Origin of the sequence: Photorhabdus australis DSM 17609, assembly GCF_000711895.1 — a bacterium.
GTDB classification, from domain to species: Bacteria; Pseudomonadota; Gammaproteobacteria; order Enterobacterales; family Enterobacteriaceae; genus Photorhabdus; species Photorhabdus australis.
This window is the reverse complement of sequence record NZ_JONO01000025.1, coordinates 1-56618: the sequence shown is the minus strand read 5'-3', so window position 1 is coordinate 56618 and position 56618 is coordinate 1. Positions and strand designations below refer to the sequence as shown.

The 56618-nt window shown below is 45.9% G+C and carries 67 protein-coding genes (1 of these 67 running past the window's edge); 53 read left to right on the top strand and 14 right to left on the bottom strand.

The genetic code is table 11. The annotated features are described in order from the left end of the window. The 10 genes from rffA to trxA form a co-directional block, all read right to left on the bottom strand. On the bottom strand, positions 1–840 hold the 5' portion of the coding sequence (gene rffA, locus BO26_RS08620) for a dTDP-4-amino-4,6-dideoxygalactose transaminase (protein WP_036770852.1). It extends 291 nt beyond the left edge of the window; the window shows 840 of its 1131 coding nt (coding positions 1–840); its start codon is at positions 838–840; the stop codon falls past the left edge of the window. Further along, on the bottom strand, positions 827–1564 hold the full coding sequence (gene rffC, locus BO26_RS08615; protein ID WP_036770851.1) for a dTDP-4-amino-4,6-dideoxy-D-galactose acyltransferase: 738 nt from the start codon (positions 1562–1564) through the stop codon (positions 827–829). Before rffC ends, rffA begins: the two co-directional genes overlap by 14 nt. Next, complete coding sequence (gene rfbA / locus BO26_RS08610; RefSeq protein WP_036770850.1) at positions 1542–2423, bottom strand: glucose-1-phosphate thymidylyltransferase RfbA; 882 nt, start codon at positions 2421–2423, stop codon at positions 1542–1544. The genes rffC and rfbA overlap by 23 nt, the downstream gene beginning before the upstream one ends. Positions 2424–2440: 17 nt before the next feature. Continuing rightward, positions 2441–3511 (bottom strand): dTDP-glucose 4,6-dehydratase, encoded by a 1071-nt coding sequence (gene rffG / locus BO26_RS08605; RefSeq protein WP_036770881.1) that lies wholly within the window; start codon positions 3509–3511, stop codon positions 2441–2443. Further along, a complete protein-coding gene (gene wecC / locus BO26_RS08600; protein ID WP_036770849.1) occupies positions 3508–4770 on the bottom strand; it encodes a UDP-N-acetyl-D-mannosamine dehydrogenase in 1263 nt (420 codons plus the stop codon). The genes rffG and wecC overlap by 4 nt, the downstream gene beginning before the upstream one ends. A gap of 4 nt (positions 4771–4774) precedes the next feature. Beyond that, positions 4775–5896 (bottom strand): non-hydrolyzing UDP-N-acetylglucosamine 2-epimerase, encoded by a 1122-nt coding sequence (wecB, locus tag BO26_RS08595; protein WP_036770848.1) that lies wholly within the window; start codon positions 5894–5896, stop codon positions 4775–4777. 127 nt (positions 5897–6023) lie between these two features. Next, positions 6024–7064, bottom strand: a complete 1041-nt coding sequence (gene wzzE, locus BO26_RS08590; RefSeq protein ID WP_201771256.1) for an ECA polysaccharide chain length modulation protein — start codon at positions 7062–7064, stop codon at positions 6024–6026. Between the two features lie 41 nt (positions 7065–7105). Beyond that, entirely contained in the window at positions 7106–8191 is a 1086-nt protein-coding gene (gene wecA / locus BO26_RS08585; protein WP_036770845.1) for a UDP-N-acetylglucosamine--undecaprenyl-phosphate N-acetylglucosaminephosphotransferase, read from the bottom strand. Between the two features lie 294 nt (positions 8192–8485). Next, positions 8486–9745, bottom strand: coding sequence for a transcription termination factor Rho (gene rho, locus BO26_RS08575; protein ID WP_015836218.1), 1260 nt, complete (start codon positions 9743–9745; stop codon positions 8486–8488). Between the two features lie 475 nt (positions 9746–10220). Next, the gene (gene trxA, locus BO26_RS08570; protein WP_036770843.1) at positions 10221–10547 is read right to left on the bottom strand and encodes a thioredoxin TrxA; all 327 of its coding nucleotides are present in this window, start codon (positions 10545–10547) and stop codon (positions 10221–10223) included. 117 nt (positions 10548–10664) lie between these two features. Here trxA and rhlB point away from each other — a divergent pair, with 117 nt between their 5' ends. Further along, complete coding sequence (gene rhlB / locus BO26_RS08565) at positions 10665–11951, top strand: ATP-dependent RNA helicase RhlB (protein WP_036770842.1); 1287 nt, start codon at positions 10665–10667, stop codon at positions 11949–11951. A gap of 8 nt (positions 11952–11959) precedes the next feature. Continuing rightward, a complete protein-coding gene (gppA, locus tag BO26_RS08560) occupies positions 11960–13468 on the top strand; it encodes a guanosine-5'-triphosphate,3'-diphosphate diphosphatase (protein ID WP_036770880.1) in 1509 nt (502 codons plus the stop codon). A 48-nt stretch (positions 13469–13516) separates the two neighbouring features. Here gppA and rep read toward each other — a convergent pair whose 3' ends face one another. Together rep and ilvC are read right to left on the bottom strand one after the other, a co-directional pair. Further along, complete coding sequence (gene rep, locus BO26_RS08555) at positions 13517–15544, bottom strand: DNA helicase Rep (RefSeq protein ID WP_036770841.1); 2028 nt, start codon at positions 15542–15544, stop codon at positions 13517–13519. A 218-nt stretch (positions 15545–15762) separates the two neighbouring features. After that, entirely contained in the window at positions 15763–17241 is a 1479-nt protein-coding gene (gene ilvC / locus BO26_RS08550) for a ketol-acid reductoisomerase (RefSeq protein ID WP_036770839.1), read from the bottom strand. Positions 17242–17434: 193 nt separating this feature from the next. Between ilvC and ilvY the strand changes: the two genes are divergently transcribed. Both ilvY and BO26_RS08540 read left to right on the top strand, forming a co-directional pair. Beyond that, positions 17435–18316 carry an HTH-type transcriptional activator IlvY gene (ilvY, locus tag BO26_RS08545; protein WP_036770838.1) on the top strand — a complete coding sequence of 294 codons (882 nt, stop codon included), beginning with the start codon at positions 17435–17437 and terminating at the stop codon, positions 18314–18316. 702 nt (positions 18317–19018) lie between these two features. After that, entirely contained in the window at positions 19019–19855 is an 837-nt protein-coding gene (locus BO26_RS08540) for an AraC family transcriptional regulator (RefSeq protein WP_036770837.1), read from the top strand. 230 nt (positions 19856–20085) lie between these two features. Here BO26_RS08540 and BO26_RS08535 read toward each other — a convergent pair whose 3' ends face one another. Continuing rightward, on the bottom strand, positions 20086–21162 hold the full coding sequence (locus tag BO26_RS08535) for a flavin-containing monooxygenase (RefSeq protein ID WP_477707018.1): 1077 nt from the start codon (positions 21160–21162) through the stop codon (positions 20086–20088). Between the two features lie 394 nt (positions 21163–21556). On the opposite strand from BO26_RS08535, the gene BO26_RS08530 reads away from it, so the two are divergent. From BO26_RS08530 to BO26_RS08500, 7 genes are all read left to right on the top strand, one after another. After that, positions 21557–22735, top strand: a complete 1179-nt coding sequence (locus BO26_RS08530; RefSeq protein WP_036770834.1) for a LuxE/PaaK family acyltransferase — start codon at positions 21557–21559, stop codon at positions 22733–22735. A 16-nt stretch (positions 22736–22751) separates the two neighbouring features. Further along, on the top strand, positions 22752–23108 hold the full coding sequence (locus BO26_RS08525) for an iron-sulfur cluster assembly scaffold protein (protein WP_036770833.1): 357 nt from the start codon (positions 22752–22754) through the stop codon (positions 23106–23108). Next, positions 23105–24289, top strand: coding sequence for a cysteine desulfurase family protein (locus BO26_RS08520; protein WP_036770832.1), 1185 nt, complete (start codon positions 23105–23107; stop codon positions 24287–24289). Before BO26_RS08525 ends, BO26_RS08520 begins: the two co-directional genes overlap by 4 nt. A gap of 123 nt (positions 24290–24412) precedes the next feature. Then, positions 24413–24649, top strand: a complete 237-nt coding sequence (locus BO26_RS08515; protein ID WP_036770831.1) for an acyl carrier protein — start codon at positions 24413–24415, stop codon at positions 24647–24649. A gap of 155 nt (positions 24650–24804) precedes the next feature. Then, positions 24805–26070 carry a beta-ketoacyl-[acyl-carrier-protein] synthase family protein gene (locus BO26_RS08510; protein WP_036770829.1) on the top strand — a complete coding sequence of 422 codons (1266 nt, stop codon included), beginning with the start codon at positions 24805–24807 and terminating at the stop codon, positions 26068–26070. Continuing rightward, complete coding sequence (locus BO26_RS08505; RefSeq protein ID WP_036770828.1) at positions 26067–26885, top strand: MaoC/PaaZ C-terminal domain-containing protein; 819 nt, start codon at positions 26067–26069, stop codon at positions 26883–26885. Before BO26_RS08510 ends, BO26_RS08505 begins: the two co-directional genes overlap by 4 nt. A gap of 55 nt (positions 26886–26940) precedes the next feature. Then, positions 26941–27219 carry an SDR family NAD(P)-dependent oxidoreductase gene (locus BO26_RS08500; protein ID WP_236637404.1) on the top strand — a complete coding sequence of 93 codons (279 nt, stop codon included), beginning with the start codon at positions 26941–26943 and terminating at the stop codon, positions 27217–27219. A gap of 229 nt (positions 27220–27448) precedes the next feature. Here BO26_RS08500 and BO26_RS21535 read toward each other — a convergent pair whose 3' ends face one another. After that, positions 27449–28072: a helix-turn-helix domain-containing protein gene (locus tag BO26_RS21535; protein ID WP_051690873.1), complete on the bottom strand. Its 624-nt coding sequence runs from the start codon at positions 28070–28072 to the stop codon at positions 27449–27451. Positions 28073–28235: 163 nt separating this feature from the next. Between BO26_RS21535 and BO26_RS08490 the strand changes: the two genes are divergently transcribed. The 42 genes from BO26_RS08490 to BO26_RS08290 all read left to right on the top strand — a co-directional run. Continuing rightward, positions 28236–28457 (top strand): helix-turn-helix domain-containing protein, encoded by a 222-nt coding sequence (locus BO26_RS08490; RefSeq protein WP_036769237.1) that lies wholly within the window; start codon positions 28236–28238, stop codon positions 28455–28457. A 20-nt stretch (positions 28458–28477) separates the two neighbouring features. Next, the gene (locus BO26_RS08485) at positions 28478–30460 is read left to right on the top strand and encodes a transposase domain-containing protein (RefSeq protein WP_036769414.1); all 1983 of its coding nucleotides are present in this window, start codon (positions 28478–28480) and stop codon (positions 30458–30460) included. A gap of 14 nt (positions 30461–30474) precedes the next feature. Continuing rightward, positions 30475–31428 carry an AAA family ATPase gene (locus tag BO26_RS08480; RefSeq protein WP_051690872.1) on the top strand — a complete coding sequence of 318 codons (954 nt, stop codon included), beginning with the start codon at positions 30475–30477 and terminating at the stop codon, positions 31426–31428. Next, positions 31425–31685, top strand: coding sequence for a hypothetical protein (locus tag BO26_RS08475; protein ID WP_036769235.1), 261 nt, complete (start codon positions 31425–31427; stop codon positions 31683–31685). The genes BO26_RS08480 and BO26_RS08475 overlap by 4 nt, the downstream gene beginning before the upstream one ends. 12 nt (positions 31686–31697) lie before the next feature. Continuing rightward, on the top strand, positions 31698–31895 hold the full coding sequence (locus BO26_RS08470) for a hypothetical protein (RefSeq protein WP_036769232.1): 198 nt from the start codon (positions 31698–31700) through the stop codon (positions 31893–31895). Continuing rightward, positions 31885–32517: a DUF3164 family protein gene (locus BO26_RS08465; RefSeq protein WP_036769227.1), complete on the top strand. Its 633-nt coding sequence runs from the start codon at positions 31885–31887 to the stop codon at positions 32515–32517. Before BO26_RS08470 ends, BO26_RS08465 begins: the two co-directional genes overlap by 11 nt. A gap of 1 nt (position 32518) precedes the next feature. Then, a complete protein-coding gene (locus BO26_RS08460) occupies positions 32519–32707 on the top strand; it encodes a hypothetical protein (protein WP_036769223.1) in 189 nt (62 codons plus the stop codon). Positions 32708–32794: 87 nt separating this feature from the next. Then, a complete protein-coding gene (locus tag BO26_RS21530) occupies positions 32795–33169 on the top strand; it encodes a hypothetical protein (protein WP_051690871.1) in 375 nt (124 codons plus the stop codon). Further along, positions 33162–33686: a gp16 family protein gene (locus BO26_RS08450; RefSeq protein ID WP_036769219.1), complete on the top strand. Its 525-nt coding sequence runs from the start codon at positions 33162–33164 to the stop codon at positions 33684–33686. Before BO26_RS21530 ends, BO26_RS08450 begins: the two co-directional genes overlap by 8 nt. Next, entirely contained in the window at positions 33683–34198 is a 516-nt protein-coding gene (locus BO26_RS08445) for a hypothetical protein (RefSeq protein ID WP_036769216.1), read from the top strand. Before BO26_RS08450 ends, BO26_RS08445 begins: the two co-directional genes overlap by 4 nt. Further along, on the top strand, positions 34191–34499 hold the full coding sequence (locus tag BO26_RS08440; protein ID WP_036769213.1) for a hypothetical protein: 309 nt from the start codon (positions 34191–34193) through the stop codon (positions 34497–34499). The genes BO26_RS08445 and BO26_RS08440 overlap by 8 nt, the downstream gene beginning before the upstream one ends. A gap of 13 nt (positions 34500–34512) precedes the next feature. Continuing rightward, complete coding sequence (locus BO26_RS08435; protein ID WP_036769210.1) at positions 34513–34935, top strand: Mor transcription activator family protein; 423 nt, start codon at positions 34513–34515, stop codon at positions 34933–34935. A 99-nt stretch (positions 34936–35034) separates the two neighbouring features. Further along, positions 35035–35544 carry a glycoside hydrolase family 108 protein gene (locus tag BO26_RS08430; protein ID WP_036769207.1) on the top strand — a complete coding sequence of 170 codons (510 nt, stop codon included), beginning with the start codon at positions 35035–35037 and terminating at the stop codon, positions 35542–35544. Continuing rightward, entirely contained in the window at positions 35544–35801 is a 258-nt protein-coding gene (locus BO26_RS08425; RefSeq protein ID WP_036769204.1) for a hypothetical protein, read from the top strand. Before BO26_RS08430 ends, BO26_RS08425 begins: the two co-directional genes overlap by 1 nt. After that, entirely contained in the window at positions 35795–36055 is a 261-nt protein-coding gene (locus BO26_RS08420; RefSeq protein WP_036769201.1) for a hypothetical protein, read from the top strand. Before BO26_RS08425 ends, BO26_RS08420 begins: the two co-directional genes overlap by 7 nt. Then, positions 36048–36647, top strand: a complete 600-nt coding sequence (locus tag BO26_RS08415; protein ID WP_036769198.1) for a hypothetical protein — start codon at positions 36048–36050, stop codon at positions 36645–36647. The genes BO26_RS08420 and BO26_RS08415 overlap by 8 nt, the downstream gene beginning before the upstream one ends. Continuing rightward, complete coding sequence (locus tag BO26_RS23990) at positions 36644–36871, top strand: TraR/DksA C4-type zinc finger protein (RefSeq protein ID WP_036769195.1); 228 nt, start codon at positions 36644–36646, stop codon at positions 36869–36871. The genes BO26_RS08415 and BO26_RS23990 overlap by 4 nt, the downstream gene beginning before the upstream one ends. A gap of 13 nt (positions 36872–36884) precedes the next feature. Continuing rightward, complete coding sequence (locus BO26_RS23985) at positions 36885–37157, top strand: DUF2730 family protein (RefSeq protein WP_036769193.1); 273 nt, start codon at positions 36885–36887, stop codon at positions 37155–37157. Between the two features lie 8 nt (positions 37158–37165). After that, positions 37166–37453, top strand: a complete 288-nt coding sequence (locus tag BO26_RS08400) for a VpaChn25_0724 family phage protein (protein ID WP_036769409.1) — start codon at positions 37166–37168, stop codon at positions 37451–37453. A gap of 2 nt (positions 37454–37455) precedes the next feature. Beyond that, the gene (locus BO26_RS08395) at positions 37456–38028 is read left to right on the top strand and encodes a DUF3486 family protein (protein ID WP_036769191.1); all 573 of its coding nucleotides are present in this window, start codon (positions 37456–37458) and stop codon (positions 38026–38028) included. Further along, positions 38028–39587, top strand: coding sequence for a terminase large subunit domain-containing protein (locus tag BO26_RS08390; RefSeq protein ID WP_110882673.1), 1560 nt, complete (start codon positions 38028–38030; stop codon positions 39585–39587). Before BO26_RS08395 ends, BO26_RS08390 begins: the two co-directional genes overlap by 1 nt. 56 nt (positions 39588–39643) lie before the next feature. After that, positions 39644–41161 carry a DUF935 domain-containing protein gene (locus BO26_RS08385; RefSeq protein ID WP_236637335.1) on the top strand — a complete coding sequence of 506 codons (1518 nt, stop codon included), beginning with the start codon at positions 39644–39646 and terminating at the stop codon, positions 41159–41161. Continuing rightward, on the top strand, positions 41145–42470 hold the full coding sequence (locus BO26_RS08380) for a phage head morphogenesis protein (protein WP_036769189.1): 1326 nt from the start codon (positions 41145–41147) through the stop codon (positions 42468–42470). Before BO26_RS08385 ends, BO26_RS08380 begins: the two co-directional genes overlap by 17 nt. A gap of 135 nt (positions 42471–42605) precedes the next feature. After that, entirely contained in the window at positions 42606–43082 is a 477-nt protein-coding gene (locus tag BO26_RS08375) for a phage virion morphogenesis protein (protein WP_036769187.1), read from the top strand. Positions 43083–43246: 164 nt separating this feature from the next. Beyond that, positions 43247–44455, top strand: a complete 1209-nt coding sequence (locus BO26_RS08370; protein ID WP_036769185.1) for a phage protease — start codon at positions 43247–43249, stop codon at positions 44453–44455. Further along, a complete protein-coding gene (locus BO26_RS08365) occupies positions 44455–45378 on the top strand; it encodes a Mu-like prophage major head subunit gpT family protein (protein ID WP_036769182.1) in 924 nt (307 codons plus the stop codon). The genes BO26_RS08370 and BO26_RS08365 overlap by 1 nt, the downstream gene beginning before the upstream one ends. Before the next feature lie 59 nt (positions 45379–45437). Continuing rightward, on the top strand, positions 45438–45719 hold the full coding sequence (locus BO26_RS08360) for an HI1506-related protein (RefSeq protein ID WP_036769179.1): 282 nt from the start codon (positions 45438–45440) through the stop codon (positions 45717–45719). Continuing rightward, on the top strand, positions 45716–46168 hold the full coding sequence (locus tag BO26_RS08355) for a gp436 family protein (protein ID WP_036769176.1): 453 nt from the start codon (positions 45716–45718) through the stop codon (positions 46166–46168). Before BO26_RS08360 ends, BO26_RS08355 begins: the two co-directional genes overlap by 4 nt. Then, positions 46168–46722: a DUF1834 family protein gene (locus BO26_RS08350; protein WP_036769174.1), complete on the top strand. Its 555-nt coding sequence runs from the start codon at positions 46168–46170 to the stop codon at positions 46720–46722. Before BO26_RS08355 ends, BO26_RS08350 begins: the two co-directional genes overlap by 1 nt. Then, positions 46719–46898 carry a DUF2635 domain-containing protein gene (locus BO26_RS08345; protein WP_036769171.1) on the top strand — a complete coding sequence of 60 codons (180 nt, stop codon included), beginning with the start codon at positions 46719–46721 and terminating at the stop codon, positions 46896–46898. The genes BO26_RS08350 and BO26_RS08345 overlap by 4 nt, the downstream gene beginning before the upstream one ends. Beyond that, complete coding sequence (locus tag BO26_RS08340; protein WP_036769167.1) at positions 46899–48371, top strand: phage tail sheath subtilisin-like domain-containing protein; 1473 nt, start codon at positions 46899–46901, stop codon at positions 48369–48371. It abuts the gene before it with no gap. Positions 48372–48380: 9 nt separating this feature from the next. Further along, positions 48381–48743, top strand: coding sequence for a phage tail tube protein (locus BO26_RS08335; protein WP_236637309.1), 363 nt, complete (start codon positions 48381–48383; stop codon positions 48741–48743). Positions 48744–48745: 2 nt separating this feature from the next. After that, complete coding sequence (locus BO26_RS08330) at positions 48746–49096, top strand: phage tail assembly protein (RefSeq protein ID WP_036769162.1); 351 nt, start codon at positions 48746–48748, stop codon at positions 49094–49096. 1 nt (position 49097) lies between these two features. Continuing rightward, positions 49098–49229 carry a hypothetical protein gene (locus tag BO26_RS24440; protein WP_268870601.1) on the top strand — a complete coding sequence of 44 codons (132 nt, stop codon included), beginning with the start codon at positions 49098–49100 and terminating at the stop codon, positions 49227–49229. Next, complete coding sequence (locus BO26_RS08325) at positions 49230–51080, top strand: hypothetical protein (RefSeq protein ID WP_036769160.1); 1851 nt, start codon at positions 49230–49232, stop codon at positions 51078–51080. Next, entirely contained in the window at positions 51080–52438 is a 1359-nt protein-coding gene (locus tag BO26_RS08320) for a DNA circularization protein (RefSeq protein ID WP_236637303.1), read from the top strand. Before BO26_RS08325 ends, BO26_RS08320 begins: the two co-directional genes overlap by 1 nt. Further along, positions 52431–53513, top strand: coding sequence for a phage baseplate assembly protein (locus BO26_RS08315; protein WP_036769159.1), 1083 nt, complete (start codon positions 52431–52433; stop codon positions 53511–53513). The genes BO26_RS08320 and BO26_RS08315 overlap by 8 nt, the downstream gene beginning before the upstream one ends. Beyond that, the gene (locus BO26_RS08310) at positions 53510–54052 is read left to right on the top strand and encodes a phage baseplate assembly protein V (protein ID WP_036769157.1); all 543 of its coding nucleotides are present in this window, start codon (positions 53510–53512) and stop codon (positions 54050–54052) included. Before BO26_RS08315 ends, BO26_RS08310 begins: the two co-directional genes overlap by 4 nt. Beyond that, entirely contained in the window at positions 54049–54489 is a 441-nt protein-coding gene (locus BO26_RS08305) for a phage GP46 family protein (RefSeq protein ID WP_036769155.1), read from the top strand. The genes BO26_RS08310 and BO26_RS08305 overlap by 4 nt, the downstream gene beginning before the upstream one ends. Then, the gene (locus BO26_RS08300) at positions 54490–55563 is read left to right on the top strand and encodes a baseplate J/gp47 family protein (protein WP_036769153.1); all 1074 of its coding nucleotides are present in this window, start codon (positions 54490–54492) and stop codon (positions 55561–55563) included. Continuing rightward, the gene (locus tag BO26_RS08295) at positions 55554–56141 is read left to right on the top strand and encodes a YmfQ family protein (protein WP_036769151.1); all 588 of its coding nucleotides are present in this window, start codon (positions 55554–55556) and stop codon (positions 56139–56141) included. Before BO26_RS08300 ends, BO26_RS08295 begins: the two co-directional genes overlap by 10 nt. A 2-nt stretch (positions 56142–56143) precedes the next feature. Continuing rightward, on the top strand, positions 56144–56618 hold a 475-nt coding region (locus BO26_RS08290; RefSeq protein ID WP_036769149.1), incomplete at its 3' end, for a tail fiber protein.

Below are 56618 nucleotides of genomic sequence, written 5' to 3'. Positions count from 1 at the left end.
AGGCAATGTCAGGCGACCAGCATCAGCTAACGGTTTTAATGCCTGATAATAGGCATTCCATAAGGCAAGACGACGTTCATTGATTTTCTCAGCTTCTTCCAGTTGTGCCCACAAATAAGCAGCCTGAAGATCTGACATAAGATAACTAGAACCGATATCACGCCAAGTATATTTATCGACCTGACCACGGAAAAACTGGCTACGGTTAGTCCCTTTTTCACGGATGATTTCCGAACGGGAGATCAATGATTCGTCATTGATAAGTGCAGCGCCACCTTCGCCACCAGAAGAGTAGTTTTTAGTTTCATGAAAACTGTAGCAACCGATATGCCCGATAGTTCCCAATGCGCGGCCCTTATAAGCAGACATTACGCCCTGTGCTGCATCTTCCACTACAAACAGATTATATTTCTCTGCCAGAGCCATGATTGTATCCATTTCACAAGCTACACCCGCGTAATGAACAGGAACAATTACACGTGTTCTATCTGTAATTGCAGCTTCGATCTTAGTTTCATCAATATTCATGGTATCTGGACGGATATCCACAAAAACAATCGTCGCTCCACGCAGTACAAACGCATTAGAAGTAGAAACGAAAGTGAAACTCGGCATGATAACTTCATCACCGGGCTGGATATTTAACAAAATGGCCGCCATTTCTAGCGAAGCTGTACAGGATGGCGTCAATAGAACTTTCGGGCACTTGAAATGTTGTTCCATCCACTCTTCACAGCGTTTGGTAAAGCCGCCGTCCCCACAAAGCTTACCGCTCTCTATTGCCTGCTTCATGTAATCTAATTCAGTGCCGACTACTGGTGGTCTATTAAATGGAATCATTTTGTCCCCGGTATAACCAATAAGCGATGCTTTCAACGAATGCACCATTGCGTGTATAAAGACGCAAAGCAGCAATGTTGCTGGTTTGTGTCGCAATTCTTAATTGCCGTATTTGATGGCCTTGGCACCACTGTTGTGCCGCCGCCATTAACTTTGAACCAATCCCACAACCCGTTTTTTCTGGAAATACTGCCAGCAACCCCATACGAGCCTGACCTTCTCCTAGCTCCCTCAAAGTAACAAATCCCGCAGGTTGCCCGTTATCCCCATTTACCAGTAAACATTGATGATCAAATGTACCCAACACAGCTTTCTCAATCCAGGTAGAGTAGAAACGACCACTATCCTGCGGCTGATACCAAGGAGTACGAAAACGGCTTAAAGAAAATACTTTAGAAGCCACTTCTTTCAACATTGGAATATCTTGCTGTGTTGCTGATATCATCTCACTCTCAGAATTATCATTCCTCGTAGTATAAGCATCTTTTGTGCCAACCATTAAGGAGAGGTCTATTTCCCCTTCTACCAACGAAAAACCCAATGCCGATAATCCATCGATAATGTCTGGCCGCTGTACAGGCACTTTAGCCTGCACTAAAGAATACTGCTCTAACTGAGGTACAGTTAACAACTTAGAATCAGGTGTAAAATCAAGACGAGCAGTGGAAAATCCAAAATAATGACTATCCCACTCTAATGACTCAATATTGGCGTGAACGAACATGAAGCAGATCCAACAGATATTGGCCGTAACCAGTTTTTGACAAAGATTTTGCTGTTGCTGTTAATTGCTCATCACCCAACCAACCATTACGCCAGGCAATTTCTTCAAGGCAAGCGATTTTAAAACCTTGACGCTTCTCAACAGTCTGTACAAAAGTGCTGGCCTCAATCAGACTATCGTGAGTGCCGGTATCCAGCCAAGCGAAACCACGCCCTAACAGTTCAACATTCAGTTCACCACGTTCCAGATACATCTGGTTTATACTGGTAATTTCTAATTCACCCCGCGTAGAAGGCTTCACCTGCCTGGCAAAATCCACAACCTGATTATCATAGAAATAGAGACCTGTTACCGCCCAATTAGATTTGGGGTTTTCTGGTTTTTCTTCAATGGAAAGAACATGAAATTCATCATCAAATTCCACCACACCAAATCGCTCAGGGTCCATTACCTGATAACCAAAAATAGTCGCTCCTTTTCTTCGGGAAACCACATTCTTCAGTTTCGGACTAAATGCTTGCCCAAAGTAGACATTGTCTCCTAATACCAAGCAACAGGACCCGCCATTGATGAAATCTTCACCAATTAAAAATGCCTGAGCTAAACCATCCGGGGATGGTTGTTCTTCATAACTTAAACGAATACCAAATTTGTCACCATTGCCGAGCAATCGGTGGAAAGAAGGTAAATCTCCTGGTGTAGAGATAATCAAAACATCGCGTATCCCTGCCAGCATCAATACTGACAAAGGATAATAAATCATCGGCTTATCATAAATCGGCAGTAATTGCTTGGAAACACCTAGTGTTATCGGATGTAACCGGGAACCCGATCCTCCTGCCAGAATAATGCCTTTCATGTTACCTCCAACGTCGCTCAGTCTTTACCTAATCCAAGGCGTTCACCTGCATAAGAACCATCCTGAACTCTGCACCACCAGTTTTCATTTTCCAGATACCACTGAACTGTTTTACGAATACCTGATTCAAACGTTTCCTGGGGTTTCCAGCCCAACTCATGCTCAATTTTTGCTGCATCAATGGCATAACGCATGTCATGACCGGGACGATCTGTAACATGAGTAATCAAATCACGATAATGCGCAATATTTGCTGGTTTCTCTGGGCAAAACTCTTCCAACAATTCACAAATTGCACAAACCACATCAATATTTTTTCGCTCATTATGACCGCCAATATTGTAGGTTTTACCTGGTTCTGCTTCTGTTACAACCAGATAGAGCGCTCTGGCATGATCTTCTACATACAGCCAATCACGAATTTGTTTCCCCTCTCCGTATACAGGCAGGGACTTGCCCGCTAATGCGTTCAAAATCATTAACGGTATCAACTTTTCCGGGAAATGATAAGGACCGTAATTATTTGAACAATTAGTAATAATTGTCGGTAAACCATAAGTTCGATGCCATGCTCTTACCAGATGATCACTGGACGCTTTAGATGCTGAATATGGGCTACTTGGTGCATAAGGCGTCTCTTCAGTAAAGAAACCATCCTCACTATGTAAATCACCATACACTTCATCTGTTGAAATATGATGAAAACGGAAAGTGACTTGTTTCTCCTCACTCAATTTTTGCCAGAAAGCACGAGCTGCTTCTAACAGAACATAAGTACCAACAATGTTGGTTTCGACAAATGCCGCAGGGCCATCAATAGAGCGGTCCACATGGCTTTCTGCCGCCAAATGCATCACACAATCCGGTTGATACTGCTCAAACACCCGATCCAGCGCTTCACGTTGGCAAATATCAACCTGTTCAAAAGCATAACGAGGGCTATCTGCAACCGAGGCAAGGGACTCTAGATTGCCAGCATAAGTCAAGCTATCAACCACAACTACACTGTCTTGTGTATTATCAATAACATGTCGCACAACAGCAGAACCAATAAAACCCGCTCCACCTGTAATTAGAATGCGTCTCAACACCAGACTCCTTTTGTATCCACAATCCATTTCTGTTTAATGTCATAACCATTTACCGCTTTAAACTGATTATGATCCACCAGCATCAACAGAATATCCGCTTCTTCCAACGCTTTCTCCAAGTTAACCAATCGAACTATTTCCTTCAAAGAAGTTGGTAATTTATGCACATTAGGTTCTACAGCCAGCGTCTCACCTGCATGCCATTGAGCAATCATACGGGTGATATGCACCGCTGGACTTTCACGTAAGTCATCAATATTTGGTTTAAATGCTAAACCAAAGCAGGCAATTTTCACTTCTCCAGCACGCTTTCCACTTTCAGCCAAACAATCCGCAACAGCAGCTTTTACTTGATCGATAACCCATAAGGGCTTGCCATCATTAACTAAACGCGCTGTATGTATAAGACGTGATTGTTTAGGGTTCTGGGAAACAATGAACCACGGGTCAACAGCAATACAGTGACCACCTACACCAGGACCCGGCTGAAGAATATTTACGCGAGGATGGCGGTTTGCCAAACGGATAAGCTCCCATACATCGATACCTTGATCAGCGCAAATCAAGGAAAGTTCATTAGCAAATGCAATGTTTACATCTCGAAAGCTGTTTTCCGTCAGCTTACACATTTCTGCTGTCCTTGAATTAGTGATAACACATTCGCCTTCAAGGAAAATTTTATACAGTTCGCTGGCTCTGGCTGAAGACTTTTGCGTCATACCGCCAACAACACGGTCATTCTTAATCAACTCAACCATCACCTGGCCTGGTAACACGCGTTCAGGGCAGTAAGCTATATCAATATCAGATTCCTCACCTACCTGCTGAGGAAAAGTTAAATCAGGACGCACCGCAGCCAACCATTCTGCCATCTGCTCCGTTGCACCCACCGGTGAAGTAGATTCTAGAATTACCAAATCGCCTTTTTTCAGAATTGGCGCCACTGATTCAGCAGCAGAACACACATACTTCATATCCGGCTCATGCTCACCTTTAAAAGGCGTAGGAACAGCTATCAAAAAAGCATCTGCTGGTAATGGAGACGTTACTGCTTTCAGGTAGCCTTCTTCCACAGCCGTTTTCACCACTTTATCCAGGTCTGGTTCTACAATATGAATTTCACCACGATTAATCGTTTCCACCGCGTGCGGATTAACATCGACCCCGATGACTTTCTTATTACGGGATGCAAATGCTGCCGCAGTGGGTAAACCGATATACCCAAGACCGATAACAGAAATAGTTTCAAAACTCATAATGTCACCTGATTTTTTTCAAAGCGTCGAGAATTCGTTGACAGGCATCACCATCCCCGTAAGGATTATGAGCTCGACTCATTTGCTGATAGGCGGCATCGTCTGTCAATAATCGAGTCACCTCTTCTACGATAGTTCTTGTATCTGTTCCTACCAAACGTACTGTTCCAGCATCAACTGCTTCTGGCCGTTCAGTAGTATTACGCATCACCAAAACTGGTTTTCCCAAAGAAGGCGCTTCTTCCTGAATGCCACCAGAATCCGTCAGAATCATATAGGAATGGTTCATCAGATAGACAAATGGCAAATAATCCTGTGGTTTTATGAGAATGATATTATCAATATTATGCAAAATGCGTTTTACCGGCTCACAGACATTTGGGTTCAGATGAACTGGATAAACTACCTGCACTTCTGGATGAGAGCGGGCTATCTGCGCCAAAGCTTCACAAATTCGCTCAAACCCACTGCCAAAACTTTCACGACGATGACCTGTTACCAAAATCATTTTTTTATTGGTATCAATAAACGGGTAATGCTCCGCCAACTTACTTCGCATAGCCTCGTCATTCATTATTCGATCGCGTACCCACAACAACGCATCAATCACGGTATTACCCGTGACAAAAACCTGACTATCTGCAATTGATTCTTTCTGTAAATTCTTACGAGAGTTTTCCGTGGGAGCGAAGTGATACATTGCCAAATGTCCAGCAATCTTACGGTTTGCCTCTTCCGGCCAAGGGGAATAGAGATCGCCGGTTCTTAGTCCAGCTTCAATATGACCGACAGGGACACGCTGGTAGAACGCAGCCAAACTGGTTGCCATAGTTGTTGTAGTATCACCGTGAACCAACACAACATCAGGCTTAAATTCGGCTAAAACAGGCTTCAATCCCTCCAGAATACGGCACGTGATATCCGTTAAATCTTGCCCTGATTTCATAATATTGAGATCAAAATCGGGAACGATCTCAAAAAGATGCAACACCTGATCCAACATTTCCCGGTGTTGGGCAGTAACACATACTTTCGCTTCGAAGGCTTCATCCTCTACCAGCGCATGTACCAGCGGAGCCATCTTAATGGCTTCCGGCCGGGTACCAAACACAGTCAACACTTTCACAGTGACTCTCTTATTGGTCAGTAATTTGCAGATCTCCCTGCAAAAACACTCTTTAATACTATTTATCTCTGCTTCTGGTGTTGTGAAAAATATCTTTCAAAAGCAGTAACTTATTATAACCTTTTGGTTACTTACGAGGACGCCGTACCAGTGCCACTCCAGCACCAATTAAAGCACCAACTGCGCCCCACATAATAACAATGAACATTCTACGTGGACTGTCTCTGGTAACAGGCTCCTCAGGGGTTCTCAGATAACGATAAGTCTGGAATTGGTCCTGCAATGTTGGACCAACATTCAATGTTGCTAACATCGCAATATTCTGGTCATAGTCCACATCATAATCAGGACCTGTTGCTTCCAGAGTTTCAAGCTGAGCCTGTAACAACGGTGCACCTAACATAAACATTTTTGAATCAGGCAACTGATCAATTGGTGTATCAGTTTGATTACGTCGGATTCCTTGCTTTTCTGCAATTTTCAAGGATTGCTGCAACACATTCATTTCACGGTTATAAACCGCTTTAGCAACCATTTCTTGTCGCTTAACCAATGCATTCATAGATTGAGTACGGGTAGCCCATGCACCTTTTACTTCATTATTCAAATGAGTACTGGCGCGACTGTTGGCAAAGGCAATGTATTGACGTAAGAGTTGATTTGCTTGTACAGAAGACTCTGCTGTCAATTTGATACTGTCATTCAGAACTTTCTTATCATCATGAGGAATGAACTGAATATTATTAATTAACTCATCCAGTAAAGCAGCATCTGCTCTGGCATCACCTTCCTGATGTTGCTTGTAGTAATCAGATTTTAACCAAAATTCTCGGCGGGTATCATATGCCGCAAGCTGAGTGATGAATTCTTTATAAGCTTCTTCTGGAATAGACGGTAACTGAGTTTCCTGTGAAACGTTAATATGAGTATCCAAATTGCGCAAGAATTGCTGCTGAGAGTAATAACTACCTAAATGATTAGTCGTAGGCAAATCAGTAGTTGCTGTTGCACTCCATTTTTGTTGCATCAAATAAGATGCCCCCAGAGCTATAGCAGCGAAGATTATTGCCAGTACGACAATCCACATTTTTCCACGCCATAGAGCACTGCACAAGGCTACGACATCCAGTTCATGTTCCAGAGTCTGTTCATCTTGAATAGATTTCATTTCTGATTTTATCACTGCACAAAACCTCTGTTGATAGATGTTTAATGGTTAGCAGAATAGCGTATACGACGTTTTTGCCGTTTAATGAAACGAGCCACTCGCCATGCACGTTTGATGCAATAGCCATATAACATAAATGCAAGCAAGAAAAATGCCAACATTACCCATTCAGGAATAAATTCCAACCATTCTCCGATCATTCCAATAGCCGCTAATAAAGCCGCAGCAACAGTGATCAAAACAAATGCCTGACGTGATGAAAATCCAGAGCGCATAATCAGGTGGTGAATATGCTGTCTATCTGGAGAAAATGGACTCATTCCTTTACGCAAGCGACGGTACATGATGGCAACCATATCCATTAAGGGAATGGCAATAATCCACAATGCAGTAACTGGGTTCACAGAAGGTTCATTCCCCTGAGTAGATTCAATAAGCAACCAGATAATGGTAAAACCAATCAGTGTACTGCCTGCATCACCCATGAATACTTTAAAGCGTTGGCTTAAGAAACCAAGATTGAGAAGAATATAAGGAACAATGGCTGCAATAAATGCAAAACACCATAATGCCAGTGCCGTATTACCACTTCGATAGAGTAAGATACCCAAAGCACCAAAAGAGACACAGGATAGTCCACCTAACAACCCATCTATCCCATCAACCATATTAAATGCATTAATAGCAGCCCAAACAGCAAATAGCGTCACAACATAACTAAATGGCCCAAGATTCATATCCCAAGGGCCAAAAGCATAGCCAAGGCTGCTTAATTTCAGGCCAGCAAAATACATCATTGCAATACCAACTAGAGCCTGAACAGTTGCCCGGACCTTAACACTGACATCAAAACGATCATCTAATGCACCAACAAATACCAGTACAGTGGCACAAATTAAATACGACCATTTATGGGGTATAAACTCATTCGTTATAACAAAGGCAAAACAGATCCCAGCAAATATAGCTATCCCACCAACCAGAGGCACTAATCCCCGATGATGTTTACGATAATTGGGTTTATCAACGAGGCCAATTTTCTTTCCTGCGATACGCGCCATAAACAAAAACGCAAACGAAAACAGAAAAATGTAAAAAATCTCAATACTCATACTGGGAATATTCACGATAAAAACTCTCCGTGAAAAACAAATATAGACTGGTTATTTATTATCCACAGCCACATGGTTTTTCTGGCAAGGAACCAACCCCATAAATTCTCCATTTCGTGAGGATACTTTTCTTTAACTGTAGGAAAATTAATAACCTTTACATCATAATCTACGACGCTTATTGAAAAATGGCAGCATATAAGTTTCATGCAAAATACATACCATATCCATATGGAGCTATAACAGCGGATACAAAAAACGCCACGGAACGTGGCGTTGATTAAAATCATCATGACCTTAAGTTAAAAACTACGAGCGTTTCATCATGTCAAAGAAATCGTCGTTTGTTTTACTCATAGCCAGTTTATTGATAAGGAACTCCATCGCATCAATTTCACCCATTGGGTGAATAATTTTGCGAAGAATCCACATCTTCTGTAGCTCTTCAGATGTGGTAAGTAACTCCTCTTTACGTGTACCAGAACGATTGTAATCAATAGCAGGGAAAACACGCTTTTCAGCAATTTTACGTGAGAGGTGCAATTCCATATTGCCAGTGCCCTTAAACTCTTCGTAAATCACTTCATCCATCTTCGAACCTGTATCCACCAATGCAGTAGCAATAATGGTCAAGCTTCCCCCCTCTTCGACATTACGTGCAGCACCGAAGAAACGTTTTGGACGATGTAATGCGTTAGCATCTACACCACCAGTCAGTACCTTACCGGATGCGGGAACAACAGTGTTATAAGCACGTGCCAGACGAGTAATAGAATCAAGCAGGATAATAACGTCTTTTTTATGTTCAACCAGACGCTTTGCTTTTTCAATGACCATCTCTGCCACCTGAACATGGCGGGAAGCCGGCTCATCAAAAGTAGAAGCAATAACCTCACCCTTCACCAAACGTTGCATTTCAGTGACTTCTTCTGGACGCTCGTCAATTAGAAGTACCATCAATACACAATCTGGATGATTGTGAGCGATGTTAGCCGCAATATTTTGCAACAACATAGTCTTACCCGCTTTTGGTGGAGCAACAATAAGACCTCGTTGCCCGCGGCCAATCGGTGCGGCCAGATCCAGAACACGAGCCGTCAGATCCTCCGTGGAACCATTACCCCGTTCCATACGCAGACGGTTATTAGCATGCAAAGGAGTTAAGTTCTCAAAAAGAATTTTGCTGCGGGCATTTTCTGGTTTATCAAAGTTAACTTCGTTAACTTTCAACAGTGCAAAATAGCGTTCACCTTCTTTAGGTGGGCGGATTTTACCTGAAATTGTGTCACCAGTACGAAGGTTAAAACGGCGGATTTGGCTGGGAGAAACGTAGATATCATCGGGACCTGCAAGGTAGGAGCTGTCTGCTGAACGGAGGAATCCAAATCCATCCTGCAATATCTCCAGCACACCGTCACCGAAGATATCTTCTCCACTTTTCGCATGCTGCTTAAGGATAGAGAAGATAATGTCTTGTTTACGCATACGGGCCAGATTTTCCAGCCCCATATTTTCGCCGAGTGTAATCAATTCAGATACCGGCGTATTCTTTAATTCGGTAAGATTCATAATGGTGGGTTCTTTAACTCGGGGTATATCTCGAACTATGAACGTGAATAGTATGGCAGCGTCATCGATGCCTGTTTATTTTGTACAAAAAACAAATAAGACCTTTTATACATTATTTATATAAAGAGGTAATAATTTGAAGTACCAAGATTGAGCTCAAATAAGACTGACAGGCTGTCAAAAACGCTGTTGAGATAATGCCGAAACACTACTGATTTCTATAAAAAAACTATCTCAACATAATGAGTCATACACCACATCACTTCCGTACAACCCATTGGATATTTTAGACTATCCAGAGATAACAGACTTATCAGACACTACAGGTTATTTAGTATGCAACATACTTCTAACATGAGGTATGTGATACAAGCAGTGGCGCTAACTTATCACGCTTCTTTACGGACGTCTAGCGGTCAATGAAATAAATAGTGATATACGCTAAACGTCCGGTATTAGTGTGATTTCACTTCAATCAGATATTAGCATCCAAAAATTCTTTCAATTGAGTCTTTGACAATGCTCCCACTTTGGTAGCAGCTACCTGACCGTCTTTGAATAGTAGTAACGTAGGAATACCACGGATACCGTATTTAGGAGCAGTTGCCGGGTGATCATCAATGTTCAGTTTAGCAATAGTCAGTTTGCCTGAGTATTCTGGTGCAATTTCATCTAAAATAGGTGCAATCATCTTGCATGGGCCACACCATGCAGCCCAAAAATCGACAAGAACTGGACCCGCTGCTTTCAGAACATCAGCATCAAAGCTATCATCACTCAAGTGAATAATTTTATCGCTCATTTTTTACTCCAAAGAATAATTTTTACCATGCTAGTGTAACATTACTGATATAAGGTTGCCTTTATTTCAGAGGATACACTTCCGTAAAACAACGGTTAACTGATATTCTACCACACTATGAGTAAAACACACTTGACAGAAAAGAAGTTCTCCGACTTCGCCTTGCACCCCAAAGTCATAGAAGCTCTTGATAACAAGGGGTTTTCTAATTGTACGCCTATACAGGCACTGACACTACCTTTCACTGTCGAAGGTCGTGATGTCGCGGGGCAAGCGCAAACTGGTACCGGGAAGACGCTAGCATTTTTAGCGTCTGCTTTTCATTATTTACTGACTCATCCCACAACAAAGGGGCGTCAAACCAATCAGCCAAGAGCGCTGATTATGGCTCCTACCCGCGAACTAGCCGTACAGATTTACTCTGATGCAGAAGATCTGGCACAAACAACGGGATTAAAGATGGGTCTTGCTTACGGCGGCGATGGTTATGACAAACAACTGAAAGTGCTGGAATCCGGTGTTGATATTCTCATCGGCACAACCGGGCGTCTGATCGACTATACCAAGCAGGGGCATATTAATCTGAATGCTGTTCAGGTTGTAGTTCTTGATGAAGCCGATCGTATGTACGATCTAGGTTTTATCAAAGATATCCGCTGGCTATTCCGTCGGATGCCTCCTGCCAATGAACGCATGAACCTGCTGTTTTCTGCTACTCTGTCTTACCGAGTCCGAGAACTAGCATTTGAGCAAATGAATCATGCAGAGTATGTAGAAGTGGAACCGTTGCAGAAAACGGGACACCGTATCCGCGAAGAGTTGTTTTATCCTTCTAATGAAGAAAAGATGCGTCTGCTTCAAACGTTATTAGAAGAAGAGTGGCCTGATCGCTGCATTATTTTCGCCAATACCAAACATCGTTGTGAAGATATCTGGGCTCATCTTGCTGCTGACGGACATCGCGTTGGTTTACTAACTGGTGACGTTGCACAGAAAAAACGGTTACGCATTCTGGAAGAATTTAGTAATGGCAATATTGATATTCTGGTTGCAACTGATGTGGCAGCCCGTGGATTGCATATTCCATCCGTAACTCACGTTTTTAACTATGACTTACCCGATGATTGTGAAGATTATGTTCATCGCATTGGCCGTACTGGACGTGCCGGGGAAAGTGGTCACTCTATTAGCCTGGCCTGTGAAGAATATGCTCTGAACCTGCCAGCAATCGAAAGTTATATCCAGCACCAGATCCCTGTCAGTAAATATAACAGTAATGCATTGTTAAAAGATTTACCGGTTCCTAAACGACGCCATCGTTCGCGTTCTGGGAACCATCAGCGCCGTAATAATTTATCGCATCGTAATAATACACCGCGTAATAACCGTAAACGTTCAGGCTAAATTAAATGATATTGAGTACCTCTTCTCTCTATGCGGCTATCGACTTGGGTTCAAACAGTTTTCATATGCTGGTTGTACGTGAAATATCCGGCAGTATGCAGATATTGGCACGAATCAAACGTAAAGTCAGATTAGCCGCCGGGCTGGATAAAAATAACTATTTATCTCAGCAGGCAATGGAGAGAGGTTGGCAATGCCTCAGGGTTTTTTCTGAACGCTTACAAGGTATACCACCATCACAAATCCGCGTTGTCGCTACAGCAACTTTGCGTATCGCCGGAAATTCTAGTGAATTTGTAAAAAAAGCGTCAGAAATACTTGGTAGTCCCGTTACGGTAATCAGTGGTGAAGATGAAGCTCGACTTATTTATCAAGGTGTTGCCCACACGACTGGCGGCCCCGAAAAACGGCTTGTTGTCGATATTGGCGGCGCAAGTACAGAACTGGTCACAGGGAATGGGGCAAAGGCTAATCAGTTATCCAGCCTGAGTATGGGCTGTGTTACTTGGCTTGAATGTTACTTTAATGACCGTAGCCTGACAGAAGAAAACTTTGCCAAAGCCGAAGCTGCCGCACATGAAATCCTGAAACCCATTGTTTCAAAACTTATAGAACAAGGCTGGCAGATTTGCGTCGGAGCTTCCGGTACAGTTCAGGCACTGCAAGAAATCATGATTGCTCAAGGTATGGATGAGCTGATTACTTTGCCAAGACTCCAGGAACTCAAACATAAAGCGATTGAATGCGGTAAGCTGGAAGAATTAGAAATCGAAGGATTGACGCTGGAACGGGCACTCGTCTTCCCAAGCGGTCTTGCTATCCTGATAGCTATTTTTCAAGCGTTAGACATTGAAAGTATGATCCTTGCTGGCGGCGCTTTACGAGAAGGTCTTGTTTACGGCATGCTGGATTTACCGATAGAACAAGATATTCGCACCAGAACATTACGTAATATACAGCGTCGCTTTCAGTTGGAAGTTGAGCAATCTCAACGAGTCAAACAGTTGGCAGAGCATTTCTTGCAACAGGTCGCTAAACCTTGGGAGCTTGATAGTCGGTGTCATGAATTATTACTTAGTGCTTGTCTGATACATGAAATTGGTCTGAGTGTTGATTACCGTCAGGCTCCATCACATGCGGCCTATCTTATCAATTATCTCGATCTCCCCGGCTATACTCCCGCACAGAAAAAGCTATTAGCCATATTACTAAGAAACCAAAATGCCACTATTGATTTGGTTTCCTTCAGTCAACAAAATGCTTTGCCGTTGATACAAGCTCAGCGCTTATGCCGCCTATTGCGGTTGGCTATCGTATTAGCCAGCCATCACCGAGATAACACCTTTTCTGCTTTGCATTTAAAAGTGAGTGGTGAAGAATTGATGATTACTTTACCTCATGGCTGGCTAATGCAACATCCTCTACGGGCAGAGTCTTTACAGCAAGAAATTCTGTGGCAAAACCATGTTCAATGGCCGCTTGTTCTGCAAGAATTGGATGGTTCAAACCTAAATTAAATCTACCTCCCTGTATTTCTGTGATATAGGGAAACTCCTATGTACCTTTTATTGCTTACTTTTTTGCCCAAGACCTAAACGTGACTTGATATCTGCAATATGTGATTTCCCTTTTTGCATTCTCTCCTCAGCAGTCACCATTTTTTTATCTTGCGGCCAATGCAAGTCATCCTGTGGTAACTCATGTAAAAAACGGCTTGGTTCTGGCCGGATTAATTCACCGTATTGACGACGTTCTTTACATAAAGTGAAGAATAGTTCCCGTTGAGCGCGGGTAATTCCCACATAAGCCAGTCGCCTCTCTTCATCAATATTTTCTTCATCAATACTACTCTGATGGGGCAACAGCCCTTCTTCCATACCAACCAGAAATACATACGGAAACTCCAACCCTTTAGAGGCATGCAAAGTCATCAATTGCACCTGATCAAACTCCTCACCATCTTCACCGCGCTCTAACATATCCCGCAATGTGAAACGCGCGACTACTTGAGACAAAGTCATTGGTTCGTTCAGTTCATCACCTTCCAGCATTTCACTCATCCAAATGAATAGCTGATTAATATTTTTCATCCGCATTTCAGCCGCTTTCGGACTTGGTGATGTTTCATACAACCAACTTTCATAATCCATACCATGTAGCAGATCACGCACAGCAAGCAAAGGTTCCTGTTCAATCTGACGGGCGATCTCATCCATCCAATGAGTAAAACGCTGTAGTGCTACCAACCCACGCCCAGTCAAACTTTGTTCCAAACCAAGATCAAAACTGGCCTGATAGAGACTTTTATTTCGTTGATTCGCCCAATCGCCCAGTTTTTGAACTGTAGCTGCACCAATTTCGCGTCTTGGTGTATTAACAATTCTCAAGAATGCGCTGTCATCTTCAGGATTAGTCAATACTCGCAAATAAGCCAACAGATCCTTAATTTCAGGACGAGCAAAGAAAGAAGTGCCTCCAGAAATCCGGTAAGGGACACGGCTTTGCATCAACATTTTTTCAAACACCCGAGATTGGTGATTTCCCCGATAAAGAATAGCGTAGTCTTTATATTGGGTTTTATTAATAAAATGATGTGCAATCAGTTCTCCAATAACTCTTTCCGCCTCATGCTCTTCATTATTAGCTGTAATGACTTTCAACATATCACCATACCCCAGTTCAGAAAAAAGCCGTTTTTCAAACACATGGGGATTATTGGCAATCAAAATATTAGCCGCTTTCAAAATACGACCAGAAGATCGGTAGTTTTGCTCCAACTTAACCACATTAAGCTTCGGAAAATCTTGTTTCAATAACACCAAATTTTGTGGTTTTGCACCACGCCATGAGTAAATCGACTGATCATCATCACCAACTACAGTAAAACGCGCTCTTTGCCCGACCAGCAGTTTAACCAATTGATACTGGCTGGTATTGGTATCCTGATATTCATCAACCAACAGATAACGGATACGGTTTTGCCAACGTTCCCTGACTTCTTCATCACACTGCATCAACAAGGTAGGTTTGGTAATCAGATCGTCGAAATCCAACACATTACAACTCGTCAGATGTGAATCATAGCGGCGATAACATTCAGCAAACTGATGTTCCTGAGCAGAACGAGCCAATACCGCTGCTTGTTGTGGAGAAAGCAGATCATTTTTCCAGTTTGAAATGGAAACAATCAGTTTTTGTAACAGTTCCTTATCTTCTTCTAACAAATCAGCTGTCAGGTCTTTTAACAAAGCCATCTGGTCCTGCTCATCAAACAGCGAGAAATTGCTTTTCATTCCCAGAGCCTTGTACTCACGCTTAATGATTTCCAATCCCAAGGTATGGAAAGTAGAAATCATCAACCCTTTAGCCTCTTTGCGTCCCAAAGTCTGGGCTACACGTTCTTTCATTTCCCGTGCTGCTTTATTAGTAAAAGTCACAGCTACGATATGACGAGGTTGATAGCCACAAATACGGATAAGGTGCGCGATCTTATTCGTGATCACTCTGGTTTTGCCGGAACCAGCCCCTGCCAAGACCAGACAGGGGCCAGTAACAAATTCAACTGCTTGTTGTTGGCTGGGATTTAATCGCATGGTATTTAATGAGTTATATCAGGACAGAGCTTCAGGGGAAGGAATTGTAGCAGAAAGGGGAAGGAAACGCCGTTTTCTTTAAAACAATAAGCCACCTTTCTTGATCCGATCACAATGGTTTATTATTCAACACATTAGTAACATTAATCTCAGAAATCATTTTTGTTAAATTTAAAAGGGAGGATTTACCTCCCTCTATCTTTAACTCAAATCTAATATCAGCCACCAACAGAAATACGTTTCATATCTGTCATGTAGCCACGTAACACGCGGCCAACGACTTCAATTGGGTGGTTACGAATAGCCTCATTCACATCGCGTAACTGGGTGTTATCAATACCACTCTCTGCAACAGGCTTACCTAAATCGCCTGCCTGTAGTGAACCCATAAACTTCTCTTTCAGCAGTGGAACTGCAACATGAGAGAACAAATAGTTACCATATTCCGCTGTATCAGAAATAACCACGTTCATTTCATACAGACGCTTACGAGAGATAGTATTAGCAATTAGTGGCAATTCATGCAGAGATTCATAATATGCAGATTCTGCAATAATGCCGGTATCAACCATAACTTCGAATGCCAGCTCAACCCCGGCTTTCACCATAGCTACCATCAAAACACCGTGATCAAAGTATTCTTGCTCACCAATTTTACCATCATATTGCGGTGAATTTTCAAACTGAGTGTTACCAGTTTCCTCACGCCATCTTAATAACTTCTGATCATCATTAGCCCAGTCCGCCATCATACAAGAAGAGAATTCACCAGAAATAATATCATCCATATGTTTTTGGAACAGTGGCGTCATGATGTCTTTCAACTGCTCAGATAGCGCATATGCACGCACTTTTGCCGGGTTAGACAAGCGGTCCATCATCAAGGTAATACCACCTTGTTTCAGTGCTTCGGTGATGGTTTCCCAACCAAATTGGATCAACTTTCCTGCATAACCTGGTTCAGCACCTTCCTCTATCAATTTGTCATAACACAGTAGTGAGCCAGCTTGTAACATACCGCACAGAATGGTTTGTTCACCCATCAGATCGGACTTCACTTCAGCAACGAAAGAAGATTCCAGAACACCAGCGCGATGCCCACCCGTTGCCGCTGCCCATGCCTTAGCGATTGCCATACCTTCACCTTTTGGATCGTTTTCTGGATGAACAGCGATCAAAGTAGGAACACCAAAGCCCCGTTTGTATTCTTCACGCACTTCAGTACCAGGACACTTAGGCGCTACCATCACAACAGTGATGTCTTTACGGATTTGTTCACCTACTTCAACAATATTTAAACCGTGAGAATAACCCAGAGCAGCGCCTTCTTTCATCAACGGTTGAACAGCACGGACAACAGAAGAGTGTTGCTTATCTGGCGTCAGGTTAATCACCAAATCAGCCTGCGATATCAATTCTTCGTAAGTACCAACTTGAAAACCATTTTCTATTGCTTTACGCCATGAGGCTCGTTTTTCTTCAATGGCCTCTTTACGCAGGGCATAAGCGATATCCAAACCAGAATCACGCATATTCAGACCTTGATTCAGCCCCTGCGCACCACAACCGACGATAACTATTTTTTTGCCTTTTAAATATCCTGCCTCATCAACAAATTCTTCCCGTGCCATAAAACGACATTTACCTAACTGCGCCAACTGCTGACGCAAGTTCAGCGTATTAAAATAATTAGCCATTAGTAACTCCGTTGCCATGTTGTGTTCAGCAATCTAAGTGCTGCGACTGTTTTTGATATTTACCTCAGCATGTGAGGTGTCTGCATACTTTCAATATATGACATGAAACCCATTGCTTAAATTGATATATTAACAATGCTATATTGCATTTTATGCAATGCTGATTATGAGAATAAGAAAAGGTAAATGGGTTATGGATATACGTGATCTCAAACTTTTTTTGCATCTGGCTGAAAGCTGCCATTTTGGCCGCACAGCGAAATCAATGCATGTCAGTCCATCTACATTATCCCGCCAAATCCAGCGCATTGAAGAGACTCTGGGGCATCCATTGTTTTTACGGGATAATCGCTCGGTAAAGCTAACATTTGCCGGAGAGCAACTTAAACAATTCGCCCAGCAGACACTGTTACAATATCAGCAACTACAACACTCACTGAATCAACAAAGCCCATCGCTAAGTGGTGAGTTACGCCTGTTCTGTTCAGTCACTGCAGCCTACAGTCACTTACCGCAGATTCTTGATCGTTTCCGGGCAGAACATCCCTTGGTTGAAATAAAACTGACTACTGGTGACGCTGCAGATGCAGTCAATAAAGTACAGTCTAATGATGCCGATTTAGGAATCGCTGGTAAGCCAGAAAAGCTACCAGATAATGTTAGCTTCACCAAAATCGGTAAAGTACCACTAGTATTGATTGCACCTTCCCTTCCCTGTACTGTGCGAACGCTTGTAACACAAGAAAACCCTAACTGGGATACTATCCCCTTTATTTTGCCGGAACATGGTCCTTCTCGTAAGCGCATTGAGCACTGGTTCCGCCACCATCAAATCAACAACCCATTAATTTACGCTACTGTATCCGGCCACGAAGCGATTGTTTCTATGGTTGCGCTAGGTTGTGGGATTGCATTAATTCCCAATGTAGTTGTAGAAAACAGCCCTGAGCCAGTACGCAATCGCATATCTTTGCTGGACAATATTTCTCTGGTGGAACCATTCGAGTTAGGTATATGTGTACAGAGAAAACGGCTAAATGAGCCCTTGATTAAAGCATTTTGGGGATTGCTATAATGAATTTTCATTCATTACAAGCCTGATATAACCCACTTATCGCATTATGCTCATATGCTTATGATTGGTGTGACATAATTCACAAAGAATATAAAAAAATAACCATACAGTTTTCACAATAATATGTTTAATATAAGTTATAACTAATCAATAATAATTATATGAAATATTGACTCATCATTAAATTTTTGGTCACTAATTATGTTACTAGAGGAAATATCTATACCCTATGGATTTCAAAATTCATCGCGACGGCAAGGGAACGAATCCCCGGGAGCATAGATAACTATGTGACCGGGGTGAGTGAGTGCAGCCAACAAAAAGGCAACTTGAAAGATAACGAGTATATAGTTATATCAAGTGAATAGTGATATTTATCACTGAAAAATTCGAATATTGTTAAGATTGACTAGCAAAGGCAAATCATTTTGGATATTTCATCAGCTAAAAACATAGCTGTGAAAAATTCCCCATGCTATGTCAAAACGATATTTGCTCATAGTGGAATTATTTCTTGAAGATACCATAGGAAACAATTTCAATTTCATAATAATCATTTAGTAATATCAATGCAGTATAGTTTCCAATAATAATCATTTAATAAATCAACAACATTAAATTAAAAAATTAATATCATTAATTTATTATAATTACAGGAAACAATTAACTCAAACACACAATAATTTAATAAAGGATAAGATTATGTTACATAAAATACCGTATTTTATTAAATTCTATAAGTTCCATCTGCAAGATTTAGTTTTCTCTTATAATATGAAAACAGAATGGCATCGCCACCCTTGTATACAATTAAGTGTAACACCGAATAATTCACCGATGAGGATTGATACTGACAATGAATCTCGGCAAGTACATGGATTTATTATTTCTTCTAATATTAAACATAAATTACACACAGAAGGACAGCTTTGTTTTAATTTACTAATAGATCCAGCCAATCCTCTGTGTCATTTGTTATCACATCAGATGGGAGGCTCAGATATAATATACTTAAGTCAAGAGTCATCCGGTTTGATAGCAAATTATTTTATTAATTGCTTACAATCAGAGACCTCTCCAGATATTTTCATCTTAAATAACCTCTTAGGTGAAATAGAGAATTGTCATTGTTATCAGGATAAAAGGATCATGAAAGCGGCCTCTCTTATTACTGAATTGCCGGTAAAATGTATCTCTTCCCGAGAAATATCAAACCAACTTTATTTGTCTGAAAGTCGATTCTTACATCTATTTCGAGAAAAAATGGGAACAAATTTCCGGAGTTATCTATTATGGAAACGCCTACATCATGCTATTGATGAGATACATTTGTCCGATTCTCTTACTCTATTAGCTAGTAATAGCGGTTTTTCCGATAGCGCACATTTCAGCCGTACCTGTATGATGCTATATGGATTAAGACCATCTGAATTAAAAAATGCTTGTATGAACCGATCACAACAAAAACAACTCAATTTTTCATCAACATTAACAGGATTAAATTTCCCAAAACAAAATATCTGTGTTATGAATAAATAGTATTCTTGATGAGTTACCTAAAATAAATCAATCCTATTTACAATTGTTATTATCAAGAACCAGTATGTTAAAGATTCTGTATCATTCTACGCCAATAACATATTTAAATTATGTGCTTTCAGTAATGATACAGAATTCAGAATAATTTCATAACAACACCAGCCAATAAATTACAAATCCATAACAAATAAAACATACAGAGTAAAATATTACTACCCTGTACTAATCATTTATTCTAATGATACATGCTCTTTCAGATAATTCTCTACCCATTTAGCTACCCGACTTGCATCTTTATAAGCACCTAACACTAATTCAGAACCACGGCTACTCAGCCATTTCCGCCCAACGATAAATAACCCTGGGTAAGGTGTTTTCCCGCCTTCTGCATAACCACTTTTACAAACAAATCCGTTGGCATCCGCAGCGCCGGGAAGAGTCAACCATGCTGTATTATCTTTATAACCCAGGCACCAAATAACAGTATCTGCCTCATATTGATTACCAGATAAATCGCATAATTTATTATCTTTTATATCAACTAGTCTATTTGCTATTTTTACACCAAAAGCAGCTAACCGATGATTTTTTAGATCCCCACAAGGAATGGGATTACGCCGCCGCATGATTTTTCCCACCAGACTATAATAATTAGCAAACAACAGACCACTTTTACTCAACCACCAAAAGATATCTTTACCCATTATTCTATTCGGTAAAAGAGGACGGGAAGAACTGCAAAATAACGTCACATCCGTAGTAGCCGCTAAATCTTTAGCAATTTGGCGCCCACTAGCACCATCACCAATGACAGCGACTCTACTACCTTCTTTAATTTGCCTGGGTTCTTGATATTTATCTGCCGCCAATTGCTGTATATCAGCTGAAAGTTGCTTAGCAAATGCAGGAACATCAGCTAACTGATTAGCCCCCGTTGCATTAACCAGACAAGGTGCGTTAAATACTTTCCCATCTTTTGTTTTAACACGGTAGCCATTTTTATCATGCTTCACTTCAACCACTTCGGTTTGAGTATGTATATTAAGGTTATGATGTATAGCATAGTGTTCGAGGTAATCAGCAACTTCATTTTTATCCGGATATCCATCTTCGATTCCAGGAAATGGGAAGCCATGAAGCTGAGTCATACCGCGTGAAGTAAATAATAACATATTATCAGGGCGCCTACGCCATACATCACCAATACGCGCATCTCGCTCTAATATGCAGACATTAATATTCCTAGCCGTGAGGATAGCGGCTAAACTTAACCCGGCTTGACCGGCACCCACAATTAAACAATCCATTTTCATCATGCGTACTCGTTTCTAATTCGTAATTTATCTGTATTTTATTTTTATCATTATCCCAATCTTAGGACAATAAAAAATTTTATAAAAACCGTTCAATATATTAAAAAACAATGAACTTCGAGAAAATATAAAAGATAATTAAATAATTTACTTGAATTAACTGGTCACATTCGTATTAAAGTGGATATTTTGAATAAATCAGCTGTTCTTATCATGAATTTTTCAGTATTGATAAATTCATATAGTTATCTGCAATAATAACACAGCCGATTTATTCAATAAAATGATACAATAAATAACTATCCTTTTTGCCTACGTAATTTATGCATTATTGCTATAACATATAATAAACAAAGATTAATTCATCTACTCTACCGGAGATGCAAAAATGGAAAATATCAAAAATATATATGATGGTATAAAATCTCGTGGAGGAAATCCGCTAAAATGGTTAATAGCAGATGTCGACTTTCTCTATAAACTGTCTAAAGAAGAGCAACAAGAATTAAAAACCTGTTTGCTTAAGGATGCTTTTCATTTCCATTACCATAATAACTCTTACTATAAAGATATCTGTGAAAAGCAAAACATTAAGCCAGAAGACATCCAGAATTATAATGATTTAGTTCGCATTCCACTGATACCTGTTGCAACTTATAAATCAGCCGAAAGTCATCGCTTATTAAGCAAACCTTTATCTGAAATCGAACATGAAATGCGTTCAACCGGTACAAGTGGAATTCCGAGTGTTTATCGCCGTTGCCACGAGACTATGGATCACACAGTATTAGCTGTTTACTCTAATTATCGCAACATGTTCAAAGTGTCTGGCGGTGCTGTCTTATGCTTATGCCCTTCAACAGAAGATATTCCCGAAATGGCGTTGGTCAAAATCTTTAATTTCTTTACAGGGTTATTAGACACTCGACGCTATATGATCAATCAAGATCGTTTTTCCCCAGAAGATGCACTGAATCAATTAATCGAGTGGAAAGGCAAGTTCACCCGGCATTTAATTGGTCCTCCATTCATGATCCATCGTTTTATTACTTTCCTAAAAGAAAATAATACCAAGCTCACTTTAGATCGCGATAGCATGGTAATCACAATGGGCGGCTGGAAACGTTTTACCGGAGATATGATCTCCCGGGGTGAACTGAATGCAGATATTGAAGAATGGATGGGAATTCCAGCATCCCGGACACGTGATATGTACGGTCTGGTTGAGGCAAACGTTCTTGCTATAGAAGATGAATATAACCATAAGCATGTTCCTCCTTATATTCATTTCTCCGTCCGTGATCCTAATGATTTATCACGCGAGTTACCTGATGGTGAAACAGGACAACTAGTCATTCTGGACCCTCTTTCTGTTTCTACCCCGGGTATGTTACTGACAGAAGATTTGGTCTACTTACGCACTGACCCTAACAAATCCTGGCGTAATTCTCAGCGAGTTCAGTTTGTTATGCGCACCGCTGCTGCTAAAGAGTTTGGTTGCTGTGCGGTTAATCTTGAGAAAAAAATGTCAAACGACGAAGATTCCTCGGCTACCCCCGCTGTATAAATAGCAAGGTGGAATTATGTTTAATAGCATCATTATTGACAATTTTTGTAATCCTGATTGCCAGGGGGAATTATCCAAACCCACAATTAAACTGGCGTTAGGTAACCCTGTATGTGGTGATAAGGTTGATATTGACCTGACATTGGATAGCCAGGGGCGGATAGATAATGCCTGTTTTCGTGCATGGGGATGCACCGCGTCTCTGGCAATGTCTAACCAATTTTGTCGCCACGCTAAAGGCAAAACTCTCGAAGAATTAAACACATTATCACCTGATGGCATTGATGCGTTATTAGGAGAGTTAGAACCAGCCCAGCAACACTGCCTTGATATGCTGCATAAGTTATTCGAGCAGCTAAAGGGAAAAATATGACAAGCCTATACTTCGACTACAACGCCACAACACCGCTAAGTATCAAAGCGCAGTTGGCGATTAAAGACGCTTTGTCTATTTTTGCTAATCCGTCCAGCCACTACAGCTTAAGCGACATGGCTAAAAACCTGCTCGCCGACGCCAGAAAATCTATGGCGTCATTAATGGGCACGGTACCAGCACAAATCCTGTTTACATCAGGAGGAACCGAAAGTAATAACCAAGCGTTGTCCAGCCTGTTAGCGACGCTTCCCGGTTCAGATCTGTCTGCATATCATGTCATTAGCTCTTCCATTGAACATCCGTCTGTTCTGGCGCCATTACTCTGGTATCAGCAACGCGGACTTCAACTGACGCTGATCGATCCTGATAATCAGGGACGGATAAGCGTACAAAGCATCGAGAGAAACTTGCGACCCGAAACACGACTGATCACATTAATGGCAATTAACAACGAAACCGGTGTGATACAGCCCTATGAAGCCGTCGCTTCATTGGCAAAAGAAGCCAACGTTTATCTACATATAGATGCAGTACAAGCTATTGGTAAGCTTCCTTTTAACTGTGACAAATTTACTGGCATAACAACCGTATCTTTCTCTGGCCATAAATTTAACGGTCCTAAAGGTATTGGTGGTCTCTATCATGCACCAGGCACTCAATTAAACCCTTTGTTACATGGCGGAGGGCAAGAGCAGGGAATACGCAGTGGTACTGAGAACACTTTGGGCCTTGCAGGACTGGCGGCGGCAGCTAAAGAATCTCTAAATGGATTGAAAGAACGTTTCGATACTTACAAAACGCTCAGAGAAACTTTGCTATCTCTATTGGAACAGCATCATGTTAACTATCTGGTTAATGGCAGTACAAACCCAGAGTTTCAAGCGCCCTGGACACTAAATTTAAGTTTCCCTGGGGTTCGAGCTGAATCATTAGCTAGTAGGCTGGATTTATGTCACGGAGTCTCTTTATCTTTAGGATCAGCCTGTAGCAATAACAAATCAACGCAACGTTCTCATGTTCTGGTTGCTATGGGGCTACCTGATGATCGTATTGATAGCGCGGTACGTATCAGCTTTGGACATACAACAAGCCAAAATGATATTGAAATGCTGGCTAACGCTATCAAACAAGAAACTTATAACTTGCTGAAAATCTCGGGACAATCTTTAAACGCTTAAGAATAACAGCAAAATAACATTTAAACGACGGCATATCAGGAATAACTCTTTTATATCCATTGATATCTATATTTCTGCGCCGAAGCTCCACTAATGTTTTGTAGTTTTTAAGGAGATATTAATATGAAACTATTTGAACTACTGCAATCTCAAATTACTGAATTAACTGATCTTGAACCAGAAGACATTACTCTTGACACCTTACTCGACGATATTCACCTAGTGAGCCTGGATTTTGTATCCATTCAAGTTGCTTTAAAAAGAGAAATGGGTATTCAACTAAATTTCGATAAATTCCAGCGGGATAATACGACGACAATCGGCGATTTCGTCAATTACGTTAGTGAAGCAATAAAATAATTATTATCAATACACTTGGATGTTAGCTGTCTATGGCATATCACAACACAGCTAACATTTATTTTTGTGATGCTTTTATCTACCAACTCCATTATTTGGTTATATTAAAAAAATAAAGCATGTCACCAGGAACTTACTTTTGGAGATAATGTTTCATGAATTCTCAAACTAATTACCGCCGCGTTGCCATCACAGGCTATGGGTCTATCTGTTCTCTTGGGCAGAATACTCAGGAAATCTGGGATGCGATCCTAAGCTATCGTGTAGGTTACAGAAAGGAAACCCATCCAGACACTTCTGTTGTTGCAAAATTCTTCGGCAACATATCTTTCTCTCCTGATGTATCACGATTTTCCAAAAAGTTGCTAAAGAATCTGCCCAGATTCAGCAAACTGGGGCTGATTGCTGCAGATGATGCAATCAAAATGGCATTTGGTAACGATAAAGCAGCCCTTGACGAAAGTTATTCACCTTTTGAGCGAGGTGTCATTTTTGGTACTGGATGGGGTGGGGAAGATGCAACCGTTGAAAACAACCATTCCTATGCTACTCAAGGTATTGCCTCACCCATGACAAATATTATGTCCATGCACAGTGTAGGCACGGCAGCTATTTCAATGAATTGGAATTTACGGGGATATCAGAATACCCCAGTTGCAGCGTGTGCAACTGGCAGTATGGCAATCGGTGATGCTTTTGAACTTATCCGAAGCGGACGCATTAAGATGATGCTGGCAGGTGGCGGTGAAAGTATCAGAGATCCTTTCATCGTTTGGAGCATCGACATTCTTGGCGCACTAAGTAAAGAACAAGAATCGGTTGAAAAAGCCTGTTGCCCATTTAGCAAAGACCGTAGTGGTTTTGTTATGTCAGAAGGCGCAGCAGTATTATGCCTTGAAGATTATGACAGTGCGGTTGCCAGAGGGGCCAAAATATTGGCAGAAGTCATCGGCTATGGTAACTGCTCCGATGCATCTGATATGACAGCACCTGCACCTGATTGCAAAGGGCGAGTAATGGCAATTCAAGCAGCGCTGGAACAATCCCAACTCTCCCCTTCAGATATTCACTATATCAATGCTCATGGGACATCAACCCCGTTAAACGATATTAACGAAACTGATGTCCTAAAAATGAGCCTGGGAGAGCACGCCTACCATGTTCCTATTTCCAGTACAAAATCCTACACAGGTCATCTTATTGCCGGGGCAGGAGCAATTGAATCCATTTTCTGTATCAAAGCAATAGAAACAGCCACTATTCCCGCAACTATGCACTTGAACAATCCAGATCCGCTATGCGATCTGGATTACGTACCCAACACCCACCGAACTCACCAAGTTATCGATACTGCTTTAAATGTTAACTATGGATTCGGCGGTACAAACTGTGCACTTATTTTCAGGAAAGCCGACAGATGAACGTTCAATTTAGCAAAGAAGATCTCAAACAGTGGGCTGAATTCTCTGGAGACTACAATCCCATCCATTTTGATGAAAAAATCGCAAGAGAAGTTGGATTGGGAGGTATTGCAGTGCACGGTATGCTGGCAATGATCCCTCTCAAAAGTGGATATAACTGTCTCTCACAACCAAATGTGAATATTGGCAGGCAATGGCACGCTAATTTACGAAATCCCGTGCCTTTGGATGCTTGCTATTGTGTCAAAACTAAGCACATTGATTTAAATGGGAAAACTACTTTTAATCTGCAAGATGAAACAACAAACCTAAAACCTTTAGTTGGTCATTATAGTCACTTCGATTTTTCGCAAAAAACTGACCTTCCAGAAAAACCACAGTGCCAGGTTCCCCTACAAGAAACGATAAGAAAGGCCATTGAATTCAAGAATACCTTCCCTAAGGTCAATGAGTTCTGGATCTTTCTGGATGCCCTGATTTTTTATCTCTTTATGCAACAAAGTGCAAAAACTGCACTAGCAACAGAATTTAAAAACTATTTCGGCAAACAAGGGAAACATGATGAAACATGCCTCAAAGATCTTATCGTCTTACATGTTATGCATACAGTGAGTTTATCTCCAGCCCTGCTCAATCGCGAAATCCCAAATGAAATGCCAAGCATCGAATATTCGATCCTGCCTAAGGATACCTTTGATGTTGATGGCTCATTATACGGCACGTTGGAAATTCCAATCTGGCTAAATGGAGAAATCTCTTTAGTTGTTGAAATGAGCCTGATGGGAACAACAAAAAGAAAACAGATTGCCAACTAAGGTTGATGAATTCTGTATTGGCAGACGGATGGCATAAATTTAGAGGAATAAATTAATGAATATCAGCATACCTTGGGTTTTTATTTCAGGAGGATCACGTGGTATTGGTAAAGGCATAGTAAAGATGCTGACTACTCAAAATTATCATGTGGTTTTTACCTACAAATCAAGTACAAGTGAAGCTCAAATACTTTGTCAGGAAATTCAGCAACAAGGTTATAGCTGTGAAGGCCATCAATGTGACGTATCAAATGCTGAAGAAGTCGCAACACTATCGGCAAAGCTTATCTCACAATGTATTGAACCACAAGTAATGAGAAACAAAAAGAAATAGGGAATTGGTCAAAATAAACGGGAATTCACGGGTGTAAATTCAGCGCTGGTACGGTGTTGAGTGGGTGTGATAAGTTTATCCCTGCCCTAACGGGCAGACTAACTAAAATGAGAAAATTTTTGTGGTTGCCGCTTTTGTGCCATTTATTTTAATAAAACCAGGACGCACACTATCAGTCATTTAAAACATCTTTAAATACGCTTTAAAACATAGGCTACTTTAGCCCATGTTAACCTGCTTTGCTGCTCATTTTGTTGTGGTTTGCCGGGACGTGTTCTTTGTCATTGATAGACTCCAAAAATCTCTGTCGTTGTTCATCAGTTAAAGATGCATACAGTTGAGCAAACGCCAATGAGTTGTTAGATACCCCTAGTTTGGCAGGCAGGTCTTCCGGCCATGGAAATTGCGACTCTTGTTGTTGAGTACTTGTCTGGGGAGGTACTAGTAATGTGCTAATGCCTTGTCTGAAAACCCTGTCAATAACCGATTCTCTTTCTGATGGGGTCATTCTGCCTAATATGGATAGCCATGATTGTTGTTGCTCTGGTGTAACAGCCGTGCGTATTTCTTGGGTTTCAGTAATTGTTTGTTCATTGATATCGTGGCCTGTCACTAGCCATTCAAATGAGCATCCCGTGACTTTTGCTATATGAGCAATCTTATCTAAAGCTGGGTATGTTTTTCCACTCACATAGTCCCTTATCGCTTTGTCAGACATATTGCACTTTTTTGCAAATGACTTGTATGGTTCTCCATTAATGAGGGTGGATAACCTCTCCCCAAAGCGTGTTATTACACTCTCAAGAAAAACATGATCTGTGTTTTTTATTCCTTCATTATATTTTTCAGTCATAAATCCCACCATTACAGGCTAAACAAAAGGTTTGTTGAAAATAAACCACTGCGTATAAAAACACGCAATGATGTTTACAAGCGTGTTTTTATACGCTATATTCATACTCACACAGATAATCAGCAGTGATTATCCACGCCGATAAACTTATAAGGATTTCACAATGCAGACAAGCAAGCAAGCAGATTGGCATCGTGCAGATATTCGCGCAGCATTAGAAAAACGCGGCACAAATCTACGCGCATTGTCTATCAGCGCCGGTTTGGCTAAAGATACTTTGCGTAATGCGCTAGTTCGCCCTTGGCCCAAGGGGGAAAGATTGATTGCTCAGGCAATCGGTGTTGATCCGGCTGTTATCTGGCCGAGTCGTTATCAAAATTCATAATGTCAGGGAGTATGAAGCTGATGGATATTTGGGTTACAGCGCAAGAGTGTGTCGGGCTACCGAATTTACCAACAGCCCCTTTTAACATTTCTAACCGCTTAAAGAAAAATGCAACAACAGAGATGGTCCGTAAGCGTGAAGGTTCTAAGGCATTTGAGTTTCATATTAATTGCCTGCCTCCTGTCGCCCGTGCCGCAATACTGAAAAAACAAGGCACGATAGAAATTAACGATCGCCAGTTTGAAATAAAACAACGTCAGACTGAAAGCTACTGCCGGGAATCACTCTGGCAACAATTTAATGCTGCAAGCAATAAGCAGCGTGAAAAAGCACGCCAAAAGTGTGAGGCCGTGATTGCCGTGGCGGGGATGATTGAAACGGGTATCGACACACTGACCGCATTTGATTCTGTCAGTGATGCGCTACAGGTTCCTCCTGCGAGCATCCGCCGCTGGTACTACCAGGCTAAACCTTTTGACCGCTCTGACTGGCTGGCAGCATTAGTGGGTAAACATGGTCACAGTATGTCAACCCGTAAGAAGAAAGAAGCTGATTGTACGTCTGCGGCCTGGGATTTCTTCTTAGCGGATTATCTGCGCCCGGAGCAACCGGCGCTGCGGACCTGCTATGCCCGCCTTGAGGAAGTGGCTGCGGCACATGGCTGGATAATACCGAGTCTGTCATCCCTGCGGCGGAAGCTTGAACGTGAAGTACCAGCCGAACAGGTGGTGCTATTGCGGCAGGGTGAGCACGCATTAATGCGGCTTTATCCCGCGCAAGAACGCACTGTGCTTGAACTGGATGCGATGGAATGGATTAACGGCGACGGTTATCAGCATAACGTTTTTGTTAAATGGTTTAACGGTGAGGTTATCCGGCCCAAGACGTGGATTTGGCAAGATATCCGTACCCGCAAGATTCTAGCCTGGCGGACTGATGTGTCCGAGAACAGCGACAGTATCCGCCTGGCACTGGCTGATGTGATTGAGCAATACGGCATTCCCAAACACATCACTATTGATAACACGCGCGCCGCGGCCAACAAATGGATGACTGGCGGTGTACCGAACCGCTATCGATTCAAAGTTAAAGAAGATGACCCTAAAGGCATCATTCCGCTATTGGGCATTCAGCTGCATTGGACGAGCGTGCTATTTGGTCGAGGTCATGGACAGGCCAAACCAGTTGAACGGGCATTCTCTCATGGGGGGCTGGGTGAAGTGGTTGATAAGCATCCCGCTTTAGCTGGGGCTTATACCGGCGCTAACCCGATGGCAAAGCCGGATAATTATGGTGACCGGGTTGTTGATGCGGAAACATTTTTAAACGCCCTTGCCGAAGGGATTGCATTCTGGAACCGTCGGCAAGGGCGCGATACAGAGGTGTGCCTTGGTAAAGGGTCGTTTGATGATGCGTTTGAACAGAGCTACCAAGAAAGCACAGTACGCAAGGCAACAGCAGAGCAACGCCATTTATTATTGTTACCGGGTGAAGCTGTCACGGTCACCAATGGCACCTTTACTTTAAATGCCGGCGGCAAAATACAGTCTCGTAAAAACCGTTACTATCACGAGCATTTACTGGGGGTTAAGCCTAACAAAATTGTTATCCGTTTTGACCCGGCAGCACTGCATGACTCCGTGCTGTGTTACACCCTGGACGGACGTTTTATCTGTGAAGCCACCTGCATTGAAAAATCCGGGTTTGGTGATACCCAGGCCGCTCGTGAGCATGACCGTAACCGGACCCGGTTTGTTAAGCGCACAAAAGAAGCCACTGCTGCACAGCGCCGCATGACCGCGCTGGAAGTCGCGGAACTGATGCCGGAAACCGTGCCGCCAGCACCGCCTGAAAGTCGGGTAGTCGAAATCTATCACCCGGCGGGTAATACCCTGCGGCGTGTACAGGTTGAAGCACAGACTGAGCCGGACACCGATTATGACTACGCGTTTGAAAATGCCGTGGTACAACTGCATGAGCAACAGCAGAAAAACACAATTTAATTTAGGAGACTACGATGACCAATATTATCGCGTTGACTCAAACACAAACAGAGCTGGCTGACGTTCGTGCCGCTATCCGAACCATTGTTGAAAGTGACGGCCTGACTTACAGCAATGTCGCCCGCGAAAGTGGCATATCCAGTACCGCGTTATCTCAGTTTATGAATGAAAGCTACAAAGGTGATAACAGCAAAGTGGCCGGGCAATTGTCTGTCTGGCTGGAGAACCGCAGCAAGCGTACCAATGAAATGCCGGCCGCCCCGGATTTTGTCCAGACGAAGACTGTGCGGCAAATCTGGAGCGCGTTGCAATATGCTCAACTGGCGCAATGTATCAGTGTCATCTATGGCAGTCCGGGAGTCGGTAAAACCAAAGCCTTGCAACAGTTTGTCGCTGAGCGCCCTAACGTGTGGCTGATCACCGTGTCACCCTCCCGCGCCAGCCTGAGCGAATGCCTGTACGAGCTGGCCCTGGAGCTGGGGCTGGGAGATGCGCCACGCCGGGCGGGTCAGCTGGGGCGGGCAGTACGCAGAAAATTGCGCGGCACGTCGGGGTTATTGGTGATTGATGAGGCCGACCATCTTGATTATCCGGTATTAGAGGAATTGCGCATCTTGCAGGAGGAGACCGGTATTGGTCTGGCGCTGGTCGGCAATCATCAAGTCTATGCCCGGCTGACTGGCGGCAGTTCCCGCAGTGTGGACTTTGCACGACTGTTCAGCCGGATAGCGAAAAAAGTCGCCATACTGAAAACCAAAAAAGATGACGTTATCGCCATTGCTGAGGCTTGGGGGTTGGGCCAACAGGAACGCGCGTTAGTTCAGCAGTTATCAGAACGTCCCGGCGCACTGCGTACCGTATCCCATACCCTGCGACTGGCAGCCATGTTTGCCAAAGGCAACAACGAACTACTTTCTGAGAAACATATCCGCGCGGCGGTTAAAGATTTAGAGGGGGCGACATTATGACAAAGGATTCACTGGTTTCAGTATTTAATCGTGCTGGCGATGCGGTATCTGCGCTGACAGAACAGGGGTTTACTGTGATGAGTATCATGATACGGGATAGTGCGCCGCGTATTCAAATTGCCCGGCATCAGCATTGTGAGCAGTTAATTCGTAACGGCAAGGCTACTTACCGATACCTGGGGCGCAATAGTGATTATCGGCAGGGGATGTTTGTACATTGCGGCTGTCAGGTCTTTTGGTCGGAATCATTACATTAATTAGGGGAATATATGGCTGTTAAAATCGAAATTGTTATTACCACTCATCAGGGGAAATTAATGCATGACGTTAAAGCGTCAGGCGGCGCTGTCTACACAGCCAATGAAAAGCAAGAGGTCATGGCGCTGGTACAGGTTATTAAGCATCACCTCGCGCAGCAATACGATTTATGTTTTCACACTCAGGAGGTTAATCAACATGTCCACTAAACAATACACAACACAGCAGGCACCGGAGAGTTATTGGGTCGATGTTAAAGGCGTACTGACGCCCGTCAGTATCATCAAAGCGATTGACCTGGAACGGGATAATTTAGTCGGAGAAATCGTTGAGCAGGCCATCACGGTTAACTCGGCATTAGCTGAGTTGAAGCTGCGTGCTTTTGCTGATATCCAGGCTTTTGTTGATTTGTCAGCAGAGAAATACGGTGCCACGAAAGGCGGGAAAAAAGGCAATGTGACACTCTATTCTTATGATGGCCGTTTTAAAATTCAACGTGCAATGCAGGACCGTATTGCTTTTGATGAGCGTTTGCAGGCGGCTAAATCCCTGATTGATGCATGTCTTGTAGACTGGACAGAGGGTGCGCGTCCTGAAATTCATGCGCTAATTAATCAGGCGTTTTCCACCGACAAAGAGGGCGATATCAATACGGGTCGTGTTCTGGCACTGCGTCGGCTGGATATTGATGACGAGCGCTGGAATAAAGCGATGGTTGCCATCGGCGAAGCCTTGCAGGTTATCGGCAGTAAATCCTATATTCGGGTTTATGAACGTGTGGGGGATACTGACCAGTATAAACCGATACCATTGGATATCGCCGGGGTTTGATATGAAAGCAACACAGTTTAATCAACGTTATCGGGTTGGTGGCAGTTTTATCTATCAGCCCAACAAAATATTACGTGGTGGAACGCTGGTTAAGACAGTGGATAAAGCGAAAGACTTAACCCATTGCACGGTAGTTGAAATTAGTACTGAACCTTATTTTGTCAGAATAGATTATTTAACTCCAGCGTGATTTAACACACCACAAAATTAAAGACGGTTTAAATATGGCGTAAACCCGCCAGGGGCGCGCTTACGCCAAAAACAGGAAATAGAAAAAATGAATCACTATTTATCTTCAAAAATGACTGTAAAAGAATTTAATAAAAAATACCCGATAGGTTCTGAGTTTTATTATTCTTCACTTATTGACAAAGATAATATCCGGCATGTTGTAACTCGTTCTGCTGCGTGGAAACTAGGACATGGTAACATAGTGGTATCATTTGAGGGAATGACCGGTGGTGTCAGTATTACTCATCTAGAACCCGTTATGGTTAACGTGCAAGTAGAAGTATTAGCTGGCGTCACCACGTTAGAAGGTAACAGGTATCTCAATCAGTTACGGGAGGAGGGCATTATTAAGAGCCGGGGCTTTATCGTGCTCAATTCTATCCGAAGTCGCCAACAGCGTGGGAGAATGAACGATGAATAAACAACAGCTCATTCGTCTTATTCATATCGCCAAAACGACGCTTAAGCTTGACGATGACACTTATTGCGCGGCCCTGGCGACAGCAACCGGCGGGAAAACATCATGCAGTGATATGTCCCATCATGAATTAAAACAGGTGTATGCGGCGTTTGTTGGACGGGGATTTAAACGCCGTTTTAAACCTGATTATCAGCATGTTAAAGGCCGTGTGCGCACAGCAGAAATTAACAAAATTCGGGCCATTTGGATCACCATGTATCAGCAGGGGTTTATTGATGATGGTTCAGAGTCAGCATTGAATAAATTTGTGATGCGACAAACAGCTAAAGTCAATGGTGCCGGGGTCGCAGAAGTCGGCTGGCTAACCCCCGCACTGGTTTATCCAGTTATTGAGAGTTTGAAAAAATGGCATATCAGGCTGATGACAGAAGGCATGGCTGTCCGCAAACAACCACTGCCGGCACGCCGGGGATACGATGCGATATGTCACGCCTTTAATATGAGGAAATCATCATGAAAATAGCCCGTTGCCCAATTTGCCACTCAGACTGGCACTTAGAAGCGTTATGTGAAGATGACGCCAGCCGTCAGTTATTAAAAATGCTGTCTGAATTACCGGGCAGTTGTGCCCGGCATTTGGTGGCCTATATCGGCTTATTTCGCCGTGAGAAACAAAACCTGTCCAATAGCCGGGCATTAAAACTGGCCGGGGAAGTGCTGGCGCTTTACAAACCCAGTCGGGTACTGGCTCACGCCTTGAGTGAAACCGTTGAACGCATCCGTGAAAAACGGGCACAGGGAGACAAGAAACCGTTATCCAACCACAACTACCTGAAAACTGTCTATCAGTCAGCCGAACAAGTTTTTGCACAAAGCAGCAATATCAATACACGGGAGAAACAACAAGTGTCAGGTTCTGATAGTCGTGACTCATATTTTAAACAAATGCAGCAATACGGTATTGATTTAGTTACACTACCAGGAGGCAAAGAGTGGTTAGAGCAACAAGCTGGAGGGTTAAATGGATAGCGATTACTTTTTTACATTAGTGCCGATTGCATGTTCTTTCTGGGTGTTTTTTGATGCATGCCACAATCTTATTGGTCCATACCGCGATGAACAACAAAAAGTTCATGGACGTTCACCAATTTGGTGGGGAACATTGACTTTAGTTCTAACAATAATCTTTCTCCCTTTGTATCTTATTCGAAGGAAAACATTGTTGTCTGTTGCACAAGATAATCCGGTTAAAAGCGATAAGAGCTTGGGGATTTTAATTCTGTCAATATTGAGTGGACTCTTTATTTGGTATTTTCACTTGAGCTATTAAACGGGTTGTCGATATGAAAAACCTATCACTTTTTGCCGATAATTATGACGAATTGGGACAAATATTAGATCAATTAGATGATATACCAGAAACAGAGCTACAAGCACGTTGGCCGCAGCTACTTGCTGATATCATTGATTTATTTAGCACTGAGTTACAACGCCAAGGTTATATAAAAGATACGCGATTGTCAGCTAGTAAACTTGCGGGCGTTTTGGCCCATTATTATGGTGGCAGAGCTGTTTATTTACCCACTGGCGACACATTAAAAATCGCATTACGTGATAACCAGTTATTTAATGAGTGGAGTTGTTCTCGCGGTGAGGTTGTGCAGTTAGCAAAAAAATATCACCTTACCCATTCGACGGTATATGCTATTCTGCGTCAGCAATTAGCGCTCCATCGTAAACGTTATCAAGGTGAGCTTTTCAAGTAATCTACCTGTTCTGATGGGGTTTGTTTGACCTCCCACAAACCCAATTGTCCCGCCTAAAACATGATGATGAGCTACCGATTATCAACAAAGGTAGCTATCATGACTTACCGTTACAGCGTTTCCTTTATCCATGCTATCCATTACTTACTGTCCGTAGAGGGCGGCTATGTCAATAACCCCAACGACACCGGCGGCCAGACAAAATTGGGTATCAGTCAGCGCAGCTACCCTCACCTCAATATTGCCGCATTAACCGAAGACGATGCCACCGAAATCTATTACCGGGATTTCTGGCTGAAAGCCGGTTGCGATAAGTTACCGGCAGGTATCTCGCTGGCGGTATTTGATGCCGCCGTTCAGCACGGCATCAAGCCCGCCGTACAGCAATTACAACGTGCAGTAGGTGTCCGGGATGACGGCGTTATCGGCCCTGGCACCCTCAATGCCGTCGAAACCCTTGCGCCGCAATATCTGTTTATCCGACTACTGAATCGGCGTGCACTGGCTTACGCCCGTATTATTGCCGTGAACCCGACACAAAAAGTCTTTCTTGACGGCTGGTTTAACCGCCTGGATAAGCTGACGCCTGCGGTGTTAGAGGTGTTGTGATGCTGCCGCCGCCGATTTCAGACTATTTATTAAAAAGACAAATTGCTGAATTGCGTAACCCGCGCTATCTCGGTATCTATGAAGCCGGGCGGGAACGTTGTTTACAGCAAGCATTGGCCGGCAACGATATCAGCGACATTCCAATTTATAGCTATAACGCCACTTATCAATCGCTATTTTGCCGGGGCTGGCAATCCGTTTCTGCTCAAGATATCCGCTTATTGCGGGCTGAATGCGACAGGGGGCCGGTATGTTAGCGCACTTAAAGCAGCTTATCAGCAACCCGGCAACCGGTCGCCTCTCAACCTCTGATACCACCTTATTTGGGGCATTTGTTGCCAGTACAGCCGTTCTGTTGTGGTGTGCGCTTGCCGGCAAGATGGATGAATATCTGTTCGTCGGCTATCTCGCCGCCTGGGTTACGCATTCTCAGGCATCAAAACAAGCCGCCATTAAGCGTGACAAAGAACTCAATGTGACAGAAAACCGCGAGGTGTTTGCCCGTGATTAATCTTATCCGACGTTATTGGCTCATTGTGGTATGGGGTTCACTGTGCATTTGGCTAGGGGATAGGTGGGCCGAATCACGTTTGCAACCTCAAATCAATCAGGAAATTGAAAACCGCAAAGAAGCAGAACTGTCTTTTTATCGGGCACAAAAAGCCACCGCCGAATTAAATGCCGGCGTACTGCACGATTTGATTGAAAAACAGCAGGCACAGCAACATGCAAACGAAAAGATATCAAATGACTTATACGCCGCTATCACGCGCTTATCACAAACCACGCAACGTATTGAGCAAAGTATTCCTGAGGCTCTTAGGCGTGATGGGAGTGCTTACACCGGCATTGGCCCTAACGGGTTGCGGCTCTACCAAGCCGCTCTCGGTTACCGCCACGCCGCCCCTGGTGATTTCAGCCTGCCCGGCAATTCCTTCCCAGCTGTTACAACTGCCCGCGAAACCGCCGATGCCCCGTTCCGGGGAGCCGCATGCGCTGCTGACTCACGCCAGCCAATACGGGCAATGGAGCCAGGAACTGGCGCAAAAGCTGTCGGCAATCAAAGCATGGACCGACCAACAACGGGGAAAACAACAAAATGAGCAGACTGATTGATAAAGCCTGTGAAGTAGAACAATGTCAGCGGGAATTAGCTCTAAAAGCCCATGTTGAGCGGCCAATTCAGACAGGAGACGGCATTTGCTGTCACTGTGGCGACGCGATTGATCCCGCCCGGCTTGCCATTAATCCGGCGTTTGAACGCTGTGTTGACTGTCAAAAACAGGTTGAATTATGGGAGAAAAAATTCGGTGCTGGCATTTCTTAAAGAGAACTGGTCGATGGTGTGGGCGGCGGTCACGGTCACCTTTAACGTGGCACTGGTGTTGCTCAGTAAAACTTATGCCAAACGTGATGATGTTGAATTACTTAAAGTGCAGGTGCGACAGCTTGAAGGGTCATTATCGACTTTGCCGAATCAGAAAGAATTACACGCTTTGCAGCTGGAGATGGCGAACCTGCGCGGCGATTTAAAAGCCGCCTTGCCGGAGCTGCGTCAGTTACGCCATCTGAGCGATTTGTTATTACAAAATGAATTAAAGGAAAAGAATTAATGTCATCCATGCGTGAAATTTTGAACGCTGACCAACGGCTGGTTTTGCTGCGTTCACTGACCGAATGTGGTGGTGATGCCAATGAATCGGTCTTGCAGACCTGCCTTGATGCCTACGGTCATCGTATTGGCCGTGACGTGGTGCGCTCTCATATGTCCTGGCTGGAAGAACAGAGGCTAGTGTCGATCAAGGATGTTGCCGGTTGTCTGGTTGCTACCCTGACCGGACGCGGGGCGGATGTGGCAGAAGGTCGCAGTACCGTACCGGGTGTGAAGCGCCCTCGGCCAAGGGGATAGCCATGAGTAATAAACAGACGCGTGGTCGTCCGTCGAAGATTGATTTGTTGCCGCCGGCCATCCGGGACCAGCTTCACAGTTTGCTGCGTGATAAGCGTCATACCCAGGAAGATATCCGCACCGCGATTAATGAGCTGATCGATGAAGAAGGTTTACCCGATGCGCTGAAAATCTCCCGGACGGGTCTGAATCGTTACGCCTCCCGGATGGAAACCCTCGGTGCCCGTATTCGTGAAGGGCGGGAAATTGCTGATGTGTGGGTCTCCCGGCTGGGGTCTGCGCCCTCTTCCGACGTCGGGAAGCTGTTGCAAGAATTTGTGAAATCCCTCGCATTTGAAACCAGTATGAAGTTGGCCGAGGGGGATGAGCCGGTTGAACCGAAAGCCTTATCTCAGTTAGCCCTGGTCGCCGCCCGGATTGAGCAGGCCGCCATGACCAGCACGAAGCGCGAAAAAGAAATCCGGGCCGCGTTTGCGGCGGAAGCCGCAGAGCAGACTGAAACCCTGGTCAAACAGGCCGGACTCACGGCGGAAGCGGCGGCAGATATCAAGCGTCAAATCTTGGGGATTGTTTAATGCTAGTACAGGAATTAAACCCGGCAACGGAGTTTATTATCAATGCGGTTAACGATGAGACGTTTGACCCCAATGCGGTGCTGCTGGGTTATCAAAAGCGCTGGATCGCCGATGAATCGGTCTTAAAAATTGCAGAAAAATCGCGGCGGATCGGGTTGACCTGGGCTGACGCCGCTGATGCGTCACTGACCGCCGCCAAAGCCCGTGACGCCGGCGGCACAAACCATTTCTATATTGGTTCCAATAAAGAAATGGCGCGGGAATTTATTGATGCGGCGGCCATGTGGGCTAAGGCTTACGGGCTGGCGGCGGGTGAAGTGGGTGAAGAAGTCTTTAAAGATGAAGACAAAGATATTCTGACGTTTGTTATTTACTTTAGCAGCGGGTTTAAAGTCCAGGCATTATCCAGCAACCCTAAGAACTTACGCGGGATGCAAGGGAATGTCACCATCGATGAGGCCGCTTTCCATGAACGGTTGGCCGAAGTGCTGAAAGCCGCGCTGGCTTTGACGATGTGGGGCGCAAAAGTGCGCATTATTTCGACGCATAATGGCAATGAAAACCTGTTTAACGAGTTGATCCAGGATTCCCGCGCCGGGCGTAAACGTTATTCTGTTCATACGATTACGCTGGATGATGGTTGCAATGACGGGCTGTATAAACGTATCTGCCAGGTTTCCCGGCAAACCTGGTCGCAGGAAAAAGAAGACGAATGGAAAGCTAATTTACTCAAAGACACCGCGACGGAAGAAGATGCACTGGAAGAATATTATTGCGTGCCGAAGCAAGGCAGCGGGGCCTATATCCCCCGGGTGCTGATTGACCGCGCAACCAATGCCCAGTGTGTTGTTGTCCGTTTTGCTATGCCCAGGGGCCATATGACCTGGACGGAAGACGAGCGTAAAAACACAGTGTTGACGTTTTGTGAAGAGACGCTGTTACCTGCATTACAAAAACTGGATCCTGATACCCGCCATGCTTTCGGTCAGGATTTTGCCCGTTCCGGCGATTTATCGGTCATCGGGGCCGGGAGTATTGAGCAGGACACCCGCCGCATTCTGCATATCACCGTTGAATTGCATGATGTGCCTTACAATCAGCAACGCCAGATAGCCTTTTTTATGATTGACCGACTCCCCCGTTTGGTCGGGATTGCCATCGACTCGACAGGGAACGGCGGTTATTTAGGGGAAACAGTGTTATTGCACTACGGTGAAAATATGGTCGATGCTATCCATATTACGGATAATTTCTATCGTGAATGGTCACCAAAATACAAGGCGCTGTATGAATCCAATGACATCCGTATTCCTAAAGATGAAGACATCATTGCCGACCAGCGCCAAATCCAGAACATCCGGGGCGTGCCCAAAATTGATAAAACCCGCCGGGCCGGGACAGACGGTCAAAAACGTCACGGCGACAGTGCCGGGGCTTACCTGATGTTTACCCGAGCCAGTTACATGGACGGCCAGCTAATTGAATTTATTCCCCTACCGGAGAAACACGCGGCCAAAAACGATGATGACTTACCGACTTTTGAGAGGGGGTGTTGGTGAAAATATTCAACAGGTTAGTGGATGCCGTTGGCCGCCGCTTTTGGTTTAAACATGAGATGCAGACTCGGGATGGTGAATCCCGTGTGTCGCAATTGCGCCGATACTACGGTGATCATCCGGTCAGTGGTTTGACGCCTGCCCGCGCGGCTGAAATTCTGATTGAGGCCGAGCGCGGCCAGCTACTGGCACAGTGTGAACTGGCGGAAGATATGGAAGAAAAAGACGCGCATTTACAGTCAGAATTAGGTAAGCGTCGGCGGGCTATCCAGTCGCTGGATTGGTCAGTTAAGCCGCCGCCCAATGCCAGCCGGGAAGAAATCAGCGACGCCGAGCTATTAACCGAAATATTGTTAGATGCGGATTGGTTACCCGATTGCCTTTTCGATGCCACAGACGCGATATTAAAAGGGTTCAGCTGCCAAGAAATCGAGTGGGAAGATGCCGGCAAGCTGATTATTCCGCGTGCGGTTGAATGGCGCGACCCGGCCTGGTTTCAGACGCCTCAGTATGAGCGCAATCAATTACGCTTACGCAACGGGACGGCAGACGGGGAAGATTTGCAGCCGTTCGGCTGGATACAGCATATCGCCAAATCAAAGTCAGGTTATCTTGCCCGAACGGGGTTAATCCGCACTCTCGTCTGGCCGTTTATCTTCAAGAACTATTCGGTCCGGGACCTGGCCGAGTTTCTGGAAATCTACGGTCTGCCTATTAGAGTTGGGCAATATCCGGCGGGCGCGACTGACAAAGAGAAACAGACTTTATTGCATGCGGTCATGTCAATCGGTCATAACGCCGGCGGGATTATTCCGCGCTCCATGTTGATTGATTTTAAAGCGGCGGCAGACGGCACATCAGACCCGTTTATGGCGATGATGAATTGGGCTGAGTTGAGCATGTCTAAAGCCATTTTGGGTGGCACACTGACCAGCCAGGCAGACGGCGCGACAAGTACAAACGCATTGGGTAACGTGCATAATGAAGTGCGTTTCGAGGTGCGCAACAGTGACGCCACGCAACTGGCCGCCACACTCACGCGGGATCTGGTGTTTCCTTTATATGCCTTGAACTGCAAATCATTCGATAATCAACGGCGTAAGCCGGTGTTTGAGTTTGATTTGTCCGAGCCGGAAGATGTGAGCGCCTATGCCGCCGCGCTGCCGGGGCTGGTCGGTCTGGGGATGAAAATTCCGGTGCAATGGGTGCATGATAAGCTGCAAATTCCTGTTGCCGCCGATGATGAAGATTGCCTGAAAGTCCCCGAAACACCCGCAGCCCCGGATTTCTCTTCAGCCTTTTTAAACGCTAAAACCGGATGGACCGCATTAACGGCGGAGCCGGTGACATCGGTGAATACGATGCCGGGTGCGGTAAGCGGCCAGGAATGGCAAAACACGGTTGACCCGCTGCTAGTTCCTATTCTTATGGCACTGGAAACCAGGGGCTATGAGGCGGCAAAAAATAAAGCGTCTGAACTCTATGCTGACATGGACGATGAACAACTGGCTGATATGTTACATCGGGCGATGTTTGTCGCCGAACTCTGGGGGCGTCTGAATGTCACAACCGGTTGATTTAGGTATTGCCGCTAAATTAGAGCCAAAACTGGCCGTGGATTATTTTCGTGCCAAGGGCTATGACGTCAACTGGAACTGGCAGGAAACCGATGCTGCCGCTCATGCGGGAGCGTTCACCGTGGCAAAAGCGGCGCGGATGGATATTCTGACGACTATTCGTGATGAGGTGGATAAAGCGCTGAGTCAGGGCACCACCGAACGCGATTTTATTAAAAGCCTGAAACCCCGTTTGCAAGAACAGGGTTGGTGGGGTAAGCAAATTGTGGTTGACGGTGACGGTAATGCGGAAACCGTCCAGTTAGGCAGCCCGGCCCGGCTGGCAACGATTTATCGCACTAACCTGGCTACCGCGTATCAGGCCGGGCGATATCAACAGCAATTGGCGAGCACCGAGACCCACCCTTATTGGCAGTATATTGCTGTCATTGACAAGAACACGCGGAAAAGCCATGCCGCCATGCACGGGCGGGTGTTTCGTTTTGATGACCCAATCTGGGACACGTTCTATCCACCTAACGACTGGGGGTGTCGCTGCCGCGTTCGCGCACTAACCGCTGCACAGGTCAAACGAATGGGATTAACTGTAGAATCCAGTCTCGGTGCGGTGAGCACCCAACTTGTTGAAACCGGGGTTGATAAGCGGACGGGTGAAGTTTATCAGTCGGAAGTCACGACGTACCGCAACGGCAAGCAGCGCATGACCACCGGCGCGGGCTGGTCAAACAATGCCGGGCAATTGGCTATGGGGTCGGATATCAGTATTGCGCGTAAGCTGATTGGGTTGCAAAACCGTGAACTCCGTCAGCAGGTTATTCAGTCATTGAATAACGCCCCGGTACGACAACACGCATTCGCGCAATGGGTCGGCCAGGTGCTGACGCAACGGCGTCCTGGCAACAACATTCAACCGCTGGGGTTTATGACCGAGGATATTGCCGTGGCCGTGGAGGAACGGACCGGCAAGCCTGCGGCACGCGTGCTGGCTATCAGTGAAAAAGAACTGGTGCATGCTGACAGTCTTAAGCATCAGAAAAAAGGCGTCGCCCTGACCATGGCCGAATATCAGACGTTGCCGCAGGTGGTTGCCAATCCCTCGGCTATCCTCTGGGATAAGCAGAATCAGAATTTATTGTATATTCGCAATGATGATAACCGCACTATTAAAACGGTGGTCAATGCGCCGTGGTCAGTACGTAAACAACCTGATGCGTTGGATGTGGTTATCAATACGTACCGGGTGCCGTTAACAGAACTGAAAAAAGGCGTCGCCGGCGGAAATTATGAGTTGCTGAAAGGCATACTATAACAACAAAGCCCCGAATAACGGGGCTTGCTACAGTGGTGGGAGTTGAACCCACATAAACGTATGGCGCTCTGCGCTGACGTCGAATTACCGGTTATTCGTACACTGTTTAACCTATTTTACCATGAGTGAATCTGAATGCAACTTGACTATCAATTTGATGATGCGGCGATACAAGCGGCCTTTAAACGGGTGCAAAAGTTGGGGCGGAATACGACGCCGATCACCCGTGCGATTGCTGCTGTTCTCGCCAGTGAAAGCGAAGAGGCGTTTGCGCAAGAAGCTGACCCGACAACAGGCAACCCCTGGCAACCGTTAACCGAAAAGTACAAAGCCCGCCTGGCAAAAAAAGGCAAAACGGGCAGAATGTTACAACGCTCACAGGGGGGGCTGGCGATGTCGTTGTCAACAGCGTATGACGCAGTGAGCGCGGCCATTGGCACCAATAAAGTTTACGCAGCGATCCATCAATGGGGCGGGTTGCCCGATATGCCGCCCGGCCCGGCTGCGGTCCCCACCCGTCCGTATATGGGACTGTCGGCGCAGGGAATTGCGGATATTATCGACATTATCAATATCAATGCGCAGCACGCAGCGGCATTGAAAGCGCGTTAGTGTGTTAGCTCTTACCTAAAAAAAGTTAAACGCCTCCCGGCATTTTTAAACGGGTTTTAAACGGGGTATAGTGTCACTGCTGGCCCCCGTTCTATCTCTTCTTTCCCATGCAGGTGTGATCCCCCACAAACCCACCTTTTTTTCATTCTGTCCAGAATGGCAGCATGAAAACGAAAAGCCCAACCCCCAACCCCCGTTTAGCGATCCTGAATGCTTCGATGACTCAGGCCGCCGATGGCTGGTATCAGCTACTGCCCGCGGGTCATTTTAGTGCCCGTGACGGCCGCCCAGACGATGTTGTCGGTGGGCAGTGGTTTATGGATGCCGCCATTGCTGAACAGTTTATCGCTGCTACCGCGTCTATTGGTCAGCCCGTGCTGTTTGACTACAACCATGTGACATTAAAACAAAATGACGATGCTGCGGCGTGCAAAGACGCTATTGCGGCGGCGTGGCTGAAAAATCCCGCAACAGATATGCAGTGGCGCGAAGGTTTGGGGCTGTTTGTTCGCCTGTCGTTAACGCTCGCGGCTCAAACCGCTATCGATAACCGCGAATGGGCTTATTTGTCCGCCGTATTTCCTTATAACGAGCTGGGCCATCCCCTTTATTTGAGGATGGGCGCACTCACCAATGACCCCGGTTTAACCGGTATGCGGCCTCTGGCTGTGCTGGCGGCGCAAACTCTTTCGGACTTTTTACCTCCATCAAAACAGGACATTGTTATGAATGATCTTATTCTCCAGTTGCTAGAGCAGCTGGGTATTGAACTGCCCGACGATACCGCCGAACTCAGCGAAGAGGTACTCAATGATTTACTGAATCAGGCGCTGTCTGCGATTGAAACCCTGAAAGCGTCGGCCCAGGCGGCTGTTGATACGCAAGAGGTGATTGAGAGTACGGCAGACCCGGACAGTGTGACCAGTGGCGTGACCGATATCGTTGATGATGCCGCCACCGATATCACCGAAGCAGAACAGATCCTTGAGGACGCCGCTTTGAATGGTGTGGATTTAACCCGATTTGTTCCCGCTAAAGCCTATCAAATTCTGGCCCGCCGCGCCGCCGTGTTAAGTGCCCGGGCGGGTGCACAAAGTGCGGAGTCGATTATTACCACTGCCCGCCGACAAGGGCGAGTTGTCGCGGCGGAGGTGCCTTATTTGCGGGCGGTCGCGAGACAGCACGGTATTGCGGAGTTAAATGCCGCGATTGCGGGCCGGAAAGGCATTACGGCACTCACCCGCCGTCAAACCCTGAGAGCGAAACAACCGTCGCGTATGGCCGTCCTGTCCGCGTCTGAAAAAGAAGCGGCGAGGCTCCAGGGATTATCTGAGGCCGAATTCCTGAAACGCAAACAAAAAGGAGCCAAATAATGGCGATTGTGACCCCCGCGCTGATTAAAGCGTTATTTACCGGCTGGAACGGCGATTTTCAAAATGGGCTGGATGAAGCACCGAGTCAGTATGAAAAAATCGCTACCGTGGTACCCAGTACAACAAAATCCAACACTTACGGCTGGCTGGGGCAGTTTCCGGGCATGCATGAATGGATTGGTGACCGGGTTATTAAAGATATGCAATCACACGGTTATCAAATCATTAACCGGCCATTCGAAAGCACAGTGGGCGTTGATCGGGATGATATTGAAGACGATAACGTCGGCATTTACTCGCCGCTGTTTACTGAGATGGGACGTGCCGCCGGTGTGCAGCCCGATGAGTTGGTATTCGGTGCGCTGTCAAACGGCTTCTCCAATCTGTGTTACGACAAACAGAACTTCTTTGATGCTGACCATCCGGTCTACCCCGATGTAGACGGCAAAGGTGAGGCTAAATCAGTCAGTAACATCCTGACAGACGACGGCTATAAAGGGTTGCCGTGGTTTGTACTTGATAATTCCAGGGCCATTAAACCCATTATTTTCCAGCAACGTAAAGCGCCGGAAATGGTCGCGATGGATAAAGTCGATGATGAGCAGAACTTTATGCGCAAGCTCATTCGCTACGGCGTCGATACCCGCTGTGAAGCGGGTTACTCATTCTGGCAATTGGCTTATGCCGCTAAAGCGCCATTAACGGCTGACAACGTTTGGGCAATGATTTCCGCCATGCGACAGTTTAAAGCCGATGGGGGGCGTCCGCTGGCAATCCGGCCTACGCATTTGGTTGTTCCGCCGGCAATGGAAAAAGAGGCCACGCAGCTATTAGAGCGTGAGCTGACGATTGATGCTAAGGGCGGCACTGTCAGCAATGAGATGAAAGGCCGCCTTGAGCTGATTGTCGCGGATTACCTCTAATCCCCTGTTAAACGGGGTGTTAACCCCGTTTAAACCTTGTTTAAAGGACGTGAAATGTTATGTCAGAAAAAATTTCAATGGCTGAAAACGCCGAAACAATGGGTGTTTGCGTGGTTAATACCGCCCATGATGGCTATCGCCGTGCCGGGTTTGTGCTTGTTCGGGGAGAAAACACGTTGTCGACCGTTGATGTTGACCAGCGCCAGGCGCTGGAAGCTGATCCCCGTCTGTCTGTCACGGTTATTACGACAGATACCGATAATGACGAACCGGGGCGGCTGGCTCATCAAGATGATACAGCTGCGTTAGCTAACCCCAGGAAAGATAAGGCGAATAAATGAGTTATGCCCGGCTTGCTGATATGTACGCGCGTTACAGTCGTGACGGTCTGAACACCCTGACGGATGTCAAGATTGACAACTGGGCGGCATTAACCGATGACGAACTGACGACGGCACGTCAGCGACTGATACAAACGGCGCTGGATGATGCTTGCGCGACGATTGACGGCTATATCGACAGTCGCGCGACCTTGCCACTGAAAACGGTGCCGTCTGTTCTGGTCAGGGTGGCCTGTGTGCTGGCGCGGTTTTCGCTCGAAGACGGCGCGGCAACAGAAAAAGCCACAAAAGACAGTGAAGATGCGATCCGTCTGCTGGAAAAAGTCGCCGCCGGGGATGTCAGTCTCGGACTCAGTAAAGACGCTGAGCGCCCGGAGGGCGGTGATATTGCGCAAATCACCAGCGCCGGCAGTGTCTGGCAGCGCGAGAAATCGCGGGGATTTATCTGATGAAAACACCGGCTTCTATCACCAGTGATATTTCAGATTCGTTGGTGGCGGGCATCCAGCAGCTATTTGGTAAGACACTGCGCAAAGTGGATACCCACCCCGGCCAGTGGAGCGACAGCGCCGTCAAGCTGATTATCAATACCGCGCCGGCGGTTTACGTCGCCTGGTTAGGCAGTCGCCAGGGCGAGATACGTCACACCGCCATCAGCACCTGGGGCATTTTTGTCAGCGCATCCGTGTTAAACGGTAAACAAACCCAGGTGCCGGGTATTTATCAGATTGTTGAGCGGCTCACCGCCTGGCTGAACAACCGCCGGATTGCCCCGGCGGGTAACTTCACGCTGACTCAGGTTGGCAACCTGTGGAGCGATACGCAAAGTCAGGCAGGCATTGCAGTGTATGGGCTGTATTTTGATGCGCCGCAGCCACTGCCGGACCCTATCGCGATTGATGATTTGGATGATTATGCCACCCATTATCAGCAATGGGGGCAGCCAACGGGGACGCCTGAGCAGGAAGCCCTGATTCATTTACCTATTCAGGATAAACCATGACTGAATTGCATATTAAACCCACACCGGGGTTGGTTGTTCGTGACCCTGAAACATACGAACCGCTGACTGAAAAAGGCGATAAAAAGCCCCGTATCGGGTACTGGTTACGTCGCCTGAAAGACGGTGATGTAGTTGAAATTCCTGCTGTATCAACGAAAAAAGGAGCATCGCAATAAATGGCGCTCTCATTTAATGAAATCCCGGCCAATATTCGGGTGCCACTGTGCTATATCGAATTTGATAACAGTGCCGCGGTGACTGGCACACCGCAAATGTTGCATAAGACGCTCCTCTTGGGATTGCGCATGAAAACCGGGCGGGTGCCCGCCGGGCAACCTTTTCGCGTCACCTCGGCAAGTGCGGCTGAAACCGCGTTCGGGCGTGGCTCTATGCTGGCTGAAATGGCTGCGTCATTTATTAAAGGCAACGCGTTTGCCGAACTGTGGGCGCTCGCCCTGGATGATGCCGAGGATGGTGTCAAAGCCGAAGGGAAAATTCAGTTTATCGGTAAGGTGGCCCAAACCGGGCAAATTGCGTTGATGATAACCGGCGTTCCCGTGCGTGTCACGGTCAAGGCCGGTGATGATGCAGTCACGATGGCCGGTAAAATCCGCGATGTGATTAACGCAAATGAAAAACTGCCGGTCACAGCGAGCGCGGAAGCCCTGGCTGACACCGTGATATTGAAAGCCAAATGGGGTGGTGAAACCGGCAATGATATTGATGTCCGGGTCAACTACTACGACGGGGAAATGCTGCCGGCGGGCATCAACTTAGCGATCACCCCGATGGGTGGTGCTACGGGCAACCCCGATTTAGCGGCGGCCATTACGGCGTTTGGTGATACCTGGTGGAACTATATTGTTAACCCCTTCACGGATACGCCGAATCTCGATTTACTGCGTGATGAACTGAAAACCCGCTGGGGACCGCTGCGCATGATTGACGGCATTTGCTGGATGGCCTGCCGCGGCACACTGGCGCAAGCCTCAACGTTCGGGACGTTACGCAATGATTATCTGTTTTCAACCCTCGCAACCGGGATTGCGCCACAGCCGACCTATATCTGGGCGGCCACGTTGGCAGGTGTGGCGGTGGGTTCACTGAGTATTGACCCGGCTCGTCCCCTCCAGACGCTGCAACTGCCCGGTATTTTGCCGCCTGCCGCCAGCGACCGTTGGGCATTGAATGAGCGTAACTTGCTGCTCTATGACGGGATATCAACATTCAATGTGGCGGCGGGTAATGTCGTGCAGATTGAGCGCATGATAACCATGTATCGTGAAAACAGCTTCGGCGACCCCGACCCCAGTTATCTGGATGTCGAGACTATCGCGACTCTCTCGTATCTGCGTTACTCAACACGGGTACGTATCACGCAAAAATATCCGCGTCATAAGCTAGCCAATGACGGTACGCCGTTCAGTGCCGGACAAGCGATAGTCACGCCGTCCGTCATCAGAACAGAGTTATTAGCTTTATTTACTGAACATGAATTTGCCGGCCTGGTGGAAGATTTCGACGCGTTTAAAGCGACGCTGATTGTTGAACGCGACAGCAGTGATCGCAATCGCATTAACGTGCGCAGCAATCCGAATCTGGTTAATCAGTTCCGTATTTATGCGCACGCTATCCAGTTTATTTTGTAATAAGGAAAAATGATGGCAAGCCCCTATCAGTATACCGGTATTGCGTATATCCGGCTTAATGGCAAAGAGATCCCAACCAAAGACGGCGCACAACTGACGCCGGGCGGCGTAACCCGTGACCCGGTTATCGGTGCCCGGGTTTATGGCTGGCAGCAGACACCGAAAGAAGCCCGATTAAGCTGTGTTATTCCGCAAGGCCCCGGTGTCAGTCTGTTTGTGATTAAAAATATGGTGGATGCGACTATCGAATTTGAATGCGATACGGGCGAACGTTTTATGCTCGCTAACGCCTGGTGTGACGGTAATGTGTCGCTCACCAGCAAAGGTGAGATATCCGCTGAATTTATCGGCATTGAATGTAAGGAAATTTAACCATGTTTCAGTTAAAGCACGGCCTGCAATACGGCCATGATGACGAAGCCGAAAAGCAGTTTGATGTTGAACTGCGCCAGTTGACTGCCGGTGATTTGATTGATGCCGAAACCGCCAGTGAGCGGGTCGTGATGACAGAAAAAGGCCCGATGCTACTCTCCAGTCCGGCGCTAATGGGCTATGAGTTATTACGCCGCACTATCGCACGTGTTGGCAACATCAACGGCCCGATACCGATGGCACTGTTAAAAACCCTGCATCAGGATGATTTGGAGTTAATCGCCAGCCAAGCTGGTTTACAGCGTCATGTCGCGATGGAAACGATGAGGCAAGTCGCCGACGAGGGGCGATAGTTTGCAGTGCGTTCGGGCTATTGAACGCACTGCCTTATCCGTCGGTATTCGGCTTAAGGGTGGGCCAGCCTGGGCGCTGGCCTTACCGTTACCGAAACTATTGTTGTACTCACACTGGCTGGGGAAACGCTAAATGACAACGAAAAATCGCGCCGAATTTATTGTTAATCTGGTCGGCAATGTGACGCAAAAATCCCGTCAGTTCGGGGCCAGTATCCGCAGGTTCGGCACGGAAGGCAGCCGCTCAATGCGGCTGTTTTCCAGTGCGGTAACCGGGGCTAACGGTATTCTGGATAAATTTGATAACCGTATGGTGGGATTTGTCACCGGCGGCGGGCTGGCAATGGCGGGCAAACAAGTTGCCGACCATCAGCAGACTATCACCGAACTGGGTACAACCTATAATCTGACGGCGGACCAGGTGATGAAACTGGATGCTGCGGTAACCAAAGTCGCCGCGCATCGTAAACTCAGTACCTCGGATTTAATGACCGGTGCAGAAGCGTTCCTGGGAAAAACTAACGATCTTGAAGCTACTTTAGCGCAACTGGACAATATCGCGCTAACGATTAACGCTATCAGACTGGAAGCCAGTGCTGCCGGGAATGAGCTGGGCGGGATGTTTAATGTGGGCTTTAAGTCCCCGGAGAAAATGCGTAAGTGGCTTGAGGGTGTAGTTTCTGCCAGCAAAGAGGGGACTGGCAATATCGGCGACCAACTGACGGCATTAAGGGGATTGGGAAAAGACACAAAATGGCAATCCCAATTAGACCAACAGCAAATGTTGGCAATGCTGCGTGTTGCTAATGCCGAATTTAATGATCCAGAACAGGCATTTTCTGCCATGCAGGGTTTTTACGACACCATTAATGATAAAGAAAAACAGAAGATTTTAAAACGAAAAGGCCGAATTAATGTAAAAGATAAAAATGGGCAGCAAAAACACCCTGCTGATCTTGCGTTTGAAATCAGTAACGCAGCCAAAAATAAGGAGCACAATTTAAAAGATGTTTTTGATGGCGACACCTTGAAATTTATCATGATACTCGGTGACCCTAAAAAACGTGATTTGGTAAAAAAAATTGCTCACCCGGATAATATTGAAGAGGGATTGCTGGAGAAAAAAGCCACACAGAATGTCCAGACATTTAATGGTGCATTAACGTCATTAACAAACACCGGAGAGCGATTTGCTCAACTGAAACTGGCTAAACCTGTTCAGGACTTAGCTGATGCCATTCATTCGCTGACGCCAGAGGAATTAGACGAATATGCTGCTGCCGTTGAAAAAGCCGCGTATGCGATCGGGGCGGCTGTGGCGGCGCGTTATGTGTATCGCGCCGGTAAAGGGGTATACAATTTTGCTAAATATATTAAGGGTGGCCCAGCGGGTTCGGCGGGCGGTGATACCTCTTCGGGGGCATTAAGTGGTGCTGATGTGGTGCCGGTTTATGTCACGAACTGGTCAGAACAAGGTCAATCGGATAATAACAACAGCCCCAGTAATAACAAGTCAAAGTTTAATCGCGGCGGTCTGATCGGTGCCGTAATCAATACAGTCAGTGAGCTTGAGGCTCTGTTGCCATCCGAAGAGGAAAAAAAAGTTACCCTTGAAAGATGGAAAAAGCAAATGAAGGAAGAATACCCCCATGCCTACGACACAAGCGGTCAAGAACGTGGCTCCCCAATATTCCCTGTCAGCCTTAAAAACTGGTGGTATGGACATAACGATCAGATAGTGAAAGAAGGGATCACGCCCTCCCCTTACTTAACCGGAAACTGGGAACAGAAGTCTCCTCCGTCGCTGGCAGAACCTGCTAACCCGCAGCCCCAACCGCAGCAAAATCAGCAAAAACCGCCGGAAGGTAAGATTACTATCCAGGTTGAAACGACCGGGGATATCAAAGCGAAAACGAAATCAGTCAAGGCTGAGAATGTCGATTTGCGGGTGAACACCGGCTACAGCTATGCGAGAAGTTACTGATGATGCCCGATTTTGATGGTGTGTTAACCCTGTTTAATGATACCTCCTGGCGTTCAAAAGTGGGGACGGGTAAAGGGACATTTCGCGGTACCCCATTCTATATTATTGATGATGCGACGCTGACCGGCGGTCGTCGTGTGGTTCGTCACGAATACCCCTTGCGGGATGACGGCGAAACCGAAGACCTGGGACTGACCACCCGCGAGTATGCATTTACCGCCGTAGTGTTTGGTGATAACTATTTTAGTCAGCGTGATGCGCTGATAACGGCACTTGAAGCTCCCGAACCCGGCGAAATCGATCATCCTTATTGGGGCAAGCAGCGGATTCAAATCGAAACCTACACTGTGCGGGAATCCTGCTATACCGGTGGGGTTGCGATGTTTTCTGTCACCTTTGTGCCGGCGGCGGATAAAACCGCCCCGGTTGAAGCGCACAAGCCCGAACTGAACAGCGATAGCCTGACGAACCGCGTTCTGTCCGATGTCACAGCGGCATGGGACACCGTAACCGGCGCAATGGCTAAAGTCACCGAGACGCTGAATACCGTTGAGGCGACGGTTAACACCCTAGTTAATGGTATTCGCAGCTTACCGGCTACCTCCGGTATGAACCAATTATTGGGTTCCGCACTGGCGCTGAAAGGCTCCTTAAAGAATCTGATTAATGCCCCGCATCAGCTCTTTGATGATATCGCTAATTTGGTCAGCGGCATGGCGGAAGTTGCCCCACCTGCCGTTGCCAGCCGGGCATTACGTAAAACCGGCAGCAGTATTCAGGTGCAATCCAAATCGAATGTGCCGGCAGTGGCGCATTTACAACATGTAGTGAATACCACCACCACGGTTTTTATTGCGGCTCAACTTGCCGGGTTAGTGTTAAATGCGGCGACAGAAGCCGCGAAAACCAAACCGCCTGCGCCTTCATTAACCCTGGCCGGAACGTCTTACACCGTTTTTTCTTCGTCAGCCGTTGATGCTCAGTCATCCAAGTCTGGGGCTGAACTCCCGGTAACTTCCATTCCGCTGATTGAAACGCTGGATGATACCCGAAAAGCCAGTACCCAATTGGATGATGAGCTGATGCAATTACTGATAGCGACCGGGGATCTGGGCTGGTTCGAGACCTCAAATCAGCTCCGGGATTTTCGCATTACCTTTGTGCAGCAAATGCAGGCCACGGCGGGGGCGTTACCGACCGCCAGACATATTGCGCTGGCAGGAACAGAGCCAGCGTTAGTCACGCTTTATCGCGAAACCGGCGAGGTGCATCAACTTGCCCGTTTTATCCGCCGCAACGGTATCCGACACCCGGCGTTCGTCACCGGCGGCGTAGACATTGAGGTGATTAATGGCTAATACCATCGAATTAATTTTGGGTAATAAAATCTATTCCGGCTGGAAAACGCTGGATGTGACCCGCAGCATTGAAGATATGGCAGGACAATTCTCATTAGGCGTCACAGTTAAAAGCGGTGATTCTCCGCTTGTGCTTTTACCTGGTCAATCATGCCAGCTTGAAATGAATGGTCAGCGGGTAATTACCGGTTATGTGGATACGGTGGAAACCAGTATTGATGATGAAAGGACCATTACCGTATCGGGTCGGGATAAAACTGGTGATTTAGTTGATTGTGCGGCCATTCATGGTAAAGGCCAGTGGCGTAATGTCACCCTGGAAACTATCGCCAAAGACTTATGCAAGCCGTTCGGTGTCACCGTTCGTTGGGAAGTCAAAACGGTGTCGGCGGCAACCGTATTCAAACAATGGCAGATTGAACCCGGCGAAACCGTGTTTGATAACTTGTCACGCGCTGCCCGGCATCGCGGGGTGCTGGTAACCAGTAATGCGCTGGGTGAACTGGTTTTTACCACTGCTGGCACGGAAAAAGCCGGTATTTTAGTGCTGGGACCAGCAGACAATCAGGGAGTGAAAATTCAAACGATTGACACTTATCTGTCCTGGATTGACCGGTTCAGCCTGTATCGTGTTAAAGGCAGTAATGCCGCCGGTGGCTTATGGGGAGAAACCCAAACCCCGGCACAATCTACCGCGATTAATATTGATGTGCGTGATGCTGAAATTACCCGCTATCGCCCCACTATTATTCTTGCTGACGATAACCTGACTACCGCCCAAGGCAATGCGCGTGGCTCGTGGGAACAGAAACGGGCATTGGCGCATGGTATGACTGCAACAGTTGGCGTCACTGGCTGGTTCAAACCAAATGGTCAGCTCTGGCAGCCTAACGAATTGGTGACGTTAAACGCCCAGCCAGCCGGCTTGAATGAGAAAGTCCTGTTGATTGTCTCAGTGAATCATACACTTGATAACGATACGGGCACGGTAACAAAGCTCGAACTGATGCCGAGTGACGGCTTTAACGAACCCGCACAGCCTGAACCTAAAACCAATGACGGGGTATGGAAATGATTAATCAGCTTAATAAGCTCACCGCCAGCATTCAGCGCCGGGTCCGGCTGCTGATTTCGCGTGGCGTGGTTAATATTGTCAATGACTCGCTGAAGCAGCAAAACTTGCAAGTTTCGTTGCTGGCTGATGAAGCTGCTGACGATGTAGAACGATTTCAAAACTATGGTCACAGTAGCGTTCCGCCCGTCGGCAGTGAAGCGATTGTATTGTCGGTGAGCGGCGTTCGCCAGCACCTGGTTGCGATTGCCGTCGACAATAAAAACAGTCGTATGGGTAAGTTAAAGGCGGGTGACAGTGCGCTTTATCACCAGGAAGGGCATCATGTTTTACTGACTGAAAATGGGGTTGTTCGCATTCAGTGCAAGCGTCTTGAAGTCGTGGCGGATGAAATTGTGTTTGATGCTCCCCAAACCCGCTTTACCGGCAATGTTGATATAAAAGGTGTCAGTACGGCTGACAATCATATGTCAGGTTCAACCAGCGGTAAAGACCACATTCACACAGAGCATGACGGATACAGCACGAGCAAACCGAGATGAATGACATTGCGCTTCAATGGCAAACCAACAACGCAGACATTGCTATCAAGCACGCGGATATTGTGCTGGATAACTCATTAGCGACTGCGGTCATTATTTCATTATTTACTGACCGTCGGGCGCTGGATTCTGACGAACTTCCTTCGGGGGCTGGTACTGACAAACGAGGTTGGTGGGGAGACTCATTTAATGCGCGGCCAATCGGCAGCCGGTTATGGTTGTTATCACGAGAGAAACAGTTGTCATCTGTTTTGCATCGTGCCAAAGCTTATGCAGAAGAAGCGCTGACATGGCTGATTGAAGATAACCATGCAAAGCAAATCACTGTTGCCGCAACAGCACCCGAACGCGGGGTTTTATTGCTGACAGTGAATATTACCCTATTCAACGGCAGTGTGTTGCCCCTGTCGTTTAAAGCTCATTTAAGTGTGATTTAAATGCCGTATAAAGCCCCATCTCTTAGCGCGTTACTGGCTCGTACTCAGTCAGATATTGAGAGTCGTTTACCCGGCACATTTGCCCGTTCTGCATTCAGTACCACGGGGGCAATTGCTTTTGCTAACGCGGGTAACGCAGCCGGATTGCATGATCATCTTGCATGGACCAGTCGGCAGGTTGTCCCTCATCTTTCAGACGATGACAAACTCCTGGAACATTGTGAGTTCTGGGGGGTATGGCGTAAACCCGCCACTCAGGCAACAGGCAGTATTACAGTGACTGTGCTAAATAAAACCGTGATACCGAAAGGCACACGCTTTCAGCGCCCGGATGGGGTTGTGTTTGAGTCTACTGATGATGTGTATGCCGCATCGGGTGAGAACCCAGTTTCTGTTATTGCCATCGAACCCGGCAGGCGGGGAAATACAGCAGCCGGGGTTGAATTTGAATTGGTTTCGCCGGTTGTCGGTGTGAAAACCCAAGCCATGACTCATTACATTGGCGGTGGTGCAGAACTGGAATCGATTGATTCACTGCGTTCTCGTTTGTTGTTCAGAGTGCAATACCCGCCATCCGGGGGCAATAAATATGACTATGAACGCTGGGCTAAGGAATGTGCAGGGGTCACTCGTGCGTGGTGTATCCCGCGCTACCGTGGCTATGGGTCAGTCGGTGTTTTATTCGTGATGGACGAAGAAACCAATATATTTCCACGACCAGGGGATCTTGTGCGTGTGAAAGAATACCTGACCGGGCATATCAACCCGGTGACCAACCAAGCAGAAGGCAAAACAACAGGTGCGGAATTAATTGTGGAAAGTCCTGTTGCTAAAGTCATTAATTTTCGCATTCGTTTATCGCCGAATACAGAAGTCGTCAGACAGGCTGTAAAAACCAATTTGAAAGGTTATCTGGAAAATCTGCCGCCAGGTGGACTGGCTTTACTGTCAGAAATGCGGGCAACCATTTCTAACGCGCCGGGTGAAATTGATAACACCGTGATGTCACCTGTTGCGGACGTGTATGCCGCCGAACATGAAATTTTTGTCCTGGGAGATATCGAATGGCAATGACAGCAAAAGACTATCAAAAATCCGGTCTTGATTTATTGCCCCCAGGCAAAGCCTGGGTAAGAGATCCCGATAGCGATCTGGGTAAATTAATGCTTGCATCAGGCGAAGAATTTGCCCGCGTGGATGTGATTAGTGACGCTATCTTAAATGAAATTTATGCAGACCGGGCTTTTATGCTGCTTGAAGATTGGGAAGACTTTGCCGGGCTTCCCGATTGCAGTATTGACGATGAGTCAACGATTGACAGTCGCCGGCAGGCAGTAAAAGCAAAGTTAATCATGTCAGGCAGTCTCTGCAATCAATTTTATGAGCACTTAGCGGCAGAACGCGGCTATCGTATTAAAATCGAGGAGCATTACCCTCATCACTGCCTGCGTGGATGCAACTATCCCATTTATCCAGAAAAAAATTGGTTTCGTGTTTTTGTTCATGTCTTTGAAAGAACCTCGCGCTTTTCAACTGTGCTTGATAATTGTAAGCAACGCTTGCGTGTTGCTGACGCGGCAGACCTTGAGTGTTTATTAGAACGCTATGTCCCCGCCGAAACTGAATTTGTATTTATTTATCATGAGGATTAACGATGTTTGGACTTGATAACCCCTCTGGCGTTAGTGTGATGCCGCCCGTCACCCCGGCAAGCAATCCGACACCGCTCTGGTTTACTGAGGGCGGCGCGGGTCTTGCTGTCAGCTACCCCGGCCAAGAATGGTTTAACATTGTGCAAGCTGAATTGTTGTCTGTATTGCAAGCCGCAAACGTTAGGCCCGACAAGAGCAAATTAGATCAACTTGCTGTAGCCATTAAAAGTATTGTCACTGAAAAGAGCATTGGACTGACAGACAAACTCGGCAATAGTAGTGCATTAGCCGCATCACAAAAGCTGGTTAGTGAAGTTAATAACAATGCCAATAGTAAGCTGGCAAAAAACCAAAACGGCGCAGACATTCCCAACAAAAGTGAGTTTGTGAAAAACCTCGGTTTGGTGGATACGGTGGTGTTGGCGAAAAATGCGTTGCCTGTTTATGCGTCTTCTCTTTCTGTAAATCTCAATACAT

What these genes read in the sequence shown, in the direction of transcription:
- rffC (WP_036770851.1), bottom strand. Translation starts at nt 1,564, where the DNA reads ATGTTCGTTCACGCCAATATTGAGTCATTAGAGTGGGATAGTCATTAT.
- rfbA (WP_036770850.1), bottom strand. Translation starts at nt 2,423, where the DNA reads ATGAAAGGCATTATTCTGGCAGGAGGATCGGGTTCCCGGTTACATCCG.
- wecC (WP_036770849.1), bottom strand. Translation starts at nt 4,770, where the DNA reads ATGAGTTTTGAAACTATTTCTGTTATCGGTCTTGGGTATATCGGTTTA.
- wzzE (WP_201771256.1), bottom strand. Translation starts at nt 7,064, where the DNA reads ATGAAATCTATTCAAGATGAACAGACTCTGGAACATGAACTGGATGTC.
- rho (WP_015836218.1), bottom strand. Translation starts at nt 9,745, where the DNA reads ATGAATCTTACCGAATTAAAGAATACGCCGGTATCTGAATTGATTACA.
- trxA (WP_036770843.1), bottom strand. Translation starts at nt 10,547, where the DNA reads ATGAGCGATAAAATTATTCACTTGAGTGATGATAGCTTTGATGCTGAT.
- rhlB (WP_036770842.1), top strand. Translation starts at nt 10,665, where the DNA reads ATGAGTAAAACACACTTGACAGAAAAGAAGTTCTCCGACTTCGCCTTG.
- rep (WP_036770841.1), bottom strand. Translation starts at nt 15,544, where the DNA reads ATGCGATTAAATCCCAGCCAACAACAAGCAGTTGAATTTGTTACTGGC.
- ilvC (WP_036770839.1), bottom strand. Translation starts at nt 17,241, where the DNA reads ATGGCTAATTATTTTAATACGCTGAACTTGCGTCAGCAGTTGGCGCAG.
- ilvY (WP_036770838.1), top strand. Translation starts at nt 17,435, where the DNA reads ATGGATATACGTGATCTCAAACTTTTTTTGCATCTGGCTGAAAGCTGC.
- BO26_RS08540 (WP_036770837.1), top strand. Translation starts at nt 19,019, where the DNA reads ATGTTACATAAAATACCGTATTTTATTAAATTCTATAAGTTCCATCTG.
- BO26_RS08535 (WP_477707018.1), bottom strand. Translation starts at nt 21,162, where the DNA reads ATGGATTGTTTAATTGTGGGTGCCGGTCAAGCCGGGTTAAGTTTAGCC.
- BO26_RS08530 (WP_036770834.1), top strand. Translation starts at nt 21,557, where the DNA reads ATGGAAAATATCAAAAATATATATGATGGTATAAAATCTCGTGGAGGA.
- BO26_RS08525 (WP_036770833.1), top strand. Translation starts at nt 22,752, where the DNA reads ATGTTTAATAGCATCATTATTGACAATTTTTGTAATCCTGATTGCCAG.
- BO26_RS08520 (WP_036770832.1), top strand. Translation starts at nt 23,105, where the DNA reads ATGACAAGCCTATACTTCGACTACAACGCCACAACACCGCTAAGTATC.
- BO26_RS08515 (WP_036770831.1), top strand. Translation starts at nt 24,413, where the DNA reads ATGAAACTATTTGAACTACTGCAATCTCAAATTACTGAATTAACTGAT.
- BO26_RS08510 (WP_036770829.1), top strand. Translation starts at nt 24,805, where the DNA reads ATGAATTCTCAAACTAATTACCGCCGCGTTGCCATCACAGGCTATGGG.
- BO26_RS08505 (WP_036770828.1), top strand. Translation starts at nt 26,067, where the DNA reads ATGAACGTTCAATTTAGCAAAGAAGATCTCAAACAGTGGGCTGAATTC.
- BO26_RS08500 (WP_236637404.1), top strand. Translation starts at nt 26,941, where the DNA reads ATGAATATCAGCATACCTTGGGTTTTTATTTCAGGAGGATCACGTGGT.
- BO26_RS21535 (WP_051690873.1), bottom strand. Translation starts at nt 28,072, where the DNA reads ATGACTGAAAAATATAATGAAGGAATAAAAAACACAGATCATGTTTTT.
- BO26_RS08490 (WP_036769237.1), top strand. Translation starts at nt 28,236, where the DNA reads ATGCAGACAAGCAAGCAAGCAGATTGGCATCGTGCAGATATTCGCGCA.
- BO26_RS08485 (WP_036769414.1), top strand. Translation starts at nt 28,478, where the DNA reads ATGGATATTTGGGTTACAGCGCAAGAGTGTGTCGGGCTACCGAATTTA.
- BO26_RS08480 (WP_051690872.1), top strand. Translation starts at nt 30,475, where the DNA reads ATGACCAATATTATCGCGTTGACTCAAACACAAACAGAGCTGGCTGAC.
- BO26_RS08475 (WP_036769235.1), top strand. Translation starts at nt 31,425, where the DNA reads ATGACAAAGGATTCACTGGTTTCAGTATTTAATCGTGCTGGCGATGCG.
- BO26_RS08470 (WP_036769232.1), top strand. Translation starts at nt 31,698, where the DNA reads ATGGCTGTTAAAATCGAAATTGTTATTACCACTCATCAGGGGAAATTA.
- BO26_RS08465 (WP_036769227.1), top strand. Translation starts at nt 31,885, where the DNA reads ATGTCCACTAAACAATACACAACACAGCAGGCACCGGAGAGTTATTGG.
- BO26_RS08460 (WP_036769223.1), top strand. Translation starts at nt 32,519, where the DNA reads ATGAAAGCAACACAGTTTAATCAACGTTATCGGGTTGGTGGCAGTTTT.
- BO26_RS21530 (WP_051690871.1), top strand. Translation starts at nt 32,795, where the DNA reads ATGAATCACTATTTATCTTCAAAAATGACTGTAAAAGAATTTAATAAA.
- BO26_RS08450 (WP_036769219.1), top strand. Translation starts at nt 33,162, where the DNA reads ATGAATAAACAACAGCTCATTCGTCTTATTCATATCGCCAAAACGACG.
- BO26_RS08445 (WP_036769216.1), top strand. Translation starts at nt 33,683, where the DNA reads ATGAAAATAGCCCGTTGCCCAATTTGCCACTCAGACTGGCACTTAGAA.
- BO26_RS08440 (WP_036769213.1), top strand. Translation starts at nt 34,191, where the DNA reads ATGGATAGCGATTACTTTTTTACATTAGTGCCGATTGCATGTTCTTTC.
- BO26_RS08435 (WP_036769210.1), top strand. Translation starts at nt 34,513, where the DNA reads ATGAAAAACCTATCACTTTTTGCCGATAATTATGACGAATTGGGACAA.
- BO26_RS08430 (WP_036769207.1), top strand. Translation starts at nt 35,035, where the DNA reads ATGACTTACCGTTACAGCGTTTCCTTTATCCATGCTATCCATTACTTA.
- BO26_RS08425 (WP_036769204.1), top strand. Translation starts at nt 35,544, where the DNA reads ATGCTGCCGCCGCCGATTTCAGACTATTTATTAAAAAGACAAATTGCT.
- BO26_RS08420 (WP_036769201.1), top strand. Translation starts at nt 35,795, where the DNA reads ATGTTAGCGCACTTAAAGCAGCTTATCAGCAACCCGGCAACCGGTCGC.
- BO26_RS23990 (WP_036769195.1), top strand. Translation starts at nt 36,644, where the DNA reads ATGAGCAGACTGATTGATAAAGCCTGTGAAGTAGAACAATGTCAGCGG.
- BO26_RS23985 (WP_036769193.1), top strand. Translation starts at nt 36,885, where the DNA reads ATGGTGTGGGCGGCGGTCACGGTCACCTTTAACGTGGCACTGGTGTTG.
- BO26_RS08400 (WP_036769409.1), top strand. Translation starts at nt 37,166, where the DNA reads ATGCGTGAAATTTTGAACGCTGACCAACGGCTGGTTTTGCTGCGTTCA.
- BO26_RS08395 (WP_036769191.1), top strand. Translation starts at nt 37,456, where the DNA reads ATGAGTAATAAACAGACGCGTGGTCGTCCGTCGAAGATTGATTTGTTG.
- BO26_RS08390 (WP_110882673.1), top strand. Translation starts at nt 38,028, where the DNA reads ATGCTAGTACAGGAATTAAACCCGGCAACGGAGTTTATTATCAATGCG.
- BO26_RS08385 (WP_236637335.1), top strand. Translation starts at nt 39,644, where the DNA reads ATGCAGACTCGGGATGGTGAATCCCGTGTGTCGCAATTGCGCCGATAC.
- BO26_RS08380 (WP_036769189.1), top strand. Translation starts at nt 41,145, where the DNA reads ATGTCACAACCGGTTGATTTAGGTATTGCCGCTAAATTAGAGCCAAAA.
- BO26_RS08375 (WP_036769187.1), top strand. Translation starts at nt 42,606, where the DNA reads ATGCAACTTGACTATCAATTTGATGATGCGGCGATACAAGCGGCCTTT.
- BO26_RS08370 (WP_036769185.1), top strand. Translation starts at nt 43,247, where the DNA reads ATGAAAACGAAAAGCCCAACCCCCAACCCCCGTTTAGCGATCCTGAAT.
- BO26_RS08365 (WP_036769182.1), top strand. Translation starts at nt 44,455, where the DNA reads ATGGCGATTGTGACCCCCGCGCTGATTAAAGCGTTATTTACCGGCTGG.
- BO26_RS08360 (WP_036769179.1), top strand. Translation starts at nt 45,438, where the DNA reads ATGTCAGAAAAAATTTCAATGGCTGAAAACGCCGAAACAATGGGTGTT.
- BO26_RS08355 (WP_036769176.1), top strand. Translation starts at nt 45,716, where the DNA reads ATGAGTTATGCCCGGCTTGCTGATATGTACGCGCGTTACAGTCGTGAC.
- BO26_RS08350 (WP_036769174.1), top strand. Translation starts at nt 46,168, where the DNA reads ATGAAAACACCGGCTTCTATCACCAGTGATATTTCAGATTCGTTGGTG.
- BO26_RS08345 (WP_036769171.1), top strand. Translation starts at nt 46,719, where the DNA reads ATGACTGAATTGCATATTAAACCCACACCGGGGTTGGTTGTTCGTGAC.
- BO26_RS08340 (WP_036769167.1), top strand. Translation starts at nt 46,899, where the DNA reads ATGGCGCTCTCATTTAATGAAATCCCGGCCAATATTCGGGTGCCACTG.
- BO26_RS08335 (WP_236637309.1), top strand. Translation starts at nt 48,381, where the DNA reads ATGATGGCAAGCCCCTATCAGTATACCGGTATTGCGTATATCCGGCTT.
- BO26_RS08330 (WP_036769162.1), top strand. Translation starts at nt 48,746, where the DNA reads ATGTTTCAGTTAAAGCACGGCCTGCAATACGGCCATGATGACGAAGCC.
- BO26_RS08325 (WP_036769160.1), top strand. Translation starts at nt 49,230, where the DNA reads ATGACAACGAAAAATCGCGCCGAATTTATTGTTAATCTGGTCGGCAAT.
- BO26_RS08320 (WP_236637303.1), top strand. Translation starts at nt 51,080, where the DNA reads ATGATGCCCGATTTTGATGGTGTGTTAACCCTGTTTAATGATACCTCC.
- BO26_RS08315 (WP_036769159.1), top strand. Translation starts at nt 52,431, where the DNA reads ATGGCTAATACCATCGAATTAATTTTGGGTAATAAAATCTATTCCGGC.
- BO26_RS08310 (WP_036769157.1), top strand. Translation starts at nt 53,510, where the DNA reads ATGATTAATCAGCTTAATAAGCTCACCGCCAGCATTCAGCGCCGGGTC.
- BO26_RS08305 (WP_036769155.1), top strand. Translation starts at nt 54,049, where the DNA reads ATGAATGACATTGCGCTTCAATGGCAAACCAACAACGCAGACATTGCT.
- BO26_RS08300 (WP_036769153.1), top strand. Translation starts at nt 54,490, where the DNA reads ATGCCGTATAAAGCCCCATCTCTTAGCGCGTTACTGGCTCGTACTCAG.
- BO26_RS08295 (WP_036769151.1), top strand. Translation starts at nt 55,554, where the DNA reads ATGGCAATGACAGCAAAAGACTATCAAAAATCCGGTCTTGATTTATTG.